Below are 56,788 nucleotides of genomic sequence, written 5' to 3'. Positions count from 1 at the left end.
ACCCGTGCCGAACGCGAAGCCCTGAAGGCCGCGTTCCCGATGGGGATCTGCATGATCACCGAAGGGGTGATCCCCATCGCCGCCCGGGATCTGCTGCGCGTCGTGGGATCCTGCGTGGTGGCGTCAGCGGTGGCCGGTGGCCTGATCATGACCTGGGGCGTCGAGAGTCCGGTGCCGCACGGTGGGATGTTCGTGGTGCCGCTCTTTACGCATCCCCTGCTGTTCTGCCTCTCTCTGGCGATTGGTACCGTGATTTGCGGCGTGATGCTCTCGCTGTGGAAAAAGCCGGTAACCGAGCGCGATGAAGAGTTTGATGAGCTGAACGACCAAAAGGTCAAAGACGACGAAATCACCTTTACCCTCGAATAAACGGAGGCCCTATGTTTGCCGATATGAAAAGTATGGTGATCAAAGCCTGGCGTGAACGGTATGCCCTGCTGGCGATTAACTGCATGAACCTGGAAAGCGCACGCGCGGCGGTGCGCGTGGCGGAAAAACATCGCGCGCCGATTATTCTCAACCTGTATCAGGGTCACCTGTCGCACTTTCCGGCGACGACGGCGGCGGCGGTAGTCAGGGTACTGGCGGAAGAAGCGAGCGTACCCGTGACGTTAAGTCTCGATCACGGCAAAGACCCGATAAAAATACGTCAGGCTTTCCGCGCCGGATTTAGTGGGTTAATGATCGATGCTTCGGCGTTCGCGCTGGCGGAGAACATCCGCCAGACCCGAGCGGTCGCTGAACTGGCCGCCAGCGTTGGGCTGTGCGTGGAGGGCGAACTGGGGCACCTGGCGGATGCGCCGCGCTACGACCAGGCCAGCAATGCCGATTTAATGACCCAGCCGCAGGACGTCTCTCCCTTTATCGAACAGACCGGGATTGACCTGCTGGCGGTCTCCGTGGGAACCGCCCACGGTATGTACGCCCCCGGCGTAACACCGATGCTCGATTTCGACCGCCTGGCGCAGATACAGCGCGCGTCATCCGTGCCGCTGGCGCTGCACGGCGGGAGCGGTACGCCGTTCGAGCAGCTGCAACGTTGCCCGGAATTCGGGGTCGCAAAAATCAACGTTGGGGCGGCGGTATTTGAAGCGGGGAAAGCGGCGCTGCTGCACACCCTGTGCCACGACAGCACCATTGAGCTGGCCGATGCGCTATCGGTGATGGAGCAGGCCAGCGCTGACGCCATCGTCCCCTATTTACGCGCATCCGGCTCTATCAACAAAGCCTGATTAACTTTCAGTAATGCCTTCCATGCCGGCGCCCGTATGCCCTGGCAAGGCTTACTACACCCTGAAACTGGAGAATAACGATGTTAGTTTCAATGCACGAATTACTTAAACCCACCCGTGAACACGGTTTTGCTATCGGCGCATTTAACGTGGCGGATAGCTGTTTTATCCGCGCCGTGGTGGAAGAGGCGGAAGCGACAAATACGCCGGCGATTATTTCCATTCACCCTAGCGAGCACGATTTTGTTGGCGACGCGTTTTTTAGCTACGTGCGGGATATCACCCAGCGCAGCCGCGTGCCTTTCACCCTGCATCTGGATCATGGCGCATCGGTGGAACATGTTTTACGTGCTATCCAGTGCGGCTTCACCTCGGTGATGATCGATGGCTCGTTGCTGCCCTATGAAGAAAACGTGGCCCTGACCCGCGAGGTGGTGCGGCTGGCGCACGCGGTAGGCGTGTCGGTGGAAGGTGAACTGGGGACCATCGGTCAGACCGGGACTTCCGTGGAAGGCGGCGTGTCAGAAGTGACCTATACCGACCCGGCGCAGGCGGAAGATTTCGTCGCCCGCACCGGCGTGGATACGCTGGCGGTGGCGATTGGCACCGCGCACGGTATCTATCCGAAGGGGATGCAGCCGAAGCTGCAGATGCACATTCTGCGCGATATCGCCGGACGTCTGTCGATTCCGCTGGTGCTGCACGGCGGCTCGGCTAATCCGGATGCGGAAATTGCGGAATCCGTTACGCTTGGCGTCGGCAAAATCAATATTTCCAGCGATATGAAGTATGCCTATTTCCAGAAAGCGCGCGAAATTCTGGCAAAAGAGACCTGGTGGGATCCGAATGTGATTTACCCGGAGCCGATTAACGCCGCGCGCGAGGTGATTCGCCACAAAATGAAGCTGTTTGGCTCAACCGGCAAGGCCAGCCTGTACTAATCCCCCGGCGGGGCGGGGAAACCTGCCTCGCTATGAATAAGGAGGCCGGTATGAAGTATTTGGGGCTGGATATCGGCGGGAGCAAAATCGCTGCCGTAGTGATGGATGAACAGGGCCATGAATGGAGGCGTTTTCGCGTTGAAACGCGAAAACAGACCCGGCAGCAGTTTATTGCAACGCTGGTGGAGTTAATCACCGCGATTGGTGATGAGCTGGCTCAGCCTTTGGCTATCGGTATCGCCCTGCCGGGGAGTATCTCCCCGCAGAGCGGCAAGATCCGCAATGCCAATATTCAGGTCATCAACGGCTGCCGCTTACAGGATGAGCTTGAGCAGCGCCTGGGCCAGTCGGTTGTGCTGGCGAACGATGGCAACTGTTTCGCTTTATCAGAGGCCTGCGATGGCGCAGGCGCCGATTATTCACTGGTATTTGGCATGACGCTGGGGACCGGATGCGGGGGCGGTATTGCGCTTAATCGCCAGATTTTCCCCGGCGCGTCAGGGATTGCGGCGGAGTGTGGGCATATCACGCTGCCGGGATATCAGGAGGTCAACGATGGGCCGCCCGCGCGCTGCTATTGCGGAAAATATAACTGCGTCGAGTCCTTTATTTCCGGCACCGGGCTGAGCGCGCGCTATCGTCTGCTGACCCAAGAGGCGCTCAGCAGTCAGGCTATTATCGCCCGGGCGCTGGAGGGCGAGCATGCCGCCTGCGAGCAGGTGCTGCGCTTTCGCCAGCAGCTGGCGCGGACGCTGGCGACGGTGGTGAATCTTATCGATCCCGGCGTGATTATTCTCGGCGGCGGTCTGTCTAACGTGGCGCTGCTGGTGAACGACCTGGAGGCGGATGTCGCCCCGCTGGTGTTTACCGACCATTTCATTACCCCCATCGTGCCTGCCCGACATGGCGACAGTAGCGGCATGCGCGGCGCAGCCTGGCTAGCCGTCCGAAGCGGAGTCGAAAATGAAACGTTCACAGATTAACTACGCGATTGATAAAGCGCACGCTATCGCCGAGTCCTTTCGCATTTGCTTACCCGAGTTTGCCAGCTTTACCGCCGATATCTGGGCGAAAAAGCGGACTGAAGAGTGGCGAGAAGTTCGGGATCTACAGCTTGGCTGGGATATTACCGATTTTGGCAGCGGCCGTTTTCAGGAAACCGGACTGACGCTGTTGACCCTGCGCAATGGCGCGCCGGGCGATTCGCGCTATCCCAAACCCTACGCCGAGAAGATGTTGCAGATTCAGCAGGATCAGCAAACCCCCTGGCATTTTCATTATCACAAAATGGAAGATATTCTGAACCGCGGCGGTGGCCGGCTCTGTCTGCAGCTGGCATGGGCAACAGAAGATGAACGGCTGGATATGCAGCGCAGCGTGAGCGTCGCGGTTGATGGCCGCCAGCGCACGCTGAAACCGGCAGAAACCCTGGTTCTTAACCCCGGACAGGGTGTTTGCTTGCCGCCCACGCTGTACCACCGTTTTTGGGCTGAAAACGCGCTGGTGATGGGCTGGGAAATTTCGATGGTGAACGATGATAAGCGCGATAACCGTTTTCTGGAAGAGAGCGGCCGCTTCCCGATGATTCAGGAAGATGAACCAAAAAAATGGTTATTGTGCAGTGAGTATGGGCGCTGAAAAGAGATAGACGTTGCCGAATCCACCACCCTCTTTAGCGGAGGGTTTTTTTATTCCATTTTGTCTAAAAAAGTAACGTTCATTTCATTCTGGTGATTGATACCACAGACGCCAGCGCCGCCGGGTGATAGCGTAGTTTAGCGCTGAGAGGAGCCCGGTATGGATTTAGAAAACATCTTTCGTGACGTGAAGCTAAGCAAAACGGAAATGACCGTGCTGCGTTTTATTCAGAACGATCCTGAGCAATGCGTTCGCGAGGGGATCCGCGCCGTGGCGGAGCACTGTTATAGCAATCCCTCTTCGCTGGTGCGCCTGGCGAAGAAGCTGAAATTCAGCGGCTGGCTGGAGCTGGTCTATTTTATTAAATTCAATATCACCATGCCCAAACTCGATGTGACCAACGACATCGATTATATGAGCATTCAGCCGGCGGAGCGGATAGCTCCGCTGCTGGAAAGCCTGCAACATCACCGCATTTTGATTCACGGCAGCGGCTTTTCGCAGCTGATCGCCCAGTATATCTACAATAAATTTTTGGTGACCGGGGTGAATGCCAGCCTGGCGCTGTGGCCGGATTACGAAATTCTCGAGCAGAAGAACGCCGCCAAATTTGATTCGATCTGGATTATTTCCAAATCCGGACGCAGCAGTTCGGCGCTGAACTGGGTGAAAGCGCTGGAAGGCAAGGAGATTAACCTGGTCTGCTTTACCGGCGATTATCAAAGCCCGCTGGCGCAGGCGGCGGATACGGCGTTTATCATTCATGACCCGCAAAAGTTTGATGACGATATTTACTGGAGCAATCCGTTTTTCGGCTACTGCATACTCGGCTTTGAGCGGCTGCTGAAGATGTGGTTTATGCAGGCGGGCCTTCCCGGAGGCGGCGCCTGAAGCGCCTGTCCTGGCTACCCGGCCCGCAGTCGGTGGAGAACCCGTAGCCCGGTCAGCGCAGCGCCACCGGGAGGAAACAGCGTTGATTTATCAGGTCTGGCACCTTTCCCGGAGGCGGCGCCTGAAGCGCCTGTCCTGTCTACCCGGCCCGCAGTCGGCGGTGAACCTGTAGCCCGGTCAGCGCAGCGCCACCGGGAGGAAACAGCGTAGATTTATCAGGTCTGGCACCTTTCCCGGAGGCGGCGCCTGAAGCGCTGTCCTGGCTACCCGACCCGCAGTCGGTGGTGAACTCGTAGCCCGGTCAGCGCAGCGCCACCGGGAGGAAACAGCGTTGATTTATCAGGGCTGGCACATTTCCCGGAGGCGGCGCCTGTCGGGGCTACCGGCCCGCAGTCGGTGGAGAACCCGTAGCCCGGATAAGGCGTTAGCCGCCATCCGGGGGATTTTACCGGACGTTTATTGCCAGTCGGCGAACTGCTTATCGTCGAGATAGGCTTCAACCAACGTTTTCGCCAGCGAATACGAGCCGACCAGCGGATGCGCCATTAGCGCCCGTACCGCCAGCGATTTATCGCGCTGCAGAATCGCCGCCACCGCCAGCCGCTCATACTCTTTCACGCTGGCGATCATATTTTTCTGCGCCGTCGGCACATGCTTCGGTGTCACTGGCTTCAGGCCGTCTTTACTCAGGTCGCAGCTGATCTCAATCACATCATCCGGGCGCAGGAAGTCCAGCGTGCCGTTGTTCGACATCGACACCACGATACGCTTGGTGGCGGTGCTGTTGACCGCCTCCAGAATATCCAGCGCCACGCCCGCGTAGCCGCCGGTATCCGGCTCCTCGATAAACTGCTTTAAGGTCAACGGCTCGCGGGTATGGAATTTTTCCTGCTGCGACTCGTTCTGCATATAGCTATTTTCCCGGCGCAGATAGTGCTTCATCCAGAGGGTAAACGCCGCTTCCGGGTTGGCTTTCACATCCACGGTCCGCAGCTCTTCGCGCATATCGTGATTGATGCGGGCAATCTGCTCGCCGCGGGTTTCCGGCGCGTTCTGAATCGCTTTTAAAGCCACTTCGCGATAGTAGTAGTAATAAAGATATTCATTCAGCAGCTGCTTATCGCACAGCTGAACCAGCTCCGGTGAAAAGTACTGCATTGCCGTCTTGCGATACAGGTCCGGGCTGGCGATCAGGCGCTCGGTGACATCCTCGCCGCGCACGGTGAAGTGGGTAAACCAGGAGAAGTGGTTCAGCCCGTAGCACTCGACGCCGAGATCGCGCTCGTCGCAGCCGAGGATTGCCGGCAGCTCGCGAATCAGCTCCGACGGCGCGTCGCAGATGCCGTACACCCGACGCTTAAAGCCGGATTTGATAATCGCCTCGGTGACCAGGCCCGACGGGTTGGTGAAGTTAAACAGAATGGCGTCTTCGGCGGCATGTTCTTCAATCAGGCGGCAGTAGTTGAGAATCGCCGGAATGGAGCGCATCGCCATGGCGAATCCGCCCGCCCCGGTGGTCTCCTGACCCAGCGTATTGTGCTCCAGGGCGATACGCTCGTCGCGGATCCGGCTCTCATCGCCGCCGACCCGCAGGGTGGTGATCACATAGTGGCTATTTTTCAGCGCCGGCACCGGGTCGCTGGTCACGCTGAAGTGAATATCCGGGCGAATAGCATTAAACACATAGCGGGCAATCTCGCCGAATATCGCCAGGTTCTCCGCGGAGCTGTCGAGAAATACCACTTCCGTTAACCCAATGCGGTGCGCATTATATGCCAGAGATTTTGCCAGAAACGCAGAGCGAACGCCGCCCCCGCCTAATACGGTTAATTTCATAAATCACTCCCAATTAATTTTCTGCTAGCCAGCTATCAACCCGGGAACGAACCTGTCCCACTTTGACGCCGTAAATAACCTGAACTTCATTTCGATTTCGTACTACGCCATTTGCGCCGGTGCTTTTTAATATCGTATCGTCAACCAGATCCATATTATGAATAGCGACGCGCAGGCGGGTGAAACAGTTGTCGACGGAAATAATGTTCTCTTTACCACCCAAGCCATTGATAATTTCGTTAGTCACCGACTGCGGTTCGCCCATTTTTTTACGATAATCCGCCTTGCTATATAACTTCACGTTTTCATCGTCTTCACGACCCGGCGTTTTGAGATTCAACTTAACGACCAGGGTGCGGAAGATAACGTAGTAGACGGCGAACTGACCGATCCCGATAAGCACGTAGCCGGGCCAGCGCGTCAGGGATACCGGCAGCGGCAGGTTGTAAATCAGGAACTCAATCAGCCCGGAAGCGCCCCAGGGACGCACGGTAAAGATGTCGCAAATCGCCTGCGAGGCCGCGGTTAAGGTGGCGTGGATCACCCACAGCAGCGGCGAAACGAACAGGAAGGTAAACTCAATCGGCTCGGTGATGCCGGTGAGCATGGAGGTGATAATGGCCGGCAGCAGAATCGCTTTGGCCATCATTTTTTTCTCCGGTTTCGCCGTGTGGTAGAACGCCAGCGAGGCGCCGGCCAGGCCGAAGATGGTGGTCATCCCCTGCTGCGAGAAACGCAGCGCCTCGTTCATCACCGGGGTTAAATCCGGGTGGCGCATATAGGCGAGGAAAATCGCCTGGGTACCGGAGACGACCTGGCCGTCGACGCTCAGCGTGCCGCCGATTTGCGTGAGCTGGAACGGCGACCAGACGAAGTGGTGCAGGCCGGTGGGGATGAGGAATTTTTCAAAGAAGCCGTAAACGAAGACTCCCGCTACGCCGGCGTTTTTCATAAAACCGGTCAGCGCCGCGATGCCGTGGGTCATAAACGGCCAGAACCAGGTAAAGGCGATGGCGTAGAAAATGACGACCGGCGTCATCGCCACCAGCGTCAGCTTGGCTCCGCCGTACATGGAGAGCGCGCCGGGTAGTTCAATCGTCGAGACTTTGTTATGCACCCAGGCGATGGTGCAGCCGAGAATAATCCCGAGGAAAACCCCCATATCGACCACCACAAAGCCCAGCAGCTGAGTCTGCCCGGTACCGTAATATTCGCCGTTAATTTTTTCCGCAAGGCCGTGGGTATGCTCCAGCCACGAGTGGTTAGCGCCAAGAAACATGATAAAACACATTACCGAAACCAGCGCGACTTCGGTTTTTTTATCTTTTGCCAGACCATAGCTAATGCCGACGCAAAAGAGTAATCCCAGATTGCCGAATAAAGGCCAGAAGGTATCGCCGAGGAGCTGTCCGAGCTGGTGTAAAAAACTGGTCTCCGAAATTAATGTTGGGTTAGTTAAGACTGAACTGAGTGCCAAAATTAAGCCAATGACCGGCAAGAACAATACTGCGCCGATCATTGCTCTGGAGAATTTTTGCATATTCTCCAGAATACGCTGACGTATTACGGACATGGTTGTTCCTTTATTTTTGTAGGTTCAGGGACTTTAATTATTTTTTTAACTTCCAGTATTTTTGTTATAGCAAGTCCGTTATTTGAAAGGAACAGGTTGCGGGAAATAGGTACAAACAGCCGCTTAATGGCAACAGGTTTCGCGAATGGAACAGGCCCCTCTCCCGTGGGGAGAGGGGGGAGGGAGAGGGAAAGTCAGGGAGTCGTTGTCGCCGGTGCTGAAGGGGGCTGGGGGCTGGAGACCTCCCCGTTGCGCATCACCTGCGCCACCTGCTGTTTCTCCATATTTATCGCGCTAAGCTGCCCGTTGACGGTCGGCTTCAGCGGCGCATCCGCCTGCACGCTGCCGGTCGCCGTCAGCTGAAGGTTCCCGTCGCCGGAAACCGGCAGCGCGGGCCAGCCCCACGCCTGCAAAATATTCAGCGGCACGCCGCGACCGTTGAGGCTCAGGTTGACCTGGCGCTGCGGGAGCTGCGACACCGCCGCGGTGGCTTGCAGGATCCCACGCTCGGTAAAGGCGCTGAGCTCGTTAACGTTCACCGTTGAGGCGTTGGCGCTCAGCTTCAGCGACGGGCGGCGGACGTCAATCCGGTTAAACGTCGCGGCGGCGGCGTTCAGCGTCGCGCTACCGCTCCACACGCCCCAGCTGCGGTTTTTCACCAGCTGCAGCTCGCCGCCGTAGCCGTCAAGCGCGGTGATTTGCCACGGGAACGCCGGTTCAATATCGATAATCAGGTTGCGGCTGGCGCTGAACTTTCTCAGCGTCAGGCTTTGCAGCCAGTCGGGCAGCGGCGCCATCCACAGCTGCTTCCAGTTGTCCGGCAGGGTGTATTCCAGCCCGGCGAACGCCGCGTCATCCAGCACCAGGGCGTGGCCGGCGCGCAGCCAGTTGCCGGATGTGCGCACCATGCCGCCCTCCCAGCGTGAGGTGAACTGGCGCAGCGCGATGCCCTGCGGTGAGAACCCGGCGTTAAGGATCGGGTCGAGGAAGTGCAGCGAGCCGTAAATAAACTCGTTGGCGTTCATCGACAGCGTACCCTCCTGGCTTTGCCAGTCGCCGCGGCTCAGGGTGAGGTTGCGCAGATTAAGGTCGAGACCGGCGATCGCCCAGTCAGGCCCCTGCAGGCTAGCGTCGGTGACATCAAGGCGGCCAATCTGTAGCGAGGGCAGGGTAGTCAGCGGCGCGAAAAAGTCGGCGAGGGATTTATCGCTTTGCAGGCGGATTTCGCTGAGGCGCAAATTATCGACCTGCCAGCCGCCGTCGGCGCTGCGTTTCGCCGTGCCGGTGAGCGTACCGCGGGCGACGTCCGCTCCAATGGTCGAGAGGGACACTTCGCCGTTATCAATATTCCCCTGAATCAGCACGTTGCTGGCTTCAATACCGTTGAGCGTCATCGAACCGGCGCTGATCTGAATCTGCGTTTTCTTGCCGAGCACGTTGCCCGCTTCCGGCGCCCACGGGCTGACGCCGCCGGTGACGCGCTGCGCGCTCAGATCCCAGTCGCTCTCCGGGCTGTTGAACGCCATATTGCGCAGCTGCAGACGGTCGGCGGCGAACGGCAGCGCCGCAGAGGAAGGGGAAAAGTTTAGCGTGCCGTCGCTGAGGACGATTTCGTCGGCATGCAGCGGGTCGCTAAACTGGCGGCTGCTAAAACCAATATCCACCGTTTGCGCCACCAGCGTGGCGGGTTTGCCGTCGCGGCCGAGGGTGACGTTTTGCAGCTGCAGGTGCATCGGCGAGGAGAAATTATGGTTCATCTTGTTGAAAGAGACCTTCCAGCCGGTGCCGTCGCTTAGCCAGGCGCTGGCCTGGCGCCCACCCCACTGGGTTTGCAGCAGGAAGTAAGCGGCAATAATCACCACCAGCAGGGCAATCAGCAGCCAGAGAATCAGCTTTCTGAGAAATTTCATGATCTTCGATCCTGAGCGAGGCACATAAGGCTGTTATGCCCGAATTATGCGCAATCCTCAAGACAGGAATTGTGTAATGAGATGATGTGAGATTGATGATGCAGACGCCCCGGCCAGCATCGCGCGGCCGGAGCGTCAGAGAGGATCAGTTTTTCTCTGGCGGGAAAATCAGATTCAGCACAATCGCCGTGATACCGCCAGCAGCGATACCCGAGGAGAGCAGGTTCTTCAGCCAGTCAGGGGCGAACTGCAGGATCAGCGGCTGCTGGGAGACGCCAAGGCCGACGGCCAGCGACAGGGCGATAATCAGGATCGCCCGGCGGTTCAGCGGCTCGCGGGAGACGATACGCACGCCGGAGGCGGCGATGGTGCCGAACATGACCAGCGTCGCGCCGCCGAGCACCGGCTCAGGAATATGCTGTACAAAACCGCTCACCGCCGGGAACAGCCCGAGCACGATCAGCATCAGCGCGACCACGAAACCGACATAGCGGCTGGCGACGCCGGTCAGCTGTATCACGCCGTTGTTCTGGCCAAAGCAGGAGTTCGGGAAGGTATTGAATACCGCCGAGACGAAGGAGTTCAGGCCGTTAGCCAGCACGCCGCCCTTCAGACGCTTCATATAGAGCGGGCCGGAAACCGGCTGCTCGGAGACGTCAGAGGTGGCGGTAATATCGCCGATGGTTTCCAGCGAGGTAATCATAAACACCAGCATCAGCGGCAGCAGCAGGTTCCAGTCGATGCCCAGCCCGTAGTACAGCGGCGTAGGCACCATAATCAGGCTGCTTTCCGTCGGCGCGGTATTGGCCGGCAGCATATCGAGCAACCATGCCGCCAGGTAGCCGGCCGCCATCGCGATAACCAGCGAAGCGATGCGCAGATATGGGTTGCGCTGGCGGTTAAGGATAATGATCAGCGCCAGCACGATGCCCGCCAGCAGCAGATTTTTCGGCGCGCCGAAGGTGTGATCGGCCATAGCCGCGTAGCCGCCGCCGATGGAGGTCAGGCCAACCTGAATCAGCGACAGGCCGATAATCATCACCACCACGCCGGAGACCAGCGGGGTAATAATGCGGCGGGCGAGATGCAGGACGCGGGAGAGAACCATCTCCGTACAGCTGGCCAGCATCAGGGTGCCGAACAGCGCGGCCATCATGGTCGGAACATCGGCGCCGCCGGTTTTCAGCGCGGTGCCGCCCATGATCAGCGGCGCGACGAAGTTAAAGCTGGTGCCCTGAATTGAGAGCAGACCGGAGCCGACCGGGCCCCAGGCTTTGATTTGAATGATGGATGCCACGCCGGAGGCGAAAAGGGACATGCTGATGATGTGTTGCGTATCCTGAGCCGGAAGGCCCAGGGCCTGGCAAATTAACAGCGCCGGAGTGATGACCGCGACAAACATCGCCAGCAGGTGCTGGAACGCGGCGAACAGGGTTTGCGGTAGCGGCGGGCGGTCTTCGAGGCGGTAGATTAATTCGCTGGTTTGCTTGTGCGCAACCGGTTGCGCATTTTCTGACTCTGCGGTGTTAACGGACATCACAACAATCCCAAAGGTGGCAAAGCGGGGATTTTATCGGACTGTAGACCAAAAGCAAACGTTTGCCACTCGTTAGCGATAAATATTTATACAAGGAATAGGCAACAAACATTTATTAACATTTTGTATGCTTGATCGCATCAATATCCCTACAAAATATCTTTTCCTGTCCTTTTTTCCACACTTCTGCTTAAAATCCCTTCCCGATTACTCATGATGAGAAGCAATCGACACCGGGAATATCGTCGCGTGTGAATGGATCATGCGCCTATAAGGAGCTCTTTTTTATGTTTCATCTCGATACCTTATCGACGCTCGTTGCCGCAACTTTAGTGTTGCTACTGGGTAGAAAACTCGTTCAAACCGTTCCTTTCCTCAAGAAATACACCATTCCTGAGCCCGTCGCGGGCGGCCTGCTGGTCGCGCTGGCGCTGCTGGTATTAAAGAAAAGCATGGATATCGAAATTGATTTCGATATGAGCCTGAAAGATCCGCTAATGCTGGCGTTCTTCGCCACTATCGGCCTCAACGCCAACCTCGCCAGCCTGCGGGCTGGCGGTAAAGTCGTGGGGACGTTCCTGATTGTGGTGGTGGGGCTGCTGCTGCTGCAAAACGCCCTCGGTATCGGCATGGCGAAGCTGCTGGGCCTCGACCCGTTGATGGGGCTGCTGGCCGGTTCGATTACCCTTTCCGGCGGCCACGGTACTGGCGCGGCGTGGAGTAAGTTGTTTGTTGAGCGCTATGGTTTCGCCAACGCCACCGAAGTGGCGATGGCTTGCGCAACCTTCGGCCTCGTCCTTGGCGGCCTGATCGGCGGGCCGGTGGCGCGCTATCTGGTTAAGCACTCTTCTTCCCCTGACGGCACACCGGACGATCAGCTCGCGCCGACCGCGTTTGAAAAGCCGGATATGGGGCGCATGATCACCTCGCTGGTGCTGATTGAGAGCATTGCGCTGATCGCCATCTGCTTAACGGTAGGGAAGATCGTTGCGCAACTGCTGGCGGGAACCGTATTTGAACTGCCCACTTTCGTTTGCGTATTGTTTATCGGCGTGATCCTGAGCAACAGCCTGTCGGCGCTGGGGCTGTATCGCGTGTTCGATCGCGCGGTGTCGGTGCTGGGTAACGTCAGTCTGTCGCTGTTCCTGGCGATGGCGCTGATGAGCCTGAAGCTGTGGGAGCTGGCGTCGTTGGCGCTGCCGATGATTGCCATTCTGGCGGTGCAGACGGTAGCGATGGCGCTGTATGCGGTGTTTGTGACCTACCGGATGATGGGTAAAAACTACGATGCCGCGGTGCTGGCCGCCGGCCACTGTGGTTTCGGCCTCGGCGCGACGCCGACGGCGATTGCCAACATGCAGGCGATAACCGACCGTTTCGGTCCGTCGCACATGGCGTTTCTGGTGGTGCCGATGGTGGGCGCGTTCTTTATCGATATCGTTAACGCGCTGGTGATTAAGCTCTATCTGCTGCTGCCGGTATTCGGCTGATAAAAACCCGGAGACGCTGCGCTACAGGCCAGCGCGGTTTTTGGTTTTGGTAGCCCGGCTAAGGCGTTTACGCCGCAAGCCGGGAATACCTCAACAAACTTACGCTTCGTCGTGCTCTTCCCACGCCAGCGCGCGTTTTACCGCTTTCTTCCAGCCGCTGTAGCGATAGTTACGCTCGGTGGTTTCAATTCCCGGACGGAACTCGCGCTCGATAACGGCTTTCTCCTGCAGCTCATCCAGATTCTGCCAGAAACCGACCGCCAGACCGGCCAGATAGGCTGCGCCCAGCGCCGTGACTTCACGGACTTCCGGGCGCTCCACGCGGGTGCCGAGAATATCGGACTGGAACTGCATCAGGAAGTTGTTGGCGACCGCTCCGCCATCAACGCGCAAGGCGTGCAGTCGGATCCCCGAGTCAGCCTGCATCGCTTCCAGCACGTCGCGGGTCTGATAGGCAATCGACTCCAGCGTGGCGCGAATAATGTGGTTGGAGTTTACGCCGCGGGTCAGGCCGAAGATCGCGCCGCGGGCGTACGGGTCCCAGTACGGCGCGCCGAGGCCGGTAAAGGCCGGAACGACGTACACGCCGTTGGTATCCTTCACTTTGGTGGCGAAATATTCGGAATCGAACGCGTCGCTAATCAGCTTCATCTCATCGCGCAGCCACTGAATGGAGGCGCCCGCCATAAACACCGCGCCTTCCAGCGCATAGTTCACCTCACCGCGCGGACCGCAGGCGATGGTGGTCAGCAGGCCGTGCGTTGACGTCACCGCTTTCTCGCCGGTATTCATCAGCATAAAGCAGCCGGTACCGTAGGTGTTTTTCGCCATTCCTTCTTTAACGCACAGCTGGCCGAACAGCGCAGCCTGCTGGTCGCCGGCGATACCGGCGATCGGAATACGCGTCCCGCCCTTACCGCCGATATTGGTCTGGCCGTACACTTCGGAAGATTTGCGCACTTCCGGCAGCATGGCGCGCGGGATATCCAGCGCGTCGAGCATTTTGTCGTCCCAGTCCAGCTCGTGGATATTGAACAGCATGGTACGCGAGGCGTTGGTGTAGTCGGTCACGTGAACGCGTCCCTGGGTCATTTTCCAGATAAGCCAGGTATCTACGGTGCCGAACAGCAGCTCGCCGCGTTTAGCGCGCTCGCGCGCGCCTTCGACGTGGTCAAGGATCCACTTCACTTTGGTGCCGGAGAAGTAGGGGTCAACCACCAGGCCGGTGGCCTTGCGGATGTACTCTTCCATGCCGTCGCGCTTGAGCTGCTCGCAGATTTCGGCGGTACGGCGGCACTGCCAGACGATAGCGTTATAAATCGGCTTGCCGGTTTCACGCTCCCACACGATGGCTGTTTCACGCTGGTTGGTGATACCGATCGCCGCGATTTCATCGGAGCTAATATCGGCTTTTGCCAGCACTTCGACCAGCGTAGAGCTTTGCGATGCCCAGATCTCCATCGGGTCGTGTTCAACCCAGCCTGGGCGCGGATAAATTTGTTCGAATTCTCGCTGAGAGACGCTGACGATATTGGCATCGTGATCCATTACCACGGCGCGGGAGCTGGTGGTGCCCTGGTCGAGCGCTACGATATATTTTTTGTCGGTCATAGTATGAGTCCCGTAGTCAGATTACAGCGAAGCTTTGTGTTGCGTCGTAGAGGGGGATGCGGCTTCTTTCTCTTCGACGACGCAGGTGTCGCAAGGCAGGTGGCGGCCAATCAGCTTGCGGTAGCAAAATGCGCCCAGCGCAGCACCGACGATTGGCGCGCACAGCGGCACCAGGAAATAAGGAATATCTTTGCCGCCGGTGAAAGCGACATTGCCCCAGCCTGCCAGCCAGGCGAAGGCTTTCGGTCCGATATCACGCGCCGGGTTCATGGCGAAGCCGGTCAGCGGGCCCATGGATGCGCCGATAACGGCGATCAGCAGACCAATCAGCAGCGGCGCCAGCGGGCCACGCGGCACGCCGTTGCCATCGTCGGTCAGCGCCAGAATGACGCCCATCAGGATAGCGGTAATCACCATTTCTACCGCGAAGGCCTGCACAAAATTGATATGCGGGTTCGGGTAAGTAGAAAAAATGCCTGCCAGCTCGAGACTTTCGACGCTACCGCGCACCATATTGTGGGTATGTTCGAAATCGAAGAAAAGATTGTAATAAAGCCCGTAAACTAAAGCCGCAGCGCAAAAGGCGCCAGCGAATTGCGCAATGATAAAAGGAACAACTTTACGACCGTCAAAACAGGCGAACAGCCACAGCGCGATGGTGACCGCCGGGTTAAGGTGCGCACCGGAAACCCCTGCGGTCAGGTAAATCGCCATGGCGACGCCCAGACCCCAGATGATGCTGATTTCCCATTGACCGAAGCTGGCTCCCGCGACCTTAAGCGCAGCGACGCACCCAACGCCGAAAAAGATCAACAACCCGGTACCGAGGAACTCTGCGATGCACTGGCCTTTTAGTGTTGATGTTTGGCTCATAATCGAATCCTGAAGCGTAGTGATGATTATTGTATGTGTGAAGGTCGCAGGCGACCACGCTGCCATGTAGGCATAGTGTTAATTTATCGTTAACGAACAAAAACGAGAAATATCGAAATTCAAATGTGTGTACCACGTCAATAAAATGAGCGTTTTCGCGCCATAAACGCGTGTTCGGTCGTTTGCGGGAGCGTTTCACCGCGCATTTTTTTACGCCTTGATTAACAATTACGAAAAACTGCCGGGTAAAAGCGGCGAACGGACCAGGTAAAGGCTGAAAAGTGTCGCAAACCGCAATCTACGCGGGTTGTCGCTGGACAGGGGCGACGGGGCTTCATACAATCGACTACATCACCACTGTAGTGCGCTAATTTTCGTTAAGGCGTCAACGCGTATACGAAACGGACGGTTTCTATCAACGCCTTGCAAGTTCAGGAGAGGTATGACGATGTCATTAGAAGTGTTTGAGAAATTAGAATCTAAAGTTCAGCAGGCGATTGATACCATCACTCTGTTACAGATGGAAATCGAAGAGCTGAAAGAGAAGAACAACACGCTGGCGCAGGAAGTACAGAGCGCACAGCACAGCCGTGAAGAGCTTGAGCGTGAAAACGGTCAGCTGAAAGAACAGCAGCAGGGCTGGCAGGATCGTCTGCAGGCGCTGCTGGGCCGTATGGAAGAAGTCTAACGCTTCCCGCCCTCTCCCGTTCGGGAGGGGGCAACACTTCCCCGTTCTATATACTCGCAAGTTATAGCCAATCTTTTTTTATTCTTTAATCATCAGTCCGCTTTCTGGCACGCTTAATCCATCACAACACTACATAAAGAGAGCGGTGCGATGAATAAGTGGGGCGTGGGGTTAACTCTGTTGCTGGCATCCGCCAGCGTTCTGGCAAAAGACATTCAACTATTAAACGTTTCTTACGATCCGACGCGCGAGCTGTACGAACAGTACAACAAAGCTTTTAGCGCCCACTGGAAGCAAGAAACCGGCGACAACGTGGTAATTCGTCAATCCCACGGCGGCTCCGGCAAACAGGCGACCTCGGTGATCAACGGTATTGAAGCCGACGTGGTGACCCTTGCGCTGGCCTATGACGTCGATGCAATTGCCGAACGCGGCCGAATCGACAAAAACTGGCTGAAACGTCTGCCGGATAACTCCGCGCCGTATACCTCCACCATCGTGTTCCTCGTACGTAAAGGCAACCCGAAGCAGATTCACGACTGGAACGACCTGATTAAACCAGGCGTGTCGGTGATTACCCCGAACCCGAAAAGCTCCGGCGGCGCGCGCTGGAACTATCTGGCGGCCTGGGGCTACGCCCTGCACCAGAACAATGGCGACCAGGCGAAGGCGCAGGAGTTCGTAAAAGCGCTGTTTAAGAACGTCGAAGTGCTGGATTCCGGCGCCCGGGGCGCGACGAACACCTTCGTAGAGCGCGGGATAGGCGATGTGCTGATCGCCTGGGAAAACGAAGCCCTGCTGGCGACCAATGAGCTGGGTAAAGATAAATTTGAGATCGTGACGCCGAGCGAATCGATTCTCGCCGAGCCGACGGTTTCCGTGGTGGATAAAGTGGTCGACAAGAAGGGCACTCGCCAGGTGGCGGAAGCGTATCTGAAGTACCTCTATTCGCCGGAAGGCCAGGAGATTGCGGCAAAGAACTTCTATCGCCCGCGTGACCCTGAAATAGCGAAAAAATACGCCGATGAGTTCCCGAAACTGAAGCTGTTCACCATTGATGACGTGTTTGGCGGCTGGACGAAAGCGCAGAAAGAGCACTTCTCCAACGGTGGCACCTTCGACCAGATCAATCAGCGTTAAATAGCCTCTTCTTATTCCCGGCAGCGGTGAGTTTGTCGGGAATAGGGGGTAGCCCGGACAGGCGCATAGCGCCGCCTCCGGGAAAACACACCGAACCTCTTCCTGTTTTCATTTAGTCATCAAACTGCGTTACTCTTCCGTTTCTGGCTGAGACAGGAAAATAGAATGCGAAGAGTACGATACCTTTTATTAGCGCTGCTGGTGGCGGTTGTGGCGGCGATGGCCGGCGGTTACTACTGGCTCCATTCCGGCAACCCTGACGCGTTGCGCAAAATTGTTCTACAACAGTGCGTCCCCAATCAACAGCAGCGCCAGAATCCCGCGCCCTGCGCGGAAGTGAACCTGAAGGGCGGCTATGTCCTGTTTAAAGACCGCAATGGCCCGCTGCAGTATCTACTGATGCCCACTTACCGCATTAACGGCACCGAAAGCCCGCTGCTGCTCAATCCCCTGACGCCGAACTTCTTCTGGCAGGCCTGGCAGGGGCGTGAAATCATGAGCCAGCATCGTGGTTCCGCCGTATCGGATGACGCGGTCTCCTTGACCATCAACTCGCGCAGCGGACGCACGCAAAATCATTTCCATATCCATATCTCCTGCCTGCGTCCCGATGTCCGTACTCAGCTGGACAAGGAAGCGCCCGCTATCAGCAGTCGCTGGTTGCCGCTGCCCGGTGGACTACTGGGCCACGAATATCTGGCGCGCCGGGTCACCGAAACGGAGCTGGCGCAGCGCAGCCCGTTCCTGATGCTGGCTGAAGAGGTGCCGGAAGCGCGCGAACATATGGGGCGTTTCGCGCTGGCGATGGCGAAGCAGAGCGACGGCTCGCTGGTGCTGCTGGCGACCGAGCGTAACCTGCTGACGCTGAATCGCGCATCGGCGGAAGAGATTCAGGACCATAGCTGCGCCATTCTGGCATCCCGTTAATTTCCTTTACGTTCCCGCCATTCATTATCTCCTTGATTCCTATCCCGGTTTAACGTCGGGGTAGGATCGGGTGTATAAAAATATGTGAAACCGATCAAAAGATATAAAGGTATACCTTTATATCTTTTTGAGGATCGTTACACTCTCTTCATAGCCTCCATTGCGTGTCTGACTGGTGGCTTATTTATAAAAACGTTTTTATTTCATGTAGTGACATCATTAATTGTTCCCTCTATTTGCGCGGCTAAGCGTAAAGGAATATCAACATGAAACTTTCTATCGTGGAAAAAATCGGCTTCGGCGCAGGAGATATGGCGATAAACGTTGTGATCATCGCCATGCAGCTGCTTCTCGCCTATTTTTATACCGATATCTACGGCCTGAGCGCCGCTGATGTCGGCGTACTTTTCGTGGTTGTGCGGATGATCGATGCCATTATCGATCCGGCCATGGGCGTCCTTACCGATAAGCTGAATACGCGCTGGGGACGCTATCGCCCGTGGCTGCTGTGGTTTGCCATCCCTTTTGGCTTCGCCGTTTATTTAATGTTTATCACGCCTGATATGGTTTATATGGCCAAGCTGGCGTGGGCCTATGGCACCTATATTCTGATGACCCTGGTCTATACCGCTATCACTATTCCCTATATCTCGATGATTGGCGTGATTACCAGCGATCCCGTGGAACGGCTAAGCGCAAACGGCTATCGCTTTGTGATGACCAAAATTGCCGCTTTCCTGGTCACTATTGTCGTCCCGATGCTTGCCGTCTGGCTGGGGCAGGGCAACAAGGCGCTGGGTTACCAGTTTTCTATGGGGCTAATGGGCGCGATGGGGGCCCTGCTGTTTATCTTCTGTTTTCTCACCACCCGTGAACGTAGCGAGCCGGAAATTACTTCGCTATCGGTAGGGAAGCAGTTTAAGTATCTGTTACGTAACGATCAGTGGATTATTCTTGGGGTTGTTATTTTATTGCTGATGTGCGGTTACGTTATTCGCGGTTCCGTCGCGGCCTATTATGCCAAGTATTATCTTAATGGCGGCGATAGCCTGATTTCACCTTTTCTGACTACCGGCGTTGTCGCCTCTATTCTGGCGATGATCGCCACCACCTGGATAACCAAGTTCTGGGATAAAATTAAGATGTTCCGCTACACCCAGATTATTACCTTTGTACTAAGCGCGATGATGTATTTCTTCGTCGGGCGTGAAAATCTTATCCTGGCATTTACGTTCTATTTTCTTATTAATTTCTTCTGCGATATGCAAATGCCGGTGTTCTGGTCCTCTATCGCCGAAGCGGTGGATTATGGCGAAAAGAAAACCGGGCTGCGGGTATCCGGCCTCGCGTTTGGCGGCATTCTCTTCTTCCAGAAGTTTGGTATGGGGATCGCGGGGGGCGTACTGGGATTTCTGCTGAGCCACTTTGGCTATCAGGCCGACGTTGAACAGAGCGCGCGTTCGCTCACCGGTATTGCGCTGATGATGACGCTCATTCCGGCACTGTTCCATCTTGCGGTTGGGCTGCTTATGAAAAAGTATCTGATTAATAACGAATATTATCGTGATATTCAGCTCGCCCTTGCGCAAAAACAGGCATAAGGAGGCGTAAATGAATGCCATGAATAAGGTTTGGGCGATCGGAGACGCCTCCGTAGACCTGGTACCGGAAAAACAGAACAGCTACCTGAAATGTCCCGGAGGCGCTTCGGCGAACGTGGGGGTCTGCGTTGCCAGGCTGGGCGGAACGTGCGGTTTTATCGGCTGCCTTGGCGACGATGACGCCGGGCGTTTCCTGCGCCAGGTTTTTCAGGATAACGGCGTCGATGTCTCTTCGCTGCGGCTGGATGCGAGCCTGACCAGTGCGGTACTGATCGTCAATCTGACGGCTGACGGCGAGCGCAGCTTTACCTATCTGGTGCATCCGGGGGCTGATACCTACGTTTCACCTCAGGATCTGCCGACGTTCAGAAAATACGAATGGTTTTACTTTAGCTCCATTGGTCTCACCGACAGTCCCGCTCGCGAGGCATGTCTTGAGGGCGCGCGAAGAATGCGGGAGGCCGGCGGCTACGTTCTGTTTGATGTCAACTTGCGCAGCAAGATGTGGCGCAATACCGCTGAGATCCCTGACCTGATCGCCCGCTCCGCTGCGCTGGCGTCTATCTGCAAAGTCTCGGCCGATGAGCTGTGTCAGCTGAGCGGCGCCAGCCACTGGCAGGATGCGCGGTATTACATGCGCGATCTGGGCTGTGATACCACCATCATTTCGTTGGGGGCCGAAGGGGCGTTGCTCATCACCGCCGAGGGAGAGTTCCTTTTTCCCGCCCCGCGCGTGGAGGTCGTCGATACCACCGGAGCTGGCGATGCCTTTGTCGGCGGCCTGCTGTTCACGCTTTCCCGCGAAAACTACTGGAATCATGCCTTGCTGGCGGAGGCCATCAGCAATGCCAACGCCTGCGGCGCAATGGCGGTGACGGCAAAAGGGGCAATGACCGCTCTGCCGTATCCCGACCAGCTCAATACTTTTCTGTCCAGCCGTTCGCTGGCACAAGCCATGACCGTGAAATAAGGAGTCATCATGCACGTTGATCAAAACAAAATACTGGGATGCCTGGTAGGCGCCGCTGCAGCGGACGCGATGGGCGCGGCGACGGAAGTACGGACCCAGCAGCAAATTAAGGACTATTTCGGCGGCTGGGTAACGACCTTTCAAAAACCGCCAGCGGATACGTTTGGCCGCTGCAACGAAGCGGGTATGTGCACGGATGATTTTATTCAGGCGAAATACATTATGGACGCGCTGCTGCGTCATCAGCGCCAGGTCAGCGATGAGGCGATGCGCGAGGCCTTCCAGCAGTGGCTGGATTACCCTTACTACGCCAACTTTACCGGCCCGACGACGCGTGCGGCAATGAAAGCGATATTCAATGACAATCGTGCCTCCTTGCAGGGCGATCTTGAAGGCGAAAAGCAGTCGGTACAGATTATTAATAAGGGAAACGCGGAAGCCACCAACGGCGCCGCCATGAAGATTTGGCCGGCGGCGGTGCTGCATCCGGGGGATATTGACGCGGCGATTCACTGCGCGCTGCAGATTTGCCGCTTTACGCATAATAACGTGCTGGCGATGTCCGGCGCAGCGGCGATGGCGGCGGCAACCAGCGAAGCATTAAGATCGCAGACCAATGCGGACACCATTATTGCCGCCGGTATTTATGGTGCGCAAAGAGGCTATCTGCTGGCGCAGGAGCAAGGGGCGATGATGGTGGCAGGCCCATCCGTTGCCCGACGCATCGAGCTGGCCGTGGCTATCGGTCAACGCCATCGTCATTGGGAAACGGCGGTGGTGGAACTTGCCGATATTATTGGTTCCGGGCTGCACGTCAGTGAAGCCGTACCGGCGGCCTTTGGCCTGTTCGCGTGTTGTCCGAATTCTGCCGTAGATGCTATTATCTCCGGCGTTAATATCGGCAATGATACTGATACTGTCGCTACCATGGTTGGAGCGATTTCCGGCGCATTCCATGGCGTGGAGGCTTTTCCCGCCGATTATTTAACGACCTTGGATCGTATGAATCATTTCGATTTGGCACAACTGGCCAGGCAAATCGCAGGGTAGCGAATTCACCCTGCCGGGGACGGTAAAACGTCCCCTGCTGGCGAAGACGTGAGGTGCGCAGTTTGCAGGTTGATAAAACGAGCTTTACTCCGCTTTATAAGCAACTATTTTTTATCATCTGTCAGCAGATTCAGAATGGGTCCTTGCCGTTAGGCAGCCAGCTGCCGACGCAAAAAGAGGTTGCCAGAGCCTATAACGTCTCGCTCATCGTGGTTAAACAGGCCTGGAGCGAATTAATCAATGCGGGCATTATTTCGTCCCAGCGCGGAAGCGGATCGGTAGTGTGCTCAGTGCCGGAGGGAGTGAGCTACGGCCACACGTTTCGCGGCATTACCAGCGATCTTCAGGATGCCAGCGTCGAGATTGAGAACCGTATTCTTGAGATTGCGCCGCGTCGCGCGCGTGACGCTCAGGCAGATGGTTTGAGCCTGCCCGCCCATCATCATTATCTCTATATCTCGCGTATTCGTTGCCTGAATAATCGTCCGTTTAACCATGAAAAGATCTATCTCGATCTTAGCTTCTTTCCCGATCTGCAGCTCACGCCAGAGGCGCTGGAACATACGTCGCTTTATTCGCTATTAAACGTCACCAGTGACTCGGCGATTGAAAAGGTTGAGGCGATCTTACCTTCCCCCGACCTGTGCGAAAAACTGCAGATCGCGGCGAATAAACCACTATTATCCGTCGCCAGACAGACGTTTCAGGCCGGGCATAACAGCCCTTTTGAATATTGCCGTTATTACGTGCTGTCGGAATACTTTGGCGAAATTCATTATCACTAATCTGCCCGCACCGGTGTTGTCATAACCCCACTATATCTGGCGTTTACCTGTCCTGTTGTCCGTCGTATTCTTGCTGAAAAAAACGACAGGAGACAGGTATGTCGCTCTGGTTTTCCCACCCTCTGTTCCTTCCCTCTATCATCGTCGGCATCACTATTCTCCTCTGGGCGACCTCTTTACTACCGGAGTTTATGACCGCGCTGCTGTTTTTTGCCGCGGCGATGATCGCCAAAATCGCGCCGCCGGAGGTGATTTTCGGCGGCTTTGCCTCATCGGCGTTCTGGCTGGTGTTCAGCGGCTTTGTGCTGGGGATCGCTATCCGCAAAACCGGACTTGCGGACAGGGCGGCGCGGTCGCTTTCGTCGCGGCTGACCGACTCCTGGCCGCTGATGGTCGCCAGCGTGGTGCTGCTCAGCTATGCCTTGGCGTTTGTGATGCCGTCCAATATGGGACGTATCGCGCTGCTGATGCCGATTGTGGCGGCAATGGCCAGGCGTGCCGGTATTGAAGAGGGGACGCGCCCGTGGTTTGGCCTGGCGCTGGCGGTGGGGTTCGGTACCTTCCAGCTGTCTGCCACCATCCTACCCGCCAACGTCCCGAATCTGGTGATGAGCGGCGCGGCGGAGGGATCATATGGTATTCACCTGAATTACCTGCCCTATTTACTGCTGCATACGCCGGTGCTCGGCTGGCTCAAAGGCGCTGTGCTGATTGCATTAATATGCTGGCTGTTTCCCGGAAAACCGCACCCGCCGCGCGACATGACGCCGCTGCCGCCGATGAGCCGCGATGAGAAGCGCCTGGCGTGGCTGCTGGCGGTGGTGCTGACGCTCTGGGTGACCGAAAGCTGGCACGGCGTGGGGCCGGCCTGGACGGGGCTGGCGGCGGCGGTGGTAACGCTGCTGCCGCGGGTCGGCTTTATCAGCGGCGAGGAGTTTTCCAGCGGCGTGAATATCCGCACCTGTATTTACGTTGCCGGCATTCTCGGGCTGGCTATCACCGTGACCCAAACTGGTATCGGCGGCGTGGTGGGCAATGCGCTGCTGCAGATTATGCCGCTGGATAAAGAGAGTCCGTTTACCAGCTTTCTCGCGTTGACCGGCATTACCAGCGCGCTGAACTTTATCATGACCGCCAACGGCGTACCGGCGCTGTATACCACCTTCGCGCAGAGCTTCTCCGATGCGACCGGCTTCCCGCTGCTGAGCGTGATTATGATTCAGGTGCTGGGGTACTCCACGCCGCTGCTGCCGTATCAAGCGTCACCGATTGTGGTGGCGATGGGGCTGGGGAAAGTGCCTGCAAGGGCGGGAATGCTGCTGTGTATCGCGCTGGCGGCGGTGAGCTATTTGATTCTGCTGCCGCTGGACTATCTATGGTATCAGGCGTTGGGGAAACTATAGCGGGGTAAAAAACCCGGCTTGCGCTGTGCTGAGCCGGGCTACAAATATTGCAGATTTCTGGTCAGTAGCCCGGTTGCGAAGCGCGACCGGGGGTAGCCTTTAAAGCGAATTACGCTTTTTTCGCGGCTTCTGCTGCTTTAACGATCACCGCGAAAGCGTCAGCTTTCAGGGATGCGCCGCCAACCAGCGCGCCGTCGATGTCCGGCTGGGTGAACAGCTCCGCTGCGTTGCCCGCGTTAACGGAACCGCCGTACTGGATGATCACTTGTTCAGCCACTTTCGCATCGGCTTTCGCGATGTGATCGCGAATGAATTTGTGCACCGCCTGGGCCTGAGCCGGGGTAGCGGATTTGCCGGTACCGATCGCCCATACGGGTTCGTAAGCGATAACCACGCCTTCGAAGGCCGCCGCGCCCTGAGTTTTCAGAACGGCGTCGATTTGACGGGCGCACACTTCTTCGGTTTTGCCCGCTTCGTTTTCCGCTTCGGTTTCACCGATGCACAGAACCGGGATCAGACCCTGCTCTTTCAGTACCGCGAATTTTTTAGCGATCAGCTCGTCGGACTCTTTGTGGTAGGTACGACGCTCGGAGTGGCCGATGATGATGTACTGAGCGCCGATGTCTTTCAGCATTTCAGCGCTTGTTTCGCCGGTGAATGCGCCGGACAGGTTCAGGTCAACGTTCTGCGCGCCCAGGTGAATGTGGCTGCCGGCAGCGGCTTGTTTCGCCAGGTCGATGTACATTTCAGGCGGAGCAATTGCAACTGCACAGCCGGTCACGCCAGCCAGTTCGGTACGCAGGTTCGCGACCAGTTCGTTTACCATGTGGCGGCTGCCGTTCAGTTTCCAGTTACCCATCACTAAAGGATGTCGCATTTTTATTCTCCACGCTTCAAAGCGAATTAAGGAATATAGCCGCCCCCGAGGGCAGCATGGTCTGTGAAACAGTATAGAGATTCATCACTGGAAAGGCTTTGCTTTTTGTCATTTATTGTTGTTTTCCAGCGTTTCAGATAGCGCCAGCTTAATCGGTTCAACAGCGAAGGTCAGCCCCTTTTCGCCGTTGTCCGCCACCACATAGCGCACCGCGCCTTCGGTTTCGCTGAAGTAACGTTTGCCTTTTCCGGCGGTCAGCAGTTTTTGCAATTTTTGCTGGCTTTGCGTCTGACTTAGCGTGGGCACAAAAGCGCGCATCACGGCGCTCATATACTCCAGGGCCCTGGCTTTCGCCGCTTTCTGCTGTGGCCCCTGAATCGGTAGCCAGGTTATTTGCATCGATTTAATTTTGAGGGTTCCACGTTCAAGCGCGGTCGACGCGTAGAGGTTCTCATTGATCTTGGTGGCGGCGCGGGTCAGGTTCGCCTGGTCTTTGCTGGCGGCGACGGCGCGAAATTCATTGAGCGTTAGCTTCGGGTTATCGCGATTGAATTTTTCCCGAAACTCGCTGATGGAAATATCAAAGACCGGCGCGCCGGAGAGAAGATAGGGTGCCGTAGCGCTGGCGTCTGACTCGGCGGACAACGCCTTTTGGCCAACGGATAACGCCGCCAGCCCAATCAAACATAAGGTTGCCCACTTCTTCATGCCCATCTTCCCTTTTTTTATCTGCTGACGATTAAAACGAGAACCGTCACGCTTGTCAAAAAGTCACGCCTTCAGGGTAAACTACGTCGGTGATGATGATAAGGAATAAAACATGACCCTACAGCAGTGGCTATTCTCAATTAAAGGGCGGATTGGACGTCGCGACTTCTGGATCTGGATCGCTATCTGGATAGTGACCATGAGCGCGTTGTTCACGCTGGCCGGCAGTAATCTTCTTAATCTACAGACGGCGGCTTTTATTCTGGTGTGCCTGCTGTGGCCGACGGCGGCGGTGGCTATTAAACGCCTGCACGATCGGGGTAAATCCGGGCTTTGGGCGCTGCTGATGATTCTGGCGTGGATGCTGCTGGCGGGCAACTGGTCAATGCTGCCTGGGGTCTGGCAGTGGGGCGTCGGGCGGTTTATACCGACGCTGATTATCGTCATGATGCTGATCGACCTGGGCGCGTTTGTCGGCACCCAGGGCGCGAATAAGTTTGGTAAAGAGACGCTGGACGTGCGCTGGAAAGCGGAATCCTGATTACCAGTAGTGTTCGGCGGTCATATGACCCGGTCGGCGACGCAGGTGCTTGCTCATCTGCCGGGTCTCTTTCAGCAACTGCTGAGTGTCGCGCACCATCTGCGGGTTACCGCACAGCATAACGTGGCTGCTCTCGGCGTTCATCGGCAGGCCGACGGCCTCTTCCAGCGCGCCGGTTTCAATCAGGAACGGGATGCGCCCCGTGAGCATGCCCGGCGCGGTTTCCCGGCTCACGACCGACTGGATGCGCAGCTTGCCCGCATAGCGCGCTTCCAGCGCCTGCATCTGCGGCAGATAGCTGAGATCGGCGGCATATCGCGCGGCGTGCACCAGTACCAGGTTTTCAAAACGATCCAGGTCTTTCCCTTCTTCGAGAATCGACAGGTACGGGCCAATCGCCGTGCCGGTAGCGAGCATCCATAGCGTGTCGCAATCCGGTACCTCTTCCAGGACGAAGAAACCGGCGGCTTCGCTGACAATCTGCACTTCGTCGCCCGGCTTCAGTGCCGCCAGCCGTGGGCTGAGCTTGCCCTCCGGAACCGTCACCAGGTAGAACTCAAGATCGGGATTGCCGGGGGCGTTGACGTAGGAATACGCGCGCTGCACGCGTTCACCGTCAATGTCCAGGCCCAGCTTGGCAAACTGACCTGCAGTAAACGGCGCAACCGGTGCGTGAACGGTGAGGCTAAACAGCGCATCCGTCCAGTTTTGAACTTTTACGACTTTGCCTGTAACCCAGTTTGCCATAGCGTCTCTCCTCTCAATCCTGTTAGCGTATCTTCACCGCGACGAAAGCAGATTTCCAGCCCGAAAAGGCTGGAAAGCTCTATTGATCAAATGTTTTACAGGATGTGCAGCTGGATATCCGGATCTTTGCGATCGAGATAATGAATCGACTGAATACGGCGAATTGTGCGGGATTTGCCGCGGATCAGCAGGGTTTCGGTGGTGGCCATATTGCCTTTACGGGTGATACCGTCCAGCAGATCGCCTTTGGTGATGCCGGTCGCCGAGAAAACGACGTTGTCGCTGCGCGCCATATCGTCCAGGCGCAGCACTTTGCCGGCTTCAATGCCCATTGCTTTGCAGCGTTCCAGCTCGTTTTCGCCGATGCGGCGGTTCTCTTCGCTGTCGCCCTTCACGTGGTGACGCGCCAGCAGACGGCCGTTCATATCGCCGTCCAGCGCGCGGATCACCGCTGCGGAAACGACGCCTTCCGGCGCGCCGCCGATACCGTACATAACGTCAACTTCGCTGTCCGGCATGCAGGTCAGAATAGAGGCGGCAACGTCGCCGTCGGGGATGGCGAACACGCGCACGCCCAGCTTTTGCAGCTCAACAATGACGTCGTCATGGCGCGGCTTGGCTAAGATGGTGACCGTTAATTCGCTCAGCGGCTTATTCAGCGCGCGGGCGATGTTATGCAGGTTCTCCGCCAGCGGCAGGTTCATATCGATGGTACCTTTCGCCCCCGGGCCGACAATCAGCTTTTCCATGTACATATCCGGCGCGTTCAGGAAGCAGCCCTTATCGCCTACCGCCATGACCGCCAGCGCGTTGGCCTGGCCCATCGCCGTCATGCGGGTGCCTTCGATGGGATCGACGGCGATATCTACCGCATCGCCGTGGCCGGTACCGACGCGCTCGCCGATGTACAGCATCGGCGCTTCGTCGATTTCGCCTTCGCCAATCACAATGGTGCCGTCGATGTTGATCAGGTTGAGCATAATGCGCATGGCGTTGACGGCGGCGCCGTCGGCGGTGTTTTTATCACCACGGCCTAACCACTTGTAGCCTGCCAGCGCGGCGGCTTCGGTGACGCGCGAAAATTCGATGGCCAGTTCTCGTTTCATAATCCACTCATCTGAATAAAAATTATGCGCAGCGTGGCGAGATGACGTTCGCGCTACGCGTTGGAATAGCGTTCGGTTTCCGGCATCCAGCGCTCAATCAGCGCCTGGGCCTGCTGGGGATAGCGTTCGTGAATATGGCGGGCGATGCGCTGAACTTCCGGGATCATGGCCTGATCGCGCAGTAAGTCCGCGACTTTAAATTCTGCGTTGCCGGTCTGGCGGGTGCCGAGCAGCTCGCCGGGACCGCGAATTTCCAGGTCTTTCTGAGCGATGACGAAACCGTCGTTGCTGTCGCGCAGAACCTGCAGGCGCTTCTGGGCGGTTTTTGACAGCGGCGATTTATAGAGCAGCACGCAGTGGGAGGCTACCGCGCCGCGCCCGACGCGGCCTCTGAGCTGGTGCAGCTGCGCCAGGCCCAGACGCTCCGGGTTTTCGATGATCATCAGACTGGAGTTGGGCACATCCACGCCGACTTCAATCACCGTGGTGGCGACCAGTAGATGCAGCTCGCCCTGCTTGAACGCGCTCATCACCGCCTGCTTCTCGGCGGACTTCATGCGCCCGTGCACCAGGCCGATATTCAGCTCCGGCAGCGCGAGCTTCAGCTCTTCCCAGGTGGCTTCCGCCGCCTGGGCTTCCAGCAGATCCGACTCTTCAATCAGCGTACAGACCCAGTAGGCCTGACGACCTTCGTGGGTGCAGGCGTTACGCACGCGGTCGATAATATCGCTGCGTCGGGTATCCGGAATGGCCACCGTGGTGACCGGCGTACGGCCCGGCGGCAGTTCATCGATGACCGAGGTGTCGAGGTCGGCATAAGCGGTCATCGCCAAGGTACGCGGAATCGGTGTGGCGGTCATAATCAGCTGGTGCGGATGAAAACCCTGCTGTTGGCCTTTTTCCCACAGCGCCAGCCGCTGATGGACGCCAAAACGGTGCTGTTCATCGATAATTACCAACGCGAGGCCGTTAAACTGGACCTGCTCCTGAAAGATGGCGTGGGTCCCGACAATCATCTGCACCTGTCCGCTGGCGATAGCCTGCTGCTGCGCCTGGCGCGCTTTGCCTTTTTGTTTGCCCGCCAGCCAGCCCACCTCAACGCCCAGCGGTTCGAACCAGCTGCGGAAGTTATTGGCGTGCTGTTCAGCCAGCAGCTCGGTCGGCGCCATCAGCGCCACCTGTTTGCCGTGGGCGATGGCGCGCAGGGCGGCAAGCGCGGCAACCAGGGTTTTACCGGAGCCCACGTCCCCCTGCACCAGACGCATCATCGGCACGTCCAGCGCCATATCGCGCTCGATTTCAGCCGTGACGCGCGCCTGCGCGCCGGTCGGCGTAAAGGGGAGGGAGGCCAGCAGCTTGTCTTTTAACGTGTCGTTAGCGCTAAGCGCGAGGGCGTGATAGCGCTGGGCGCCTGCCCGCAGCGCCAGCATGCTGAGGTTATGCGCCAGCAGCTCTTCCAGAATTAAGCGCCGCTGGGCCGGATGTTTACCGCTTTCCAGCTCGCTAAGCTGTAGCGTGGGCGGCGGGCGATGCAGGGTGCGTAAGGCGTCCGGCAGGCTCATCATCCCCTGGGCCAGCTCCGGCGGCAGCAGCTCGGCGATCGCGCAGGTTTCAAGCAGCTCCAGCGCCTGGTCGGTGAGCTTGCGCAGCGTAGCCTGCTTGATGCCTTCGGTGGTGGGATAAACCGGGGTCAGCGTTTCCTGTAAATCAGGCGTACTCATATCGCCCTGAACCCGATATTCCGGGTGGATCATCTCCGCTCCGTGCTTACCGCGCTTCGCTTCGCCGTAGGCCAGCACGCGGCGCCCGGTTGCCAGACTGTTTTTCATCGCCGCGCTGAAGTTAAAAAAGCGCATGGTGAGGATGCCGGAGCCGTCGCTTATCTGGCAGGTCATCATCCGGCGGCCGCCGAAAGTGATATTGCAGTTGAGAACTTCGCCTTCAACGGTGGCGTAAACGCCGGGCAGCAGTTCGCCGATTTGATACAGATGGGTGCGGTCTTCGTAGCGTAGCGGCAGGTGCAGAAGCAGATCCTGCACTGTGTGAAGGCCGATTTTCGCCAGTTTACTGCTCTGGGCCGCGCCTACGCCCGTCAGGGAGTTGAGCGGCACCGCATCCAGCAGACGGCCCTGCATGATTACTTCGCCGCCTGCATGGTGGCCCACCACGCGGCATCGGCTTCGACTTCGCCCTGCTCGTTGACGTGGGGGTAGGGAAGACCTTTGCGTTTTGCGACCCTCGCCAGCACCGGATAGCCGCCTTCAAACAGCAGACGCTGTTGGTCTTCTTCCGGCAGCATGCTGTTTTCGCGCTGGTACATGCCGGCGTTCTGCCGCTGGCGCTGGGCTTCGTAGAGGATAAGCGCCGAGGCGACGGAAACGTTCAGCGACTGCACCATGCCAGTCATCGGAATGATGATGTCCTGGTCCGCCAGGTCTAACGCTTCCTGCGTAATGCCGGTTTTCTCCTGCCCCATCAGGATACAGGTAGGGCGGGTATAGTCGATTTCACGGAAATCAACGGCTTTATCAGAGAGATGGGTCGCCAGGATCTGCATGCCCTGGCCTTTTAAATGCGTGACGGCCTCGCCAATAGTACGGTGGGTTTTAACCTGCACCCAGCTATTGCTGCCGGCCGCCGCAGAGGCCATGGTACGCATATGGCTACCCGGCCAGATAGCGTGCACTTCATGCACGCCAACGGCGTCGGCCGTACGAATGACCGCAGAGACGTTATGAGGTTTGTGGACCTGCTCCATGCAGACCGTCAGGTCAGGCTGACGCCTGGCGAGCATCTCGCAGATACGCGCATAACGCTGTGAATTCATAATACTAGTTTCGGTTACGGGTGACTTTTATCACATCCGGCATGACGCGAATTTTGCGCATAATATTCGCCAGATGTACGCGATCGCGTGCGGTGAGGCGAATAAAGGCGCTATAAACGCGGCCATCTTTCTCTTCCGTATTCAGGCTTTGGATATTGGAAGAGGCGGTGTTGATCGCGGCGGTAAGATTCGCCAGGGCACCCTGATGGTTGAACATGTCCACCTTGATTTCGGTGATAAATTCCTGCGCCGTCTCTTTGTCCCACTCGACCGCCATAAATTTCTCCGGCTCTTTCTGATAGCCGCGAATGTTACGACAGGACTCATGGTGGATGACCAGGCCTTTGCCAGGACTGACGTGCGCAATAATCGGGTCGCCGGGGATCGGACGGCAGCATTTGGCAAAGGTGATCAGCACGCCATCTGCGCCTTTAATCGGCAGATGGTTATGGCCGATAGGCGCCGGCTGTACAGGCACGGCGGTAGTTTCACCCTGCTGCAGGTTTTTTGCCACCACGACGCTCATGGCGTTGCCGAGGCCGATTTCGGCCAGCAGATCGTCAAGGGTTGTCAGCTTCATGCGCTCAAGTTCACGCTGAATATTCTCTGGCGGAATCTCCGCCAGCTTACGGCTACCGCCGAGGGCGTGGTTGAGCAGGCGGCGTCCGAGGCTAACGGAATCGTCGCGCTTGAGGTTTTTCAGCAGCTGGCGAATTTTGGCGCGCGCTTTCGAGCTGACGACAAAGTTCAGCCACGCGGCGTTCGGGCGTGCGCCCGGCGCGGTGATGATTTCCACCGTCTGGCCGCTGGAGAGCGACTGCGACAGCGGATACGGCTGGCGGTCGACGCGCGCGCCGACGCAGGCATGGCCGATATCGGTATGCACCGCGTAGGCGAAATCCACCGGCGTCGCGCCAGCGGGCAGTTCGACAATGCGCCCTTCCGGGGTGAAAACGTAAATCTCATCCGGGAACAGATCGGATTTCACGCTCTCAATAAATTCAAATGAACTACCGGCGCTCTGTTGAAGCTCCAGCAGGCTCTGCATCCAGCGCTGGGCGCGGATTTGCGCGGTGGTGCTGCTCTCGCCGCCGTGCTCTTTATAAGCCCAGTGCGCCGCCACCCCCATTTCCGCCATCTGGTCCATGTCTTCGGTACGAATTTGTACCTCAACCGGGACGCCGTGCGGGCCGATCATCGAGGTGTGCAAAGATTGATAGCCGTTCGCCTTTGGAATGGCAATGTAGTCTTTGACGCGACCCGGACGCGGCTTGTAAAGGCTATGCATCTGGCCAAGCACGCGGTAGCAGGTGTCGGAATCATGGACGATGACGCGGAAGGCGTAGATATCCATAATCGAGTGAAAGCGCTGCTCTTTGAGCACCATCTTGCAGTAGATGGAGTACAAATGCTTTTCACGACCGCTTACTCGACAGGGAATTCCCGCTTCCTGCAGGCGCCCTTCGATTTCGGAGAGGATTTTTTGAATCATCTCTTTACGGTTGCCGCGTGCCGCTTTAACTACCTCTTTAATAACGCGGTAGCGGTTAGGATACAGCGCCTCAAAGCCCAGCTCTTCGAGCTCGGTTTTGATGTGATGAATACCTAAACGGTGCGCCAGAGGGCTGTAGATTTCCAGCGTTTCGCGGGCAATGCGGCGGCGCTTATCCGGGCGCAATGAGCCCAGCGTGCGCATGTTGTGGGTGCGGTCAGCAAGCTTGATAAGGATGACGCGGATATCCTGCACCATCGCCATAATCATTTTGCGAAAGTTTTCGGCCTGGGCCTCTTTCTTGTCGCGAAACTTAAGCTTATCAAGTTTTGACACCCCCTCTACCAGTTCAGCAACGCTTTTACCAAAAAGCTGCTCCATGTCCTGGTAGGTGGCGGGGGTATCTTCTATCACATCGTGCAGCAGAGCGGCCATCAGCGTTTCGTGGTCGAGTTTCATCTCGGCCAGGATACAGGCTACCGCTACCGGGTGCGTGATATAGGGTTCACCGCTTGAACGTGTCTGGCCCTCGTGAGCGTCACGTGCAACGAGATAAGCCTGCCGAAGACGTTTAATTTGCTCTTCGGGCAGGTAATTTTGAATCAGCTGATTCAGGCTTTCAAACAGATACAAGGGCGACCCGCAGTGTGATTAACGACGACCTTCAGCAATAGCGGTAACGGCTTGTAATTCAGCGGCTTCCTGCTCTTGCTGTTCCTGGCGCTCACGAACGTCGAGGATCTTGTTGTTGATCAGACCTTCTTCGATTTCGCGCAGTGCGATAACGGTAGTTTTATCGTTTTCTTCCGGTACCAGCGGATCCTTTCCGCCTACCTGCATCTGACGAGCGCGACGCGCGGCGACCAGTACCAGGTCAAAACGGTTACCAATTTTCTCTACAGCGTCCTGAACAGTTACGCGTGCCATACTTAAAATGCTCCACAGGTGAAGAAATGACTGGGCATAATACTGAATGTGGGTTCAGTCTGCCAACAGTTTGGTGATTAAAGCGCCATGTCGCTGCTTTTGGCGGCTCATGCGCAGACGTTCGGCGCGAATAATAATTTTCAGATCGCTCAGCGCGGTATCAAAATCATCATTCACAATCAGGTAATCATATTCCGCGTAATGGCTCATTTCTGCAACTGCCTGCGCCATACGTTTCGCGATAACCTCTTCGCTGTCCTGACCGCGGCCGCGCAGGCGACGATCAAGCTCATCTTTTGACGGCGGCAGAATAAAAATGCTGCGCGCGCCGGGCATTCTGTTGCGGATTTGCTGCGCGCCCTGCCAGTCAATATCGAGGAAGACATCGACGCCGGTCGCCAGTACCTGCTCGATAGTTTCGCGCGAGGTGCCGTAATAGTTGCCAAAGACTTCTGCATGTTCAAGAAAAGCGTCTCTGCCAATCATCGTCCTGAATTCGTCGTGATTCACAAAGAAATAGTGTTCACCGTGCACTTCACCCGGGCGCGGAGCGCGTGTGGTATGCGAAACAGAAACCTGAGAGTCGTACAACGGTTGGGTTTTTAATAAAGCCTGAATCAGGCTGGATTTACCCGCGCCGCTAGGGGCGGAAACAATATAAAGCGTGCCTTGAGCCATGAGTGTCTTTTGTATGTGGTGGTCGAAATAGAGCTTACATACGAGCCTATTATACACGGCGGCGCAGCGTGACGCAGTCCCTGTCACACTTTTTGCGTTCTTTCTTTCATTTTGCTTGCCGTTTCCCTGATTTCTCCGGGCGTTGCAGAAACAACACAGAAAAGCCGGAAGCCTGCTCGCAGCGTTAAAAATCCCCTCTCGCCGATGAAAATAAGCCTGCGGCACAATCCCCGGTGAGAAAACAGGAGGGCATCGCGATGCAAAAAGGAGTCTGGGCGCTGGTGCTGTGGATGCTGGTGGGATACGGGCAGGCAGCCTGCCCCGCGTGGCCGCAGGCCAAGGCTGAACAGGAAATGGAACGTCTCGGTCAGCGGATAACGGAATGGAATAACGCCTACTGGCAGCAGGGGAGCAGTACGGTAAGCGATGAAGTCTATGACCAGCTTGCGGCGCGGCTGGCATACTGGCAGCGCTGCTTCACCGGCGAGACTCCCGCTCACTCTGCGCTTCCGCCGCTAAGGGGGGATACCAGACATCCGGTGGCGCACACCGGCGTGCGTAAACTGGCGAATCAAGCCGACGTGGCGCGCTGGATGCGTGGCCAGTCCGGCCTGTGGGTACAGCCGAAAGTCGATGGCGTCGCGATCACGCTGGTGTATCGGCAGGGGCGTTTGACGCAGGCCATAAGCCGGGGTAACGGCCTGACCGGGGAAGACTGGACGGCCAGGGTCTTGCAGATCCCCTCAATTCCTAAAACCTCTGACGGCGTACTGGCGAATAGCGTGCTGCAGGGTGAGCTGTTCCTGCTCCGCGAGGGGCATGTACAAAAGCGAATGGGCGGCATGAACGCGCGGTCAAAAGTAGCCGGCATGATGATGCGCCAGGAGGCGCAAGCGGAACTTGATAGGCTGGGCATCTTTATCTGGGCGTGGCCCGATGGTCCAGAGGATATGGAACAGCGGCTGGCGCTGCTGCGGCAGGGCGGCTTTCTTTACAGCACGCTTTTTTCGCATCCGGTCGCGGATGCGCAGCAGGTTGAACGATGGCGCCAGCGTTGGTTGACTTCACCGCTGCCTTTTGCCACCGATGGCGTTGTGGTGCGGCGGGCAAAAGAGTCCGCCGGGCGTTACTGGGCGCCGGGTCAGGGCGATTGGGTTATCGCCTGGAAATACCCGCCTGCCTCGCGGGTTATGGAGGTTCGCGGTATCAGCTTTAGCGTCGGGCGCAGCGGTAAAATAGCCGTGGTGGCGCTCCTGGAGCCGCAGCTGCTGGACGATAAGCGCGTGCAGCGGGTGAACGTCGGCTCGGTATCCCGCTGGTACAATCTGGACATCGGTGTTGGCGATCAGCTGCAAATCAGCCTTGCCGGGCAGGGGATACCGCGCATCGATTCGGTCGTCTGGCGCACGGCTCAGCGTAATAAACCCCAGCCACCGGCGGCGCGTTTCAATGCCTTAACCTGCTACTTCGCCACCCCCGAGTGCGCGGAGCAGTTTCTCTCGCGGCTGGTCTGGCTCTCATCCCGATCGGTTCTCGATATTGACGGCGCGGGGGAAGCGCTATGGCGAACTCTGCACGATGCCCGCAGCATGGAGCATCTCTTTTCATGGCTGGCGTTTACGCCGGAGCGGCTGCAATCCATCCCGGGCATCTCTGCGCAGCGCGGGCAGCGGCTGTGGCATCAGTTTAACCTTGCGCGCGAACGGCCTTTCCTGCGCTGGATACAAGCAATCGGCGTGCCCATACCGAAGATGGCATTTGCCGGGCTGAAGGAGGATGACTGGCGACGGATGCAGGATCGCAACGAAGAGCAGTGGCGACGCCTGCCGGGTATCGGAGCAGAACGAGCGCGGCAGCTGGTGACGTTCTTACATCATCCGGATGTTGCCGCGCTAGCGAAGTGGCTGAGTGGGCAACGCGTTCCGGGATTCTGAAAGCACTAATGTGCGCTATGGTTGTAATTAAATACCGGCAGGCCCAGCTTCCAGCGCAGCGCCAGCATGCGGGCGGTAAAGCCGAACAGCAGGGTGGAGATAACCACCACATCGTGATTGCTGACGTAATGCTGGAGCGCGATATAAAGCACCGCGGCGGCGAATGATACCCCGGCGTACAGCTCTTTCTGGAACACCAGCGGGATGCGCTTGCAGAACATATCGCGCAGCACGCCGCCAAAAACGCCGGTGATCACAGCGGCAATGGAGGCGATGACCGGGCCCTGGCCCATATCCAGCGCGATCTGGGCGCCAATGATAGAGAACACGATCAGGCCGAGCGCATCAAGCACCAGGAACAAGCGTCGCAGATGCGGCATCACCGGGGCGGCAATCGTGGTCAGGACCGCGGCCACGGCAACAATAATGACGTACTCGGGGTGTTGTACCCAGCCAAGCGGATAGTGGCCAAGCAGAATATCGCGCACCGAACCGCCTCCGAGGGCCGTCGCGGTAGCGATGATAATGACGCCAAACGTATCCATACGGCGGCGCCCGGCAGCCAGCGCGCCGGTCATGGCTTCCGCCGTAATCCCAATCAGATAAAGAATATGAAGCAGCATAAATCCCCCACGGTGATGGCGGAAGGTTAACGATTTGTGCTCAGGATCACGATTGAGTTTTTCTAAAGTGAATGTCTTTAACCAGATTTATGTAATGTTTGTATTGCCTATGTATCCTGTTTTTAAACGTTAATATGTCATTTTATTATTTAATATAGATTAGAAAAAGTAATGATGAAGGCGCTGGCGTACATCTCTAGCGAATACGTAATGAATACCTAATGTTTAATTCCCGACCTTTATCCTTTTATTTTCCTCCTTCAGGGCCTGAGAAAATGACTGCAGCCGCTGGCAATAAAAACTCTTTCACCCGCCTGATTGCCGTTGTGCTGACGGGGATACTGGCCGGTCTGTCAGGTATGGTTCTGGCGCTGATTTTACACGCGATTCAGCACCTGGCTTTTGGCTACAGCCCTGGGCAGATCGTGAGCGCGGAGTCGTTTCTACAGGGCGTCACGGATTCCTCCTGGCCTCGTCGCATCTCGGCCATTGTGGCGGGGGGAGCCATCGCCGGGTTCGGCTGGTGGCTGCTTGGACGCTATGGGCAGAAGCGGGTTTCAATTGCGGCGGCGGTGGCTAACCCTTCCGTGCCAATGCCTGCGGGTACCACAACGATTCATGCTCTGTTGCAGATCGTCACCGTGGCGCTGGGCTCTCCGCTTGGTCGCGAAGTGGCTCCCCGGGAAATGGGCGCGCTGGGGGCGGGGATGGTGGCGCGTAAGCTGGGGCTGACGGCGGATGAAACCCGAACGCTGGTTGCCTGCGGCGCCGGTGCGGGCCTGGCGGCGGTGTATAACGTCCCGCTGGCCGGTGCGTTATTCAGCCTTGAGGTCATGCTGCTGTCGTTTAGCTGGGAAAAAACGCTGGCGGCGATTATCACCTCGGCGATTGCCGCGTGGACGGCAACGCTCGGGTTAGGCGATGAATCGCAATACCATTTTGCTTCCGACATCCTGCCGCATTCATTTGTCTGGTGGGCGGTTATCACCGGCCCCATTCTTGGCGCCGGGGCCTGGCTCTTTCGCAAAGCGACCAGCACGGCGCGTTCGCACGTCCGAAGTAACTGGCAGATGCCGGTTTTCTGTCTGCTGGCGTTTTCCCTGCTCGCCGTCCTCAGCCTCTATTTCCCTGAGCTTCCGGGAAACGGTAAAGGGCCTATGCAGCTGGCTCTCAACGATGAACTGGGTTTCCCCGGGGCGGCGATGCTGCTGGCGCTAAAAATGGTGGTGATTCTGGCGGTGCTGCGCGGCGGCGCGGAAGGCGGCCTGCTGACGCCTGGGCTGGCGGTCGGCGGCATGACCAGCCTGCTGCTGTGCATGCTCTGGCAACAGCTGCTTCCCGGGGGAGATTGCGCCAGTTTTGCTCTCGTCGGCGCGGCGGCGTTCCTCGCTGCATCCATGCAAATGCCGCTAACGGCGGTGGCGCTGGTGATGGAGTTCACCCACATGGATCACAGCTATCTGGCTCCCACGCTGCTGTGCGCCGCAGGGGCGTTTTTAACCTGCCGGATGCTGGATAAAAACTATTTCTTCTGAAACGCAGCGAAAATAAAAGGCCATGATTTACCATGGCCTTTTGTCCGAACGTGATGTGGCGGGCGGGAAACCGTTACTCGATGTTCTGGATCTGCTCGCGCATTTGTTCGATAAGCACTTTCAGCTCAATGGCGGAGTTCGTCACTTCAGCATTGATAGATTTAGACGCCAGGGTGTTCGACTCGCGGTTGAACTCCTGCATCATAAAGTCGAGGCGGCGACCGACCGCTTCTTTCTTCTTCAGGATATTCCACGTCTCTTTCACGTGCGCTTCCAGACGATCCAGTTCTTCGGCGACGTCTATACGCTGCGCCATCAGCACCAGCTCCTGCTCGAGGCGGTTGTTTTCCAACTGCACTTCCGCATCTTCCAGCTTGGCAACCAGACGCTCGCGCTGCCACTGTAAAATTTCCGGCATATGGGCGCGCACTTTAGCCACTTCGGCCGTCACGCCGTCGAGACGCTGTTCGATCAGCGCTTTCAGCGCCTGGCCTTCGGTTTCGCGGGCGACGATAAAGTCATCCAGCGCGCCGTTCAACGCGCCCAGGATTTCGGCGGTAATAGCGTCCAGATCCTGCTCATGAGCCGACATTACGCCAGGCCAGCGCAGAATATCGACCGGATTGATTTCGCCTTCGTCGCTCTGCATTTTGACCCAGTTGGCGGCGTTAACCAGCTGCTTTGCCAGTTTTTCGTTGAGGATCAGCTCGCCCTGCGCGCTCGGGTCTTGCTCAAAACGCAGGGTACATTCGACTTTACCGCGGGTCAGACGGGAACGAATACGTTCACGCACCACGGGCTCCAGGCTACGGAACTGCTCCGGCAGGCGGAAGTAGGTTTCCAGATATCGTTGGTTTACCGAGCGCAGTTCCCACGCGGCGCTACCCCATTCACCCTTGATTTCACGCCGGGCGTAGGCGGTCATACTGCGGATCATAGACGTTCCTGTTTTTAAAGGAGAGTGGGGTGGATTATAGCTTTCGAGGCCTTATCAGGATAGGAATAAGCGCGCATTATCCGTATAATGCGCAGCCACATTCGTTTCAAGCCGGAGAACACCATGCGTCCAGCAGGCCGTAGCGCTAATCAAGTGCGCCCAGTAACCCTGACCCGTAACTACACAAAACACGCAGAAGGCTCCGTGCTGGTCGAATTTGGTGACACGAAAGTATTGTGCACCGCTTCTATTGATGAAGGCGTGCCGCGCTTTCTGAAAGGCCAGGGCCAGGGGTGGATCACCGCGGAATACGGCATGCTGCCGCGTTCTACCCACACTCGCAACGCGCGTGAAGCCGCAAAAGGTAAGCAGGGCGGGCGCACCATGGAAATCCAGCGCCTGATCGCGCGCGCGCTGCGCGCTGCAGTTGACCTGAAAGCGCTGGGTGAATTCACTATCACGCTGGACTGCGACGTACTGCAGGCCGACGGCGGCACTCGCACCGCATCGATCACCGGAGCCTGCGTGGCGCTGGCCGATGCGCTCAATAAGCTGGTTGCGGCCGGTAAGCTGAAAACCAACCCGATGAAAGGGATGGTGGCGGCGGTCTCCGTAGGCATCGTGAATGGCGAAGCGATTTGCGATCTGGAATACGTTGAGGATTCCGCGGCGGAAACCGATATGAACGTGGTGATGACCGAAGATGGTCGCATCATCGAGGTGCAGGGAACGGCGGAAGGCGAGCCGTTCACTCATGAAGAACTCCTCACCCTGCTGGCACTGGCCCGGGGGGGTATCGAATCCATTGTCACGACGCAGAAAGCGGCGTTGCAAAACTAGTTTTTAAGGCGACTGAGAAGTCGCCTTTTTTTTGTCCGTAGAAAAGTAAGATGAGGAGCGAATCCATGAAACCGTATCAGCGCCAGTTTATTGAGTTTGCGCTTAACAAGCAGGTACTTAAGTTTGGCGAGTTTACGCTGAAATCCGGGCGCAAGAGCCCCTATTTCTTCAACGCCGGCCTGTTTAATACCGGGCGCGATCTGGCTCTGTTAGGCCGTTTTTACGCCGAAGCGCTGGTGGATTCCGGGATTGATTTTGACCTGCTGTTCGGCCCGGCCTACAAAGGTATTCCGATTGCCACGACCACGGCGGTCGCGCTGGCGGAACACCATGACCGCGATCTGCCTTACTGCTTTAACCGTAAAGAGGCGAAAACCCACGGCGAGGGCGGAAATCTGGTGGGAAGCGCTCTGCAGGGCCGCGTGATGCTGGTGGATGATGTTATCACCGCAGGCACCGCGATTCGGGAATCGATGGAAATTATCCAGGCCAACGGCGCGGAGCTGGCCGGCGTGCTGATTTCTCTTGACCGTCAGGAGCGCGGGCGCGGCGAAATCTCCGCGATTCAGGAAGTTGAGCGCGACTACGGCTGTAAAGTGATTTCCATCGTGACGCTGAAAGACCTGATTAGCTATCTGGAAGAGAAGCCGGAAATGGCTGAACACCTGGCGTCAGTTCGCGCCTATCGCGAAGCGTACGGCGTATAAACCGCGGCCCGGCAGGCGCCGGGCTGATTTAAGCCGCTACGCTAAGAGCTGCAGGATATCAACGCGGATAAAGTTCCTGTGGGAAGAGATGCAGCCTTTCTGGCTGCATAGAGACAGGCGATAATTACTTCAGCTGGGCGGCGACCAGCGGCCAGCGGGCGTCAAAATCGTCCGTCGGGCGATATTTAAACTCGCTGCGCACAAAGCGCGACAGCATCCCTTCGCAGAAGGCCAATAGCTGGCTGGCCAGCAGGGCCTCATCGACGGTAAAGCCTTCGCCTTCGCGCATTTTCTTTTCCCGCATCACCTGACGCAGCTGAACTTCAATACGCTCGAACAGCTGATTGATACGGCCCTGAAGCCGGTCCTGTTCAAACATCAGCGCATGGCCGGTCAGAATTCGTGTCAGCCCAGGATTACGCTCGCCAAACCCAAGAATCAACAGAACAATCAGCCGCAGGCGCGCTGAGGTGTCTTTTTCATCTTTTAAAATCAAATTGATGCGCGTAATCAGGCTGTCTTCAATAAATTCAATCAGGCTATCAAACATGCGGGTCTTGCTCGGGAAATGCCGATACAGAGCCGCTTCGGATACGCCAACGGACGCCGCCAGTTTCGCTGTGGTAATGCGCTGACTCCCATCGCTGGATTCAAGCATTAGCGCCAGAGATTGAAGTATTTCTTCGCGACGATTCCTTTTCGCAGTTTGTTTTTCTGCCATGTTTTAAAATACCCCTGAAAAAGCACTTGTCAGGCAGGCACCCACAAAGCGACCGCAAGCTGTGGCCTGCGGTGATGTTATTGCATTAGTGCGCTTTGCGATGCTGGTTCCACTTCATCCTTCAGGCTGCCCTTTTGTCGGCGACGCCCCGAAAGATTTTTTCTATCGCCGGGCTTATTGACGCCCTGAGTGACCGAAGCCGCCTTCGCCGCGATCGGTGGCGTCAAAATCTTCCACCAGGTTAAATTCCGCCTGCACAACAGGCACAAACACCATTTGCGCGATACGCTCGCCGGGTTCGATGATGAAGCTCTGCTGGCTGCGGTTCCAGACGGAAACCATCAACTGGCCCTGATAGTCAGAATCAATCAAACCGACCAGATTACCCAGTACGACACCGTGCTTATGGCCCAGCCCGGAGCGCGGGAGAATGACCGCGGCCAGAGAAGGATCGGCAATATGAATCGCCAGGCCGGTCGGCACGAGAGTGGTTGCGCCGGGAGCCAGCTCTACGGCGTCATCGAGACAGGCTCGCAGGTCAAGTCCGGCGGAGCCGGAGGTGGCATAGGTCGGCAGCGGAAATTGCTGACCAACGCGCGGGTCCAGAATCTTAACGTCGATTTTTTTCATCATAACGGGTAACGATCTCGTCGAGTAATAATTGGCCCAGGAGTTCCTTGCGCTCAAGTGGTAAGCGCTTATCTCCCTCCTGCCAGAAAAGGTGTAATGCATTGCTGTCGCTGTTAAATCCTTGATTTGGCTGTGAAACATCATTGGCGCAAATCAGATCAAGATTTTTGCGGGCTCGCTTTTGCCGTGCGTATTCTTCCACATTATTTGTTTCGGCGGCAAACCCAACGACGTAAGGGCGGTTGGCCTTAAGCGCAGCGACCCCTGCGACGATATCCGGATTTTTAACCATTTTCAGGGTTAATTCATCACCTTGTTTTTTAATTTTTTCTTCGGCGATGGCGACCGCACGGTAGTCGGCGACTGCCGCACAGCCAATAAAAATCTGCTGTTGAGACGCGCTATTTTGCACCGCGGCTTCCATTTCCAGCGCTGTGGTGACATCAATTCTGTGTACAAACGGCGGCGTAGGCAGCGAAACCGGGCCGCTCACCAGCGTAACGTTCGCACCGCGACGCGCGGCGGCGGCGGCAATCGCGAAGCCCATCTTACCAGAACTGTGGTTGGTGATATAACGCACCGGATCCAGCGGCTCGCGGGTGGGGCCCGCGGTAATCATGATGTTCAGATGTTGCAAATCTTTGACAGGAGAGAAATGCTGCGCGGCCATATCCACAATGGTCAGCGGGTCGAGCATCCGCCCTGGGCCAATATCGCCGCAGGCCTGGCTGCCGCTGTCCGGGCCCCATACCAGCAGGCCGCGGGCGGCGATGACGCCAAGATTATGCTGGGTGGCGGCGGCGCGATACATCTGCTGGTTCATGGCGGGCACGACGGCGACCGGTGACGGCGTAGCGAGACAGATCGTCGAGACGAGATCGTTGGCCATGCCTGCCGCGATGCGGGCGATTAAGTCGGCGGTGGCGGGGGCAAGAATGACCAGATCAGCCCATTTCCCCAGCTCAATATGGCCCATCGCCGCTTCGGCGGCCGGGTCGAGCAGGCTGTCGGATACCGGATAACCGGACACCGCCTGTAAGCTTAACGGCGTAATGAAGGCTTTTGCGGCTTCCGTCATGGCGACGCGGACATCCGCGCCGCGGTCACGCAGGCGGCGCACCAGTTCCGGCGTTTTATAGGCGGCAATGCCGCCGCTCACGCCAAGAACGATCTTTTTACCAGCCAGACTCATCATGATTTTTTCCTGTTGCGGTACACCAGAATTCGCGCATCTTATCACAATCCTCACGGCATCGTGTGCCTGGTAGAGATTCACTTTGCGAGGCGCCACGCAGGGATAAAACTTGCGTATCGGCGGCGCAAAAAGGCTGTGCCAGGATAGCGCGGAGTAGGAAGGAGAGGCCGCGATGGAAATACAAGAATCCCTGATGCCGAGGGAAAAGATGCAGCGCTACGGTATCGAAGTTTTGTCGGATATTGAACTGTTGGCGCTATTTTTACGTACCGGTACCCGCACGCAGGATGTGATGACGTTTTCGCGCGAGTTGCTGCAGCGTTTTGGCTCGCTGTACGGCCTGTTATCGGCGGAGGAGTCGCAGTTTGCCGAGGTGGAAGGCATTGGCCTGGCGAAATATGCGCAGCTAAAAGGGATCGCTGAACTGGCGCGACGCTATTTTAGTCTGCGAATGACCGAAGAACCCTCGCTGGTTACCCCATCGATGACGCGAGAATTTCTGCAAAGCCAGCTGGCCGACGAAGAGCGCGAGATCTTCATGGTGATCTTTTTAGACAATCAGAATCGGGTATTGAAACATAGCCGACTTTTTTCTGGTACTCTTAGCCACGTTGAGGTGCATCCGCGAGAAATCGTACGCGAAGCCATCAAAGTGAACGCCGCAGCGGTGATCCTGGCACATAATCATCCATCCGGTAGTCCTGAGCCGAGCAAGGCCGACAGGTTGATTACCGAAAGAGTGATAAAATGTTGTCGATTCATGGATATACGTGTGCTGGATCACCTTGTTATTGGCCGCGGAGCGTACGTATCTTTCGCTGAACGCGGCTGGATTTAGCCCCGATCGCGCGATCCATCGGGATCTTTGTCTGTTCGGGACTTGAGCACATCGCCGAGTCAGCGTATACTACGCCACCTTTGAGAATCTCGGGTTTGGCATTTGGGCCTGGCAATCGAGAGTTCGCTTAGAACTGCGATGACCGGGCTGTAAAGCCTGACGAGGCGCCAATACCCCATACGAAGCTCGAGCTAATTTGATTTTTGGAGAATAGACATGTCCCGAGTCTGCCAAGTTACTGGCAAGCGTCCGGTGACCGGTAACAACCGTTCCCACGCACTGAACGCGACTAAACGCCGTTTCCTGCCGAACCTGCACTCTCACCGTTTCTGGGTTGAGAGCGAGAAGCGTTTTGTCACCCTGCGCGTATCTGCTAAAGGTATGCGTGTTATTGATAAGAAAGGCATCGATACAGTTCTGTCCGAACTGCGTGCCCGTGGCGAAAAGTACTAAGTACTTAGAGGAAATAAATCATGGCTAAAGGTATTCGTGAGAAAATCAAGCTGGTTTCTTCTGCTGGTACTGGTCACTTCTATACCACCACGAAGAACAAGCGTACTAAGCCGGAAAAACTGGAACTGAAAAAGTTCGATCCAGTTGTCCGTCAGCACGTTTTATACAAAGAAGCTAAAATCAAATAATTTTAGACTCCTTGTACAGAAAAACCCCGCCCCGGCGGGGTTTTTTGTTTTCGCTTTACACTCATCCTGCCTCCGAAATATATCCCGCTCTTCTTTTTTATTGATAATCATTAACCATATGAATGAATTGGTTTTTCTTGTCTTACCAGCATGGGGTGTTTATCCTGCCGGTACAGAAAACCACCGACAGGGATTGTTATGACGTCTTTAATTCCGGATGTTTCATTTATCGATAATAGTGAACAGCGTACGCCTTTGATTTTAGTCCTTGACTGCTCAGGCAGCATGGACGGCCAGCCAATCGCCCAGCTAAATCAGGGGCTCAAGCTGCTGGAAGAAGAACTCAAGCATGATGTGATAGCCGCCAAACGCGTTCGCCTGCTGGTGATTAAATATGGCGGTTACGACGAGTGTCAGCTGTACGGCGACTGGTGCGATGCGATGGATTTCACCGCACCTGTTCTTGAAGCCAACGGCTTAACGCCTACCGGGCAGGCCGTCAGCATGGCGTTAAGTGAAATTGAAGCTGAAAAGCAGCGCCTGAAAGCAGCTGGCGTACCCTATACCCGGCCATGGCTGTTTTTGATGTCGGACGGCGCGCCAACGGATAACTGGCAGACGGCGGCCCAGGAGTGCCGCGAGGCGCAGGCGGCGAATAAGGTTGCCGTATTCCCGATAAGCGTGGGTAGCGAGGCTTCCGAATCGATGGGTCACTTCAGTCGTAGCGGTATAAACGGCGTGAAGCAGCTAAAAGGTTTGCAGTTCCGCGAGCTGTTCCTCTGGCTGAGCGCCAGCATGCAGGTAGTTTCGCAGTCTACCCCTGGCGGTAAAGCACAGCTGCCGCCGACGGATAGCTGGTCAGAAATTTCGGTCTGACGCGATGAACTGGCGCGTTTACGCTTCGTCGGTCATTGGCAGCAGCCACCGACAAAATAACCTTCCTTGTCAGGATGCCTTTTGCTACCGCAATTTGGGCGATCGTCTGGTCGCCGCCGTATGCGACGGCGCAGGCTCAGCCGCTTATAGCGAACAGGGTGCGGTTTTAGTCGCCCGAGAGCTGGCCGAACGGCTGGCGAAATTCACCGCCGCGCCTGATGAACAGCAGCTGGCGACGCTGATAGCGAGCGTGCGTGAGGTCGTTCTGCTGGCGGCGCAGGAGCGAGGGCTTTCCGCAGGCGATTTTGCCTGTACCGTTGTGGCCGCATGGCTCGGGGAAACCGCCTCAGTGGTGCTGCATATCGGTGATGGCGTCGCGGAGTTGAGCATCGACGCTGAGCAGCACTTCTCGTTACCTGAAAACGGTGAATACGCCAACCAGACCTGGTTTCTCACCAGCCACGACTGGCGCGAACATTTACGCATCCGTCAGTTTGCTGGCAGAGCCACGCAACTGGTGATGATGTCCGACGGCGTGCAGCCGTTTGCGCTAAACCAGCGCGGCGATGCGCTATTCTCCCCCTTTATGGACCCTGTTTTGCGTTATTTGCCGCAGGTCTCTGAGGTTGAAGGGAGTGAGGCGATACGCGCCACGCTTGACGACCCGCGCACCTGGGCGATAACCGGCGATGATAAGACGCTTCTGGTAGCTCTGCGTAATGAAGCATAAAAAAGCCCCTGGGTGTTATAACGAGCAACGTCGCGCGGTACGCCTGGGAAAACTGATTAAGAGCGGCGGCGCTGGCAGCGTCTATTTTCTGGCGGATGACCCTTCCCGCGTCGCGAAAATCTATCATCCCAATATCGATACCGGCTATTACCAGCGCAAGCTTAGCGCCATGCTTGCGCAGCGCCCGGAAATCCCCGCGCCTGCTGACGGTGAAGCGATCGTCCAACTGGCGTGGCCTGACTATTTGCTCTTCGACGAGCGCAAGCGGGTTATTGGCTTTGTTATGCCGGTGCTCGATACCCGGCGCACTATTGAGCTGGAGTATATTTTGCAGTCGCGGCAGGCGAAGGCGCAGAATCTGCCGGAGGGGATTGGCGCCAAAGTGAGCCTGGCCTGCAACCTCGCCACCCTGGTCTCGGCGTTACACGCGCGCCAGCACCGGGTTATCGACATGAAGCCGGTCAACCTGCGTTTTTATCGCGACAGCCTGTACATCGCGCTGCTTGACTGCGATGGCTTTAGCATCCAGGGCGAGGGCGAGCGTTTCCCGGCCGGGCAGTTCACGCCGGATTACCTGGCGCCTGAGTTCCAGCGCATTGGCCAGGTGCCGGGCGAACAGGAAGAGGCTCAGGACCGCTTCTCGCTGGCGGTGATTATTTTCCAGTTGCTCAACCACGGCATTCATCCCTATAGCGGCCGCGCGCAGGCGGCAAAAGTGCCTGATGATTTACCCGGTCGCATCGCCGCCGGTTGCTACGCCTACGGCATCAATGCCGCAAAGAATATCTCTCCGGTACCGGCCAGTACCCATCACCTGCTGCCCGCTGGGCTACGCAAGCTATTCGATCGCGCCTTTAGCGATTCGCCTGCCCAACGTCCTTCCGCCGATGAATGGGCGAAGATCCTGCGTCCTTATGCGCTACGCAGTACGCAAAAAATTGTTCTCTGTAGTAAGAAACACCAGCATTTCGCCGGGATGCCGTGCCTGGTCTGCGCACGTGAAAAACAGGTTGTTGAGGGCGTAAAACAGGCGAAGCAGCATAAGCGGACACAAACCGTTAGTCCAAAGCCTGCGCCCGCAAAGCGGCAGCCTCGCGTGGCGCCAGCCGCTGCGGTACCTCGTCAGCCAACTGGGCCGGGGCCGTTAACGCTGCTGTGGCGCAATATGCGCAGCAAAGTTCCTGCATTTGTTTGGCATGGCGCGCTGGCTGTGATTAGCACGCTGGTGATGGCCATATTAGCGCGTAATTTTACCCAACTGAGCGGTCCCTGGCATGCCTGGTACGATAATGCGGCGTTAATCCTGATTTTTGTCTGGATAGCCGTGATGGGGCTGCTGGCGATTCTTCGGAGTAAGCCATAAATGATTACGCCGAAGTTAAAACACCTGCTGGTCATCTTGTCTTTGATTGCGCTTTTTGTCGCGCCGAATATGGTGCTCTTTCTCTGGTCTGCACCCTTTATGTTGGTGGATAAGCTTTCGCTTTTACCGGCGGCGCTGAATGCTCCCCAGCGTTTATTGCTCTACGGCCTGTGGCTAGGGGGAACTCTCTACTTTTCCGCCCTGATGTGGGTGGCGATTACCCGGCGCAATAAAGGCTATCTGATTGCTGCCGTGGCGCAGATTGTTTTTGTTATCGGTATCACCTTATTCAATGTCCCAATTGGCGAGCAAAACCAGCGGCGCTGGCAGAGTATGAATCAGCTGGCATCGCCCGCCTGGGCGGATTTTCTCTATGACCGTCATGCCCGTTTTATTCAGATAATCCTGCGTGGGGAACCGTTTAATCAGCACAAGATTGTCGAGCAATTTATCGCGCAGAAAAAGCCATTAGCGGAGCTGCCGCTTGGCTGGAGTGAAAAAGATGCCGCCGCCGCGGATGCGCTCTGGCAGCAGGCACTGGGCTATCGCGAACAAGAAGCGAAAGCATTACCCAAAATAACGGATTATCTCAGCTGGATGCCGGACCGTGGCGATCTGACGCTGGCCGCGGCTATCCTGACGCTGACAACGGATGCGGACAAATCGCGGGCGGAAAGAGCCTTTCGGCAGGCAATCGCCATTGCGCCGGAAAACTCTGACGCCTGGCTGGGTTGGGCGTTAGCGCTGATCCAGTCCCGCGATAATGAGCGGGTGCGAAATTCGCAGTTTCAGGCGCTTACGCAAAGCATTACGAGCGGATTATTGATGGCGGAGGGCCTGAAGGATAGCTCGCGCCAGCCTGCGCTACAGCAGCGGTTAGCGGCGTATATCGCGCAAATGCCGTCTGACGACCGGCAAATCCTACATATTCTGCAGGCCAGAATGCAGACGCGCTCCTGTGATTTGCCATTGGACCGGTATGCAACGGAAAAAGGCGAAGGTAGCAAGGTGCTGCCTTTATCGAAATCGATCGTGTTTAAAGAAGGCCCCGTGCGTGGCATCAGCACAGTTAACGAGCACTTTCCGGGGCACGTCAGCATTGAGCCAGAAAGATATGGGATCGGCAAAGAGACGGTGCCGCCGATGCTCTACCCGGCGATAAATAAATATATCAAGTCGGCGACGACGGTACTCTCGCTGGATACAGACGCCAGCGGCGAGCTGTTAAACGTGGTGGTTGAGTGCAGCAGCGGCGTTCCCGAGTTTGATAAAGCGGCGCTCCACTACGCGCCGCAGTGGCGTTTTCACTCTAATCGGCAGGGAAAGCGCCTGCTGATGCCGGTGACCTTTATCAGCGATCGCCTGTCTCCGAATGAACACTATCGGGAAATGGAATCACGGGCGATGCGTATCTCACGGCTGGCGGCCCGGCATAATAAACTTGGAATGGAAGCCGCCGCGCAAGAGATGGCCGCTCAATTCACCCGGATGAAAGCGCTTTTTCCGCAGAAGAAACTGAGCGCGGAAGAGGCGCGCAATTTACAGCTTATCTACTTCAAAAAACGAGAAAAAACGACCAAAGGCAGAATAGAAGGTTTTACCGAAATGACCGAGGCGATGGAAGCGCTGGTCGAAACGCATCCCTACTATGCGCCGTTATTGAAGGATTTGGCGCTGAGAAAGAGCTATGTTTCCTTTGACGAGAAACGGGCGACGTGGGCGCAACTGCTGGCGCTGGCTCCGGAGGATCCGCAGGTGTGGATGGGGTGGGGCAGCCTGTGGGCCGAGCGCGATCCTGAACTGTACATCGGCGCAATGATCTACTCCCTGTTGCTACAGCCACTCGCCGAGGATACCGAGCAGAAAATAGCGAATATCAAAACTAAGCTACTGATGCGGGTTGGCATGGGCGAGCGTAATGCGATTCTTTCGGCAAAAGTGTACGCGGATTATGCTGATATCCTCGGGGAAAGAGCGAAAGGTGAAGAGACCGCAAAAGCCGGGGAAATCTTGCCGGCGAGCAAAAAGCTGGACCGCCATGAAACGCTCGTTCCCTTTGACCCGCCGGTGAGTATGACGGTTGATATCGACAAGAATGCGGTGTTGAACGCGTCTTTCTTCGGCGTTGAGTGGAAGGCGCCGCAGATGCAGGGCGATAAACGGACTGAGCTTACCGTTGATATTGATAAAAACGGCGCGCCGACGCTGGTGCTGGTGAGCAAAAGCAGCGAAGTGGAACAGTACGATGCGCGGGCGGTCGATATGCTCTGGCGCTGGAAGTTCAAACCGCAGCCCGATGGCAGGCAGATAACCATCGGCGTGAATTTTCAGCACTAGTCGCGTCGCGGCCTCCTGAACGAGGTAAAATAGCGGCGCCTGCTGTTTTAATATGAGAAAAATATGCCTGAATTACCTGAAGTAGAAACCAGCCGCCGCGGGATTGAACCGCACCTGGTTGGCGCCACCATCCTGCACGCCGTGGTGCGCAACGGACGCCTGCGCTGGCCGGTTTCCGAAGAGATCTATCGCCTGAGCGACGTTCCGGTGCTCAGCGTGCGCCGCCGTGCCAAATACCTGCTGCTGGAGCTGCCTGACGGCTGGATTATCGTCCACCTCGGCATGTCCGGCAGCCTGCGTATCCTCAGCGAAGAGCTGCCCGCAGAGAAGCACGATCACGTAGACCTGGTGATGAGTAACGGCAAGGTCCTGCGCTATACCGATCCGCGCCGCTTTGGCGCCTGGCTGTGGACCAAAGAGCTGGAGGGCCATCCGGCGCTGGCGCATCTGGGGCCGGAGCCGCTGAGCGATGAGTTCAACGCTGATTATCTCCAGCAGAAGTGCGCGAAGAAGAAAACCGCGATTAAGCCCTGGCTGATGGATAACAAGCTGGTGGTTGGGGTGGGCAATATCTACGCCAGCGAATCGCTGTTTTCGGCGGGGATCCATCCCGATCGTCTGGCGTCCTCGCTGTCGCGCGAAGAGTGCGAGCAGCTGGTGAAAGTGATTAAGCTGGTCCTGCTGCGCTCCATCGAACAGGGCGGGACGACGCTGAAGGATTTCCTGCAAAGCGACGGTAAACCGGGCTATTTCGCCCAGGAATTACAGGTTTATGGCCGCAAGGGCGAGCCGTGCCGCATTTGCGGGACGCCGGTTATCGGCAGCAAGCATGCACAGCGGGCGACGTTTTATTGCCGCCAGTGCCAGAAGTAAGGTGCGATGGTTGCGTTGATCCCGTCTCGCGCTGCGCTTGGTCCGGTAGCCCGGACAGATGCGCAGCATCGCCTCCGGGAAGAGCCCCGAAGGCGCAGGATTACAGCTTCTTCAGCAGCGCCTGGTGAACGTTAGCGGGCAGGAAGTGAGAGACGTCGCCCTGGTGGCGCGCCACTTCTTTTACTAGCGAAGAGGAGATAAACGACCACTCTTTGCACGGCATCAGAAACACGCTCTCCAGCGTCGGCATCAGATGACGGTTCATATGCGCCAGCTGCATCTCATATTCAAAATCCGCCACCGCCCGCAGGCCGCGAATCAATATATTGGCCTGCTGCGCGCGGGCGAAATTAGCCATTAAATCGCTGAAGCCGATAACCTCAACGTTAACCAGATGCGCCGTTGCCTGGGTGGCCAGCGCGATGCGCTCGTCGAGGGTGAACATCGGCTTTTTGCTCGGGCTGGCGGCGATAGCCAGCAGCACTTTATCGAACATGCTGGCCGCGCGGGTGACGATATCAATATGGCCGTTGGTGATAGGGTCGAAGGTTCCCGGATAGATCGCTTTTGTGCTCATAATGATACTTTCTCCGAGTAGCCGCGGCTCAGGGCCCACAGCTCGGTGTATTTATTAAACGTGTATTGCGCGTTGACTACCGCCAGCAGCCAACCTTGCTTTCCATCCAGCACGCCGCCGCGCAGCAGCAGCGTTTTAACAAAGGCGCCCAGCGTATGGCCGAAGATAGCGGCCAGCGAGGTCTTCTTCCCTCTTTGATGGCGCTCCTGCGCCCAGGCGGCGGCGTAAGCCAGCTGCTTTTGCTGAAAGCCGGAAAAATCGCGGCAGGTCAGATGCAGCAGATCGCCCGCGAGTTCGATAACCTGCGCGCCCTGGCCGTCGAGAGATTCGTGAACCAGATTATCGTTATAGCGGTAACGGTCGCGTTCGTACAGGCGCATCACGCGGTCGGGGTACCAGCCGCTGTGGCGCATAAAGCGGCCAAGAAAATAGTTGCGGCGGGCGATGCTGTATATCGCCCCGGCTTTCGGCGCGGCCAGCACGCTGCGGATGGACTGCGCAAGCTCCGGGGTAACGCGCTCGTCGGTATCGATCATCAGCACATAGTCGCCGGTGGCGTAGTCCTGGGCGCGCTGACGCTGAATGCCGTAGCCCTGCCAGTCGCGGTTGATATGTACCTGAACGCCCAGGCTGCGGGCGAGTTCAACGGTGTTATCGCTGCTGCCGGAATCCAGCAGTACTATCTCATCGGCCCAGCTTACCGAGGCCAGACAATCAGGCAGCAGATCCGCCGCATTTTTGGCGATCATCACGACCGAGAGGCGAGGCGACATCAGTGGCTCCGCTGCGGCAGGTAGGGTTGTAGTAACTGTAGCAGACGGGAGAGGGCGCCCTGGTTTTGGTGCAGGACTTCCACCGCGTGACGGCCGTACCACAGACGGTAATCTTCATCGGTCAGCAGGTTGGAAACCTGCGTCACCAGCGAATCGGCGTCGGTCACGGTAATCAGACCGTCGTCCTGCTGCAGCTTGGCGCAAATATCTTTGAAGTTGAAGGTGTGCGGGCCCATCAATACCGGAATCGCGTGAGCGGCGGGCTCCAGCGGGTTATGACCGCCGCGTTCCACCAGGCTGCCGCCGACAAACGCGAGGTCGGCAATACCGTACAGCAGCATCAGCTCGCCCATGGTATCGCCAATCACCACCTGGGTACTGTTCGACGGGATTTCGCCGGTACTGCGCAGGGTGTAGCTCATTCCCGCTTTCTGCACCATCTCGCGGGCGTCGCCGAAGCGCTCCGGGTGGCGAGGGACGAGGATCAGCAGCAGGTTGGGGAAACGCTCGAGCAGCTTTTTATGCGCCTGAAGAATAATTTGTTCTTCGCCGTCGTGGGTGCTGGTGGCAATCCACACCTGGCGGTGCGGCGCCCACTGGCGGCGTAGGGTGATGGCGCGAGCCGCCAGCTCGGGGGTGACCGAAATATCAAACTTCAGGCTGCCGGTGACCGCCAGCTGATTGCGTTTCAGGCCAAGGGCGATAAAGCGGTTAGCGTCTTCTTCGTTCTGCGCGGCGATAAGCGTAATGCGGCTCAGCAGCCGACGCATAAATTTACCCAGCTTGGCATAGCCTTTCGCCGAACGTTCGGACAGACGAGCGTTAGCGATCACCAGTGGGATTTTACGCTTGTGCAGTGTGGCGACCATGTTCGGCCACAGCTCGGTTTCCATCACGATAACCAGCTTTGGCTGAACGGTATTGAAGAAGCGATTCATCGCGCCGGGCAGATCGTAAGGCAGATAGACGTGATGCACGTCTTTGCCAAAAGCGGACATGGCGCGCTCAGACCCGGTTGGCGTCATGGTGGTGACGGTGATCGGCAGATAGGGGTAACGGTGGCGTAGCGCGCGCACCAGCGGGATAGCCGCCAGGGTTTCGCCAACGGAAACGGAATGCAGCAGGATGCCACCCGGTTCTACCTTGTTCTGGCAGAAGCCATAACGTTCCTTCCAGCGTTTACGATAGGCAGGGGCCTTACGGCTGCGTAACAGCAGTCGCAGCCACACCAGCGGCTGAATGAGGTAAAGTAGGGCGGTATAAAGCAATTCCAAGCGATTTATCCGTATTTATGTTTTTGCGGGCAAATTCTAAGCATTTAACCCGCGTAAAGCTATCTCTTTGGCGGAAACTAAGGGATTCAGTATTAAGCCGCGTCGCGATAGCGCTTGATGCGCAGATAGCGGCGTCCAAGACGCCAGCGTAGACGGAACGTACGGGCGTTTTTCCAGATCAGGCGCCAGATGCCGCGGTCGAAAAACTCTTTAATGATAATATGCTTTTTTGACTCATCTTTCATGCTATCGAAGGTATGAATAATTCCCAGCCCCTCTTTGGCGATCTGCCAGCGGCAGGCGGAAATATCGCGAACCTTATCCGGGTAGCGCTGGTTGATGGCGTCCAGCATCTCCAGAATCTTCATGTAGTGGCGCGCTGAACGCATCAGCGTGTCATCGTTGTCCGGTTTATGCGACACCGATTCCGAGTGAATATAGTAATCGTAGAACTGCTCGCTGGTGTACTGCACGCGTTCTGCCGCCAGCAGCACTTCGGTGGTCCAGGGGATATCCTGATGACGCAGGCCAGGCTCAAAATGGAAGCGGTGGCTCGCGATAAATTCCCGGCGATAGATATTCAGCCAGGTGACGTGCAGGAACTTACGAGAATCCAGCGCCTGCTTTAACCAGACGTGGCCGGGCAAAACGCCGGTCGACTGCAGCCGGTCCAGCGGGAAAATGGGATGGATATCTTTTTTCGTCTCGTAGACGTAGCGGCCGTTGCAGGTGGCGACGTCAAGATTGCCCTTTTCCGCCATTTCCAGAAGCGTACGGTACATGCCCGGGTAAAGCTTATCGTCGATATCCGGGAAGGTCAGGTACTTACCGGTCGCCGCGGCGAGGCCGGTATTGCGCGCCACCGACACGCCCTGGTTTTCCTGCTCCAGCACGATCACGTTTTGCAGGCGCTCTTTCCACTGGTCGATAACCGCAAGGCTGCCGTCCGTCGACCCGTCGTTCACCAGGATCAGTTCATAGCTTTCCAGCTGCTGTTGCTCAAGGCACTCAAAGAATTGCGCAAGGAATTTTTCGCCGTTATAGACGGCGGCTACGATGCTTAGTAAAGGCGTTTGACTCATAACTCATTGATCCTGGTTAAATAACGGCGTCAGGCGCTGCGCAGCTGACGATACTGCTGACAAATCGATGCCACGCTGAACTTCTCCAGCGCCGCTGCGTCGATGGCCGGCGGGCTATGGTAAATGCTTTGCATCGTCTGAGCCAGCGCCGGGCTGTTGAGATCCGCCAGGCCGCGCGACAGCTCGCCGGTGAGGATCTCGGTCACGCCGCCCGGGCAGCGGGTGCTGGCGACCGGCGTATCCAGCAGCAGCGCCTCCACCACCACGTTGCCAAAGCCTTCGCTATCGGAGCTCAGGACCAGCATCCGCGCGCCTTTAATCCACGGCAGCGGGTTTTTCTGGAAGCCTTTAAACAGGACGCGATCGGCAACCTGTAGCTGCTGCGCCAGCTGGCGCAGGCGCTGTTCTTGTTCCGGTTTGCCCTGCCCCAGCAGCACCAGTGGCGCGTCGATGCCGCTTTGCGCATAGGCCTCAATCAGGCGGTCGTGACGTTTGCCGGGGTGAAAGCGGCCGACGTGGATAATATAGTCGCCGTCGGGGCGCTGGCTGGGTTCTTCAGCCGCGGCGCGCAGGGCGGCGATATCAAACGGGTTATAAATAGTTTTCAGCTGGGCGGGGCGAATGGCGAACTGCTCAACCAGGTCTTGACCGACCGCATCGGAGACGGTGACGACGTTGCGTCCCTGATAAACGCGCCCGATCTTCTGCTTTTTCATCCAGCGGTCAAAACCGCTGCGATGTCCGAGATAGGAAGTCGAGAACACGCCGTGCAGGCAGAACCAGACGTTGCGCCCGTTCAGCAGGCGGCTGCGGGAGACGATGCGGTCGGTTTTATGCAGATTGGAGAGCACCAGTTCGAAACGGCCCTGCTGTTCTGCTTTCTCGATTGCCGTATCAAGCTGGCGCGCGCGCCGGGATAGCTCGGTGAGTTTGCGCCAGGGTTTGCGGCAGCGGTCGGCGATGACCTGATAATCCAGCCCCGCCGGTAGCGGATACTCGCAGATGTCGCGCAGGGAAAAAAGCGACACCTGTTCGCCCTGGCTAAGAAAATGCTCCGCCAGCGTCAGCACCACTTTTTCCGCGCCGCCGCCGGGCAGGCCGTCGATAACAAACAGTATGCGCATCGTTATTTCACCAAATCCTGATAGAGGGAGAGCAGCTGCGCCGAGAGCCGTTCGCTGGTGCAGGTCATGATCCGCTCGCGGGCGCGCTGGCCTTCTGCAGAACCCAAAGCCCGAGCGGGCAGGGCGTTAACCGACTCCTGCAGGGCCGGGATATCCAGCGCATCGCAAACGTAGCCGTTGCTGCCCTGAACGATAAACTCCGCGCCGCCGCAGCCGGTAGTCGTAATCACCGGCAGGCCGCAGGCCATCGCTTCGAGAATGACGTTGGGGAACGGATCGTACAGCGTCGGCAGCAGCAGGCCATCGGCCATCTGGTAGAACGGCAGGGTTTCCGACTGCATACCGAAAAAGCGCACCCGTTCCTCGCAGTTCAGCGTTTTCGCCAGCTGCTGGTAACGACCCTGCTCTTTATCTTTGCCCACCACCAGCAGGTAGCGATTGGTCGGGGCGATGGCGCGGATCGCCGCATCCAGTCCCTTGCGCTCAAAGCCGGAGCCGACGTAAATCAGGCAGGTCGCCTGGATCGGCAGATTCCATTTGGCGCGCAGCGCGACGAAGGCTTCTTCCGTCGGCGGCAGAAAACGCTGGTTATCGATGGCGTTATAGATGACGTGGATTTTTTCCGCCGGCAGGCCGAAGTCTTCAATAATCTCGCGTTTAATCATCTCCGCGTTGCAGATAACGCCGCGCAGGTGCGAGTCCTGGTACATTTCGCGCTCGGCCTGCATCACATAGCGATGGTAGCGGTCGGCAAACAGCAGGCGGCTTTTCCAGCCTGGCAAAATGCGCGAGCGCTGCTGCAGCCAGCGGCGGTGTACGCCATCTCCGGCACGGTACAGGTCGCAGCCGGGGATGCGCTCATGGCTTTGCACCAGGTCAAATGATTCGCGCTGCCAAAGCTGGCGGGCGGCGTCGGCAAACCCACGCTCGCGGCTGATCCGCCCCCACTTGCGCGGATTGCAGATGTGGATGTTCCACTCGGGCTTCACCGGCCCCTGCCACTCGCGAGTGATGACGTTCAGTTCAAGATCGCTGTCGTCGAGGGCTTCCAGCGCGCGGGAGACAAAGCGTTCCGCGCCGCCGTCCGGGCGATACTTCTGGCGTACCAGAGCCAGCCTGAATTTACTCATGCCAGTACCTTTTTCGCCGCCGCGATAACCGCGTCGGTGGGAATTAAAT

Annotated in this window: 55 protein-coding genes (2 of these 55 cut by a window edge); 28 read left to right on the top strand and 27 right to left on the bottom strand. The window is 57.1% G+C overall.

Features of this window, described 5'->3' with window-relative positions; translation table 11 throughout:
• The 6 genes from BWI76_RS27570 to BWI76_RS27545 all read left to right on the top strand — a co-directional run.
• Positions 1-369 carry the end of a PTS fructose transporter subunit IIC gene (locus BWI76_RS27570; protein WP_004137659.1) on the top strand. The gene continues 723 nt to the left of window position 1, outside the view, so only the last 369 of its 1,092 coding nucleotides appear in the window; its start codon lies beyond the left edge, outside the window; its stop codon occupies positions 367-369.
• Positions 370-380: 11 nt separating this feature from the next.
• Positions 381-1,232, top strand: a complete 852-nt coding sequence (locus tag BWI76_RS27565) for a class II fructose-bisphosphate aldolase (RefSeq protein ID WP_004137661.1) — start codon at positions 381-383, stop codon at positions 1,230-1,232.
• Positions 1,233-1,312: 80 nt separating this feature from the next.
• Positions 1,313-2,173 (top strand): ketose-bisphosphate aldolase, encoded by an 861-nt coding sequence (locus tag BWI76_RS27560; protein ID WP_064371537.1) that lies wholly within the window; start codon positions 1,313-1,315, stop codon positions 2,171-2,173.
• Positions 2,174-2,223: 50 nt separating this feature from the next.
• On the top strand, positions 2,224-3,156 hold the full coding sequence (locus BWI76_RS27555) for an ROK family protein (RefSeq protein WP_004137667.1): 933 nt from the start codon (positions 2,224-2,226) through the stop codon (positions 3,154-3,156).
• Positions 3,137-3,811, top strand: coding sequence for a D-lyxose/D-mannose family sugar isomerase (locus BWI76_RS27550; protein ID WP_004137669.1), 675 nt, complete (start codon positions 3,137-3,139; stop codon positions 3,809-3,811). The genes BWI76_RS27555 and BWI76_RS27550 overlap by 20 nt, the downstream gene beginning before the upstream one ends.
• A 159-nt stretch (positions 3,812-3,970) precedes the next feature.
• Entirely contained in the window at positions 3,971-4,702 is a 732-nt protein-coding gene (locus BWI76_RS27545; protein WP_004126732.1) for a MurR/RpiR family transcriptional regulator, read from the top strand.
• 456 nt (positions 4,703-5,158) lie between these two features.
• Here BWI76_RS27545 and BWI76_RS27540 read toward each other — a convergent pair whose 3' ends face one another.
• The 4 genes from BWI76_RS27540 to BWI76_RS27525 all read right to left on the bottom strand — a co-directional run bounded on the left by BWI76_RS27540 (position 5,159) and on the right by BWI76_RS27525 (position 11,558).
• Positions 5,159-6,538 carry a glycoside hydrolase gene (locus BWI76_RS27540; RefSeq protein WP_024359698.1) on the bottom strand — a complete coding sequence of 460 codons (1,380 nt, stop codon included), beginning with the start codon at positions 6,536-6,538 and terminating at the stop codon, positions 5,159-5,161.
• A gap of 13 nt (positions 6,539-6,551) precedes the next feature.
• Entirely contained in the window at positions 6,552-8,111 is a 1,560-nt protein-coding gene (locus tag BWI76_RS27535) for a PTS transporter subunit EIIC (protein WP_004137673.1), read from the bottom strand.
• A gap of 194 nt (positions 8,112-8,305) precedes the next feature.
• Complete coding sequence (locus BWI76_RS27530; RefSeq protein ID WP_004137674.1) at positions 8,306-10,021, bottom strand: AsmA family protein; 1,716 nt, start codon at positions 10,019-10,021, stop codon at positions 8,306-8,308.
• A gap of 145 nt (positions 10,022-10,166) precedes the next feature.
• Complete coding sequence (locus tag BWI76_RS27525; RefSeq protein WP_004137676.1) at positions 10,167-11,558, bottom strand: nucleobase:cation symporter-2 family protein; 1,392 nt, start codon at positions 11,556-11,558, stop codon at positions 10,167-10,169.
• Positions 11,559-11,845: 287 nt separating this feature from the next.
• Here BWI76_RS27525 and gltS point away from each other — a divergent pair, with 287 nt between their 5' ends.
• A complete protein-coding gene (gene gltS, locus BWI76_RS27520) occupies positions 11,846-13,048 on the top strand; it encodes a sodium/glutamate symporter (protein WP_024359700.1) in 1,203 nt (400 codons plus the stop codon).
• A 99-nt stretch (positions 13,049-13,147) separates the two neighbouring features.
• On the opposite strand, the gene glpK is transcribed toward gltS, so the two are convergent.
• Positions 13,148-14,659 carry a glycerol kinase GlpK gene (gene glpK, locus BWI76_RS27515; protein ID WP_004126722.1) on the bottom strand — a complete coding sequence of 504 codons (1,512 nt, stop codon included), beginning with the start codon at positions 14,657-14,659 and terminating at the stop codon, positions 13,148-13,150.
• A gap of 21 nt (positions 14,660-14,680) precedes the next feature.
• Complete coding sequence (locus BWI76_RS27510; protein ID WP_004106970.1) at positions 14,681-15,532, bottom strand: MIP/aquaporin family protein; 852 nt, start codon at positions 15,530-15,532, stop codon at positions 14,681-14,683.
• A 442-nt stretch (positions 15,533-15,974) separates the two neighbouring features.
• Between BWI76_RS27510 and zapB the strand changes: the two genes are divergently transcribed.
• The 8 genes from zapB to BWI76_RS27470 all read left to right on the top strand — a co-directional run bounded on the left by zapB (position 15,975) and on the right by BWI76_RS27470 (position 24,096).
• On the top strand, positions 15,975-16,220 hold the full coding sequence (gene zapB, locus BWI76_RS27505; RefSeq protein ID WP_009652751.1) for a septal ring assembly protein ZapB: 246 nt from the start codon (positions 15,975-15,977) through the stop codon (positions 16,218-16,220).
• 150 nt (positions 16,221-16,370) lie between these two features.
• On the top strand, positions 16,371-17,360 hold the full coding sequence (locus BWI76_RS27500; RefSeq protein ID WP_004137680.1) for a sulfate ABC transporter substrate-binding protein: 990 nt from the start codon (positions 16,371-16,373) through the stop codon (positions 17,358-17,360).
• 165 nt (positions 17,361-17,525) lie between these two features.
• On the top strand, positions 17,526-18,287 hold the full coding sequence (locus BWI76_RS27495; RefSeq protein ID WP_004137683.1) for a CDP-diacylglycerol diphosphatase: 762 nt from the start codon (positions 17,526-17,528) through the stop codon (positions 18,285-18,287).
• Positions 18,288-18,553: 266 nt separating this feature from the next.
• Complete coding sequence (locus BWI76_RS27490) at positions 18,554-19,888, top strand: MFS transporter (protein ID WP_049086947.1); 1,335 nt, start codon at positions 18,554-18,556, stop codon at positions 19,886-19,888.
• Between the two features lie 10 nt (positions 19,889-19,898).
• Positions 19,899-20,858: an aminoimidazole riboside kinase gene (locus tag BWI76_RS27485; protein ID WP_004137687.1), complete on the top strand. Its 960-nt coding sequence runs from the start codon at positions 19,899-19,901 to the stop codon at positions 20,856-20,858.
• A 9-nt stretch (positions 20,859-20,867) separates the two neighbouring features.
• Positions 20,868-21,908, top strand: a complete 1,041-nt coding sequence (locus BWI76_RS27480; RefSeq protein WP_004137689.1) for an ADP-ribosylglycohydrolase family protein — start codon at positions 20,868-20,870, stop codon at positions 21,906-21,908.
• A 62-nt stretch (positions 21,909-21,970) separates the two neighbouring features.
• A complete protein-coding gene (locus BWI76_RS27475; protein WP_004137691.1) occupies positions 21,971-22,693 on the top strand; it encodes a GntR family transcriptional regulator in 723 nt (240 codons plus the stop codon).
• A 98-nt stretch (positions 22,694-22,791) separates the two neighbouring features.
• On the top strand, positions 22,792-24,096 hold the full coding sequence (locus BWI76_RS27470; RefSeq protein WP_004137693.1) for an SLC13 family permease: 1,305 nt from the start codon (positions 22,792-22,794) through the stop codon (positions 24,094-24,096).
• A gap of 109 nt (positions 24,097-24,205) precedes the next feature.
• On the opposite strand, the gene tpiA is transcribed toward BWI76_RS27470, so the two are convergent.
• A complete protein-coding gene (tpiA, locus tag BWI76_RS27465; RefSeq protein WP_004126701.1) occupies positions 24,206-24,973 on the bottom strand; it encodes a triose-phosphate isomerase in 768 nt (255 codons plus the stop codon).
• Between the two features lie 108 nt (positions 24,974-25,081).
• Positions 25,082-25,681, bottom strand: a complete 600-nt coding sequence (locus tag BWI76_RS27460; RefSeq protein WP_004137694.1) for a DUF1454 family protein — start codon at positions 25,679-25,681, stop codon at positions 25,082-25,084.
• Positions 25,682-25,793: 112 nt separating this feature from the next.
• Between BWI76_RS27460 and BWI76_RS27455 the strand changes: the two genes are divergently transcribed.
• Positions 25,794-26,222 (top strand): DUF805 domain-containing protein, encoded by a 429-nt coding sequence (locus tag BWI76_RS27455; protein ID WP_004137696.1) that lies wholly within the window; start codon positions 25,794-25,796, stop codon positions 26,220-26,222.
• On the opposite strand, the gene fpr is transcribed toward BWI76_RS27455, so the two are convergent.
• The 7 genes from fpr to gmk form a co-directional block, all read right to left on the bottom strand.
• Complete coding sequence (fpr, locus tag BWI76_RS27450) at positions 26,223-26,969, bottom strand: ferredoxin--NADP(+) reductase (protein ID WP_004137698.1); 747 nt, start codon at positions 26,967-26,969, stop codon at positions 26,223-26,225.
• Positions 26,970-27,064: 95 nt separating this feature from the next.
• Positions 27,065-28,075, bottom strand: coding sequence for a class II fructose-bisphosphatase (gene glpX, locus BWI76_RS27445; protein WP_004137701.1), 1,011 nt, complete (start codon positions 28,073-28,075; stop codon positions 27,065-27,067).
• A 53-nt stretch (positions 28,076-28,128) separates the two neighbouring features.
• Positions 28,129-30,210 (bottom strand): ATP-dependent DNA helicase RecG, encoded by a 2,082-nt coding sequence (gene recG / locus BWI76_RS27440; protein ID WP_004137703.1) that lies wholly within the window; start codon positions 30,208-30,210, stop codon positions 28,129-28,131.
• Between the two features lie 2 nt (positions 30,211-30,212).
• Positions 30,213-30,902: a tRNA (guanosine(18)-2'-O)-methyltransferase TrmH gene (trmH, locus tag BWI76_RS27435; RefSeq protein ID WP_004137705.1), complete on the bottom strand. Its 690-nt coding sequence runs from the start codon at positions 30,900-30,902 to the stop codon at positions 30,213-30,215.
• Between the two features lie 4 nt (positions 30,903-30,906).
• Positions 30,907-33,027, bottom strand: a complete 2,121-nt coding sequence (gene spoT / locus BWI76_RS27430) for a bifunctional GTP diphosphokinase/guanosine-3',5'-bis pyrophosphate 3'-pyrophosphohydrolase (protein WP_024359707.1) — start codon at positions 33,025-33,027, stop codon at positions 30,907-30,909.
• Positions 33,028-33,045: 18 nt separating this feature from the next.
• Entirely contained in the window at positions 33,046-33,321 is a 276-nt protein-coding gene (gene rpoZ, locus BWI76_RS27425) for a DNA-directed RNA polymerase subunit omega (protein WP_004106927.1), read from the bottom strand.
• Between the two features lie 54 nt (positions 33,322-33,375).
• Positions 33,376-33,999 carry a guanylate kinase gene (gene gmk, locus BWI76_RS27420; protein ID WP_004137706.1) on the bottom strand — a complete coding sequence of 208 codons (624 nt, stop codon included), beginning with the start codon at positions 33,997-33,999 and terminating at the stop codon, positions 33,376-33,378.
• Positions 34,000-34,256: 257 nt separating this feature from the next.
• Between gmk and ligB the strand changes: the two genes are divergently transcribed.
• Positions 34,257-35,933, top strand: coding sequence for an NAD-dependent DNA ligase LigB (ligB, locus tag BWI76_RS27410; RefSeq protein WP_049086958.1), 1,677 nt, complete (start codon positions 34,257-34,259; stop codon positions 35,931-35,933).
• Between the two features lie 5 nt (positions 35,934-35,938).
• On the opposite strand, the gene BWI76_RS27405 is transcribed toward ligB, so the two are convergent.
• On the bottom strand, positions 35,939-36,556 hold the full coding sequence (locus tag BWI76_RS27405; RefSeq protein ID WP_004126674.1) for a trimeric intracellular cation channel family protein: 618 nt from the start codon (positions 36,554-36,556) through the stop codon (positions 35,939-35,941).
• A 275-nt stretch (positions 36,557-36,831) separates the two neighbouring features.
• On the opposite strand from BWI76_RS27405, the gene BWI76_RS27400 reads away from it, so the two are divergent.
• The gene (locus tag BWI76_RS27400; RefSeq protein ID WP_049086959.1) at positions 36,832-38,091 is read left to right on the top strand and encodes a chloride channel protein; all 1,260 of its coding nucleotides are present in this window, start codon (positions 36,832-36,834) and stop codon (positions 38,089-38,091) included.
• Positions 38,092-38,164: 73 nt separating this feature from the next.
• Here BWI76_RS27400 and BWI76_RS27395 read toward each other — a convergent pair whose 3' ends face one another.
• Positions 38,165-39,028, bottom strand: a complete 864-nt coding sequence (locus BWI76_RS27395) for a YicC/YloC family endoribonuclease (protein WP_004137708.1) — start codon at positions 39,026-39,028, stop codon at positions 38,165-38,167.
• Positions 39,029-39,151: 123 nt separating this feature from the next.
• On the opposite strand from BWI76_RS27395, the gene rph reads away from it, so the two are divergent.
• On the top strand, positions 39,152-39,868 hold the full coding sequence (rph, locus tag BWI76_RS27390) for a ribonuclease PH (RefSeq protein WP_004106921.1): 717 nt from the start codon (positions 39,152-39,154) through the stop codon (positions 39,866-39,868).
• A gap of 65 nt (positions 39,869-39,933) precedes the next feature.
• Positions 39,934-40,575, top strand: a complete 642-nt coding sequence (gene pyrE / locus BWI76_RS27385; protein WP_004126666.1) for an orotate phosphoribosyltransferase — start codon at positions 39,934-39,936, stop codon at positions 40,573-40,575.
• A gap of 124 nt (positions 40,576-40,699) precedes the next feature.
• Here the strand turns inward: pyrE and slmA are convergent, their stop codons facing one another.
• The 3 genes from slmA to coaBC form a co-directional block, all read right to left on the bottom strand.
• Positions 40,700-41,296 carry a nucleoid occlusion factor SlmA gene (gene slmA / locus BWI76_RS27380; protein WP_004137709.1) on the bottom strand — a complete coding sequence of 199 codons (597 nt, stop codon included), beginning with the start codon at positions 41,294-41,296 and terminating at the stop codon, positions 40,700-40,702.
• A 174-nt stretch (positions 41,297-41,470) separates the two neighbouring features.
• Entirely contained in the window at positions 41,471-41,929 is a 459-nt protein-coding gene (dut, locus tag BWI76_RS27375) for a dUTP diphosphatase (RefSeq protein WP_004126662.1), read from the bottom strand.
• Complete coding sequence (gene coaBC, locus BWI76_RS27370; protein ID WP_024359710.1) at positions 41,907-43,118, bottom strand: bifunctional phosphopantothenoylcysteine decarboxylase/phosphopantothenate--cysteine ligase CoaBC; 1,212 nt, start codon at positions 43,116-43,118, stop codon at positions 41,907-41,909. Before coaBC ends, dut begins: the two co-directional genes overlap by 23 nt.
• Positions 43,119-43,293: 175 nt before the next feature.
• Here coaBC and radC point away from each other — a divergent pair, with 175 nt between their 5' ends.
• The 8 genes from radC to mutM all read left to right on the top strand — a co-directional run bounded on the left by radC (position 43,294) and on the right by mutM (position 50,779).
• Positions 43,294-43,959, top strand: coding sequence for a RadC family protein (gene radC / locus BWI76_RS27365; protein WP_004126657.1), 666 nt, complete (start codon positions 43,294-43,296; stop codon positions 43,957-43,959).
• 216 nt (positions 43,960-44,175) lie between these two features.
• Entirely contained in the window at positions 44,176-44,412 is a 237-nt protein-coding gene (gene rpmB / locus BWI76_RS27360) for a 50S ribosomal protein L28 (protein ID WP_002436699.1), read from the top strand.
• 20 nt (positions 44,413-44,432) lie between these two features.
• Positions 44,433-44,600 (top strand): 50S ribosomal protein L33, encoded by a 168-nt coding sequence (rpmG, locus tag BWI76_RS27355; protein WP_003024094.1) that lies wholly within the window; start codon positions 44,433-44,435, stop codon positions 44,598-44,600.
• A 198-nt stretch (positions 44,601-44,798) separates the two neighbouring features.
• The gene (locus tag BWI76_RS27350; RefSeq protein ID WP_004137713.1) at positions 44,799-45,476 is read left to right on the top strand and encodes a vWA domain-containing protein; all 678 of its coding nucleotides are present in this window, start codon (positions 44,799-44,801) and stop codon (positions 45,474-45,476) included.
• A gap of 4 nt (positions 45,477-45,480) precedes the next feature.
• A complete protein-coding gene (locus BWI76_RS27345; RefSeq protein ID WP_004137715.1) occupies positions 45,481-46,206 on the top strand; it encodes a PP2C family serine/threonine-protein phosphatase in 726 nt (241 codons plus the stop codon).
• A complete protein-coding gene (locus BWI76_RS27340; protein ID WP_004137717.1) occupies positions 46,196-47,569 on the top strand; it encodes a hypothetical protein in 1,374 nt (457 codons plus the stop codon). Before BWI76_RS27345 ends, BWI76_RS27340 begins: the two co-directional genes overlap by 11 nt.
• Complete coding sequence (locus BWI76_RS27335; RefSeq protein ID WP_004137719.1) at positions 47,570-49,906, top strand: TonB family protein; 2,337 nt, start codon at positions 47,570-47,572, stop codon at positions 49,904-49,906.
• 63 nt (positions 49,907-49,969) lie between these two features.
• Entirely contained in the window at positions 49,970-50,779 is an 810-nt protein-coding gene (mutM, locus tag BWI76_RS27330; RefSeq protein WP_004137720.1) for a bifunctional DNA-formamidopyrimidine glycosylase/DNA-(apurinic or apyrimidinic site) lyase, read from the top strand.
• A gap of 100 nt (positions 50,780-50,879) precedes the next feature.
• Here the strand turns inward: mutM and coaD are convergent, their stop codons facing one another.
• The 7 genes from coaD to rfaQ all read right to left on the bottom strand — a co-directional run.
• Positions 50,880-51,356 (bottom strand): pantetheine-phosphate adenylyltransferase, encoded by a 477-nt coding sequence (gene coaD, locus BWI76_RS27325; protein ID WP_004106901.1) that lies wholly within the window; start codon positions 51,354-51,356, stop codon positions 50,880-50,882.
• Positions 51,353-52,129, bottom strand: a complete 777-nt coding sequence (locus BWI76_RS27320; RefSeq protein ID WP_004137723.1) for a glycosyltransferase family 2 protein — start codon at positions 52,127-52,129, stop codon at positions 51,353-51,355. The genes coaD and BWI76_RS27320 overlap by 4 nt, the downstream gene beginning before the upstream one ends.
• Positions 52,129-53,403 (bottom strand): lipid IV(A) 3-deoxy-D-manno-octulosonic acid transferase, encoded by a 1,275-nt coding sequence (waaA, locus tag BWI76_RS27315; RefSeq protein WP_024359715.1) that lies wholly within the window; start codon positions 53,401-53,403, stop codon positions 52,129-52,131. The genes BWI76_RS27320 and waaA overlap by 1 nt, the downstream gene beginning before the upstream one ends.
• A 92-nt stretch (positions 53,404-53,495) precedes the next feature.
• The gene (locus BWI76_RS27310; protein ID WP_004137725.1) at positions 53,496-54,485 is read right to left on the bottom strand and encodes a glycosyltransferase; all 990 of its coding nucleotides are present in this window, start codon (positions 54,483-54,485) and stop codon (positions 53,496-53,498) included.
• Positions 54,486-54,514: 29 nt separating this feature from the next.
• Complete coding sequence (locus BWI76_RS27305; RefSeq protein ID WP_004137727.1) at positions 54,515-55,609, bottom strand: glycosyltransferase; 1,095 nt, start codon at positions 55,607-55,609, stop codon at positions 54,515-54,517.
• A 2-nt stretch (positions 55,610-55,611) separates the two neighbouring features.
• A complete protein-coding gene (locus BWI76_RS27300) occupies positions 55,612-56,739 on the bottom strand; it encodes a glycosyltransferase family 4 protein (RefSeq protein ID WP_004137728.1) in 1,128 nt (375 codons plus the stop codon).
• Positions 56,736-56,788 carry the final stretch of a putative lipopolysaccharide heptosyltransferase III gene (rfaQ, locus tag BWI76_RS27295; protein ID WP_004137731.1) on the bottom strand. Its footprint extends 1,024 nt past the window's final position, so only the last 53 of its 1,077 coding nucleotides appear in the window; the start codon falls outside the window, past its right edge; its stop codon occupies positions 56,736-56,738. Before rfaQ ends, BWI76_RS27300 begins: the two co-directional genes overlap by 4 nt.

Origin of the sequence: Klebsiella sp. M5al (genome assembly GCF_002090195.1) — a bacterium.
GTDB classification, from domain to species: Bacteria; Pseudomonadota; Gammaproteobacteria; order Enterobacterales; family Enterobacteriaceae; genus Klebsiella; species Klebsiella grimontii.
The sequence above is the reverse complement of the archived record's forward strand: the minus strand, read 5'-3'. Positions and strand labels throughout refer to the sequence as shown.

Bases quoted from the DNA above. Each gene is read 5' to 3' on its own strand.
- BWI76_RS27565 (WP_004137661.1), top strand. From the start codon at position 381: ATGTTTGCCGATATGAAAAGTATGGTGATCAAAGCCTGGCGTGAACGG.
- BWI76_RS27560 (WP_064371537.1), top strand. From the start codon at position 1,313: ATGTTAGTTTCAATGCACGAATTACTTAAACCCACCCGTGAACACGGT.
- BWI76_RS27555 (WP_004137667.1), top strand. From the start codon at position 2,224: ATGAAGTATTTGGGGCTGGATATCGGCGGGAGCAAAATCGCTGCCGTA.
- BWI76_RS27550 (WP_004137669.1), top strand. From the start codon at position 3,137: ATGAAACGTTCACAGATTAACTACGCGATTGATAAAGCGCACGCTATC.
- BWI76_RS27545 (WP_004126732.1), top strand. From the start codon at position 3,971: ATGGATTTAGAAAACATCTTTCGTGACGTGAAGCTAAGCAAAACGGAA.
- BWI76_RS27540 (WP_024359698.1), bottom strand. From the start codon at position 6,538: ATGAAATTAACCGTATTAGGCGGGGGCGGCGTTCGCTCTGCGTTTCTG.
- BWI76_RS27535 (WP_004137673.1), bottom strand. From the start codon at position 8,111: ATGTCCGTAATACGTCAGCGTATTCTGGAGAATATGCAAAAATTCTCC.
- BWI76_RS27530 (WP_004137674.1), bottom strand. From the start codon at position 10,021: ATGAAATTTCTCAGAAAGCTGATTCTCTGGCTGCTGATTGCCCTGCTG.
- BWI76_RS27525 (WP_004137676.1), bottom strand. From the start codon at position 11,558: ATGTCCGTTAACACCGCAGAGTCAGAAAATGCGCAACCGGTTGCGCAC.
- gltS (WP_024359700.1), top strand. From the start codon at position 11,846: ATGTTTCATCTCGATACCTTATCGACGCTCGTTGCCGCAACTTTAGTG.
- glpK (WP_004126722.1), bottom strand. From the start codon at position 14,659: ATGACCGACAAAAAATATATCGTAGCGCTCGACCAGGGCACCACCAGC.
- BWI76_RS27510 (WP_004106970.1), bottom strand. From the start codon at position 15,532: ATGAGCCAAACATCAACACTAAAAGGCCAGTGCATCGCAGAGTTCCTC.
- zapB (WP_009652751.1), top strand. From the start codon at position 15,975: ATGACGATGTCATTAGAAGTGTTTGAGAAATTAGAATCTAAAGTTCAG.
- BWI76_RS27500 (WP_004137680.1), top strand. From the start codon at position 16,371: ATGAATAAGTGGGGCGTGGGGTTAACTCTGTTGCTGGCATCCGCCAGC.
- BWI76_RS27495 (WP_004137683.1), top strand. From the start codon at position 17,526: ATGCGAAGAGTACGATACCTTTTATTAGCGCTGCTGGTGGCGGTTGTG.
- BWI76_RS27490 (WP_049086947.1), top strand. From the start codon at position 18,554: ATGAAACTTTCTATCGTGGAAAAAATCGGCTTCGGCGCAGGAGATATG.
- BWI76_RS27485 (WP_004137687.1), top strand. From the start codon at position 19,899: ATGAATGCCATGAATAAGGTTTGGGCGATCGGAGACGCCTCCGTAGAC.
- BWI76_RS27480 (WP_004137689.1), top strand. From the start codon at position 20,868: ATGCACGTTGATCAAAACAAAATACTGGGATGCCTGGTAGGCGCCGCT.
- BWI76_RS27470 (WP_004137693.1), top strand. From the start codon at position 22,792: ATGTCGCTCTGGTTTTCCCACCCTCTGTTCCTTCCCTCTATCATCGTC.
- tpiA (WP_004126701.1), bottom strand. From the start codon at position 24,973: ATGCGACATCCTTTAGTGATGGGTAACTGGAAACTGAACGGCAGCCGC.
- BWI76_RS27460 (WP_004137694.1), bottom strand. From the start codon at position 25,681: ATGAAGAAGTGGGCAACCTTATGTTTGATTGGGCTGGCGGCGTTATCC.
- BWI76_RS27455 (WP_004137696.1), top strand. From the start codon at position 25,794: ATGACCCTACAGCAGTGGCTATTCTCAATTAAAGGGCGGATTGGACGT.
- fpr (WP_004137698.1), bottom strand. From the start codon at position 26,969: ATGGCAAACTGGGTTACAGGCAAAGTCGTAAAAGTTCAAAACTGGACG.
- glpX (WP_004137701.1), bottom strand. From the start codon at position 28,075: ATGAAACGAGAACTGGCCATCGAATTTTCGCGCGTCACCGAAGCCGCC.
- recG (WP_004137703.1), bottom strand. From the start codon at position 30,210: ATGCAGGGCCGTCTGCTGGATGCGGTGCCGCTCAACTCCCTGACGGGC.
- trmH (WP_004137705.1), bottom strand. From the start codon at position 30,902: ATGAATTCACAGCGTTATGCGCGTATCTGCGAGATGCTCGCCAGGCGT.
- rpoZ (WP_004106927.1), bottom strand. From the start codon at position 33,321: ATGGCACGCGTAACTGTTCAGGACGCTGTAGAGAAAATTGGTAACCGT.
- gmk (WP_004137706.1), bottom strand. From the start codon at position 33,999: ATGGCTCAAGGCACGCTTTATATTGTTTCCGCCCCTAGCGGCGCGGGT.
- ligB (WP_049086958.1), top strand. From the start codon at position 34,257: ATGCAAAAAGGAGTCTGGGCGCTGGTGCTGTGGATGCTGGTGGGATAC.
- BWI76_RS27405 (WP_004126674.1), bottom strand. From the start codon at position 36,556: ATGCTGCTTCATATTCTTTATCTGATTGGGATTACGGCGGAAGCCATG.
- BWI76_RS27400 (WP_049086959.1), top strand. From the start codon at position 36,832: ATGACTGCAGCCGCTGGCAATAAAAACTCTTTCACCCGCCTGATTGCC.
- BWI76_RS27395 (WP_004137708.1), bottom strand. From the start codon at position 39,028: ATGATCCGCAGTATGACCGCCTACGCCCGGCGTGAAATCAAGGGTGAA.
- rph (WP_004106921.1), top strand. From the start codon at position 39,152: ATGCGTCCAGCAGGCCGTAGCGCTAATCAAGTGCGCCCAGTAACCCTG.
- pyrE (WP_004126666.1), top strand. From the start codon at position 39,934: ATGAAACCGTATCAGCGCCAGTTTATTGAGTTTGCGCTTAACAAGCAG.
- slmA (WP_004137709.1), bottom strand. From the start codon at position 41,296: ATGGCAGAAAAACAAACTGCGAAAAGGAATCGTCGCGAAGAAATACTT.
- dut (WP_004126662.1), bottom strand. From the start codon at position 41,929: ATGATGAAAAAAATCGACGTTAAGATTCTGGACCCGCGCGTTGGTCAG.
- coaBC (WP_024359710.1), bottom strand. From the start codon at position 43,118: ATGAGTCTGGCTGGTAAAAAGATCGTTCTTGGCGTGAGCGGCGGCATT.
- radC (WP_004126657.1), top strand. From the start codon at position 43,294: ATGGAAATACAAGAATCCCTGATGCCGAGGGAAAAGATGCAGCGCTAC.
- rpmB (WP_002436699.1), top strand. From the start codon at position 44,176: ATGTCCCGAGTCTGCCAAGTTACTGGCAAGCGTCCGGTGACCGGTAAC.
- rpmG (WP_003024094.1), top strand. From the start codon at position 44,433: ATGGCTAAAGGTATTCGTGAGAAAATCAAGCTGGTTTCTTCTGCTGGT.
- BWI76_RS27350 (WP_004137713.1), top strand. From the start codon at position 44,799: ATGACGTCTTTAATTCCGGATGTTTCATTTATCGATAATAGTGAACAG.
- BWI76_RS27345 (WP_004137715.1), top strand. From the start codon at position 45,481: ATGAACTGGCGCGTTTACGCTTCGTCGGTCATTGGCAGCAGCCACCGA.
- BWI76_RS27340 (WP_004137717.1), top strand. From the start codon at position 46,196: ATGAAGCATAAAAAAGCCCCTGGGTGTTATAACGAGCAACGTCGCGCG.
- BWI76_RS27335 (WP_004137719.1), top strand. From the start codon at position 47,570: ATGATTACGCCGAAGTTAAAACACCTGCTGGTCATCTTGTCTTTGATT.
- mutM (WP_004137720.1), top strand. From the start codon at position 49,970: ATGCCTGAATTACCTGAAGTAGAAACCAGCCGCCGCGGGATTGAACCG.
- coaD (WP_004106901.1), bottom strand. From the start codon at position 51,356: ATGAGCACAAAAGCGATCTATCCGGGAACCTTCGACCCTATCACCAAC.
- BWI76_RS27320 (WP_004137723.1), bottom strand. From the start codon at position 52,129: ATGTCGCCTCGCCTCTCGGTCGTGATGATCGCCAAAAATGCGGCGGAT.
- BWI76_RS27310 (WP_004137725.1), bottom strand. From the start codon at position 54,485: ATGAGTCAAACGCCTTTACTAAGCATCGTAGCCGCCGTCTATAACGGC.
- BWI76_RS27305 (WP_004137727.1), bottom strand. From the start codon at position 55,609: ATGCGCATACTGTTTGTTATCGACGGCCTGCCCGGCGGCGGCGCGGAA.
- BWI76_RS27300 (WP_004137728.1), bottom strand. From the start codon at position 56,739: ATGAGTAAATTCAGGCTGGCTCTGGTACGCCAGAAGTATCGCCCGGAC.